Source organism: Legionella londiniensis (genome assembly GCF_001467825.1).
Lineage (GTDB): Bacteria > Pseudomonadota > Gammaproteobacteria > Legionellales > Legionellaceae > Legionella_A > Legionella_A londiniensis.
In genome coordinates this window covers 57,047-114,717 of the sequence record NZ_LNYK01000033.1, presented here as the reverse complement: position 1 = coordinate 114,717, position 57,671 = coordinate 57,047, and the positions used below count along the sequence as shown (strand labels likewise).

The window sequence follows — 57,671 nt, the reverse complement described above, 5'->3', positions numbered from 1 at the left end:
GTACAAAGCCATTTTTTCCGGCGAAATCCTGCTTTTGGGATCCAGGCCGGAAAATCAACTGGTCTTTGTACCCTCTAAATCTAAATATATCTAAAAATAAACGGGATGCATTTGATCAATGCAATCCTGATTGTTCATGTATTTACCATTATACAACGAATCCCGGCAATTTGATAATAAAGATTCATCGCTAACCCTTTCATTCAACAAGAGGTTTGCTAAACTTACATTAGGCATCAAAAAAAGGTGGAAAATATGAATAAATTAATTTTGCATCCCACCGATACCAGCCAATGGCATGCCCTGGTCAATGAAGCTCAGGCATCCACTCGGTTGATACTCAATGAAAACACGGAAAGTTATCTTGTTTTTCTCTTAATGCGCTTTTCGCAAACCACCAAGCTTTTGGAATCTGTAATAGCGCTTGATTTTCTCGAGTCCATGCAAAGCGCCGGCAAACGGCAGCTTGAGCTTTTGCGCGATGTGGGCGATAAAAGTTTGCTGTTTTGCGGGCTTTTTCCCGGCATGGCAAGAAAACGGCATGTCAGCCTTGAATATTTCAGTGATATGGGGCAAGCGGCTTATCTGACAGTGGGTGAATTGCAGGAGCGGCAGTTTGCTGATTTGTATTTTCAATTAAGCGAGCAGTTCCTCACCATGCAGCAGGTTCTTCAAGCCATGCGGGGGCAATGTTTAACTCTTTCGGATGAGAACATGCTCATTATCGGCAATAAAGATTTACTTCTGCAGTAGAGGTCCTTGGCGCATCTTTTTCTCCAGGCGGCAAGCATTGTCAAACCCTGGGCTTTTTCTTTTTCCGGGTGAAATAGGCTAAAACTGCTGCTGTATCCGGTTTTTTATGATGCCAGATATAAAACGCTTCTGCGGCCTGTTCTACCAGCATTCCGATGCCATCTTCGGCTCGACAGCCATGCTTGTTTGCATAGGTTACAAACGGAGTGGGTTTCTGGATATCATAATTTAAGTCATAGCAGAATGGTTTTTGGCTCAAGAGGTTTTCTGGAAGATGCAATGCTTCTGCAGCAAGGCTTGCTGAAGTTGCATTGATGACGAGATTGTAGCGGCCTTCCATGGTTTGCCAATCGCTGGCAGCAATTTCAGGGAACGTTTGTTTAAGCCTTAGCGCTTTTTCCAGATCGCGGTTAGCAACCATCAGGATCTCCGGTTGAAGGCTTAGCAACGGAGCGATGATGCCCCTGGCCGCTCCTCCTGCGCCAAGCAACAGGATTCTGGGGTGACGGATAACCGCGTGCCTTTTTAAATCACGGAGAAACCCTGCACCATCTGTATTGTCACCCATCAGTTTGCCTTCGTTTATCCATAAGGTATTTACTGCTTTGGCAACGGCAGCGCGCGATGTGGCAATAGAGCACAGGGCATAAGCCTCTTCTTTCCCAGGTGTGGTTACGTTTAAGCCTGTGCCGCCTGTTGCAAAAAAATCCTGGACTTGCCGGGCAAAAAACCCTTTCTCCAGCAAAATGCGCTCATAGCTAAGCTCGATACGGCATTGCCTTGCAAACCATTGATGAATCAATGGAGACAAACTGTGCTCAATGGGGTTTCCAATGACTGCAAAACGCTGAGTCACCATGCGGCTTCATCCTGTCAGGAGGCATTAAGGCTTTTACTGACCATCTCACGCAAGTCCCAAGAGAGGGAAGCTTTGGAGAGCCGCTGAAGTTCTTTTTGGATTAAGTCCTGCCTTGATTTATCCAGGCGTTGCCAGCGGGTAAAGGGCGTGGCCAGTCGGGCTGCCACTTGCGGGTTATATTGATCCAATTTAAGGAGCATTTCAGTTAAAAAAGAATAGCCGCTGCCATCCGGTGCGTGAAAGTGGCGATGATTGGCAAAACAAAAAGTACCGATGAGTGAGCGAAGTTTATTAGGATTTTTAAAATTGAAAGCAGGGTGCGAAAGCAATTTCTGTACATGTGCCAAAGTGCCCGGCAATTCACAAGAAGCCTGTATGGCAAACCATTTGTCCATCACCAGTTCATCCTGATGCCACTGCCGATAAAACTGATCGATGGCTTTGGATCGTCGCTCATTATCCTTGCAGTTAACCAGCAGAGCAAAGCTTGCAATTTGATCTGTCATGGTGCGTGCATGGCTAAACTGCGTCTGACAGAGCGTGATTGCCTCTTGTTCATTCCCTTTCATCATTAACCAAAGGCAACTGTTGCGCAATCTGCGGCGCTGGTATGCTTCGCTATGCATCATGTGGTCCTCGCGCTGCCATAACGCTTCATAATGGGCGCGGGCGGAATCATAAAGTCCTCCTCCCAGCTCTTTTCTGTAGCCATCCCGTGCCTTTTCCAGTTGTTCGACATGAATTCCATTTAAACGCACCGCCACTTCCTCAAAGCTTGGAGGCGTTAAAATTTCAGCGCGCAAGGCTTTGTCGGTTTTTGCATCGTCCAGAACATGCTGCATTGCATCAATAAGCGTTTTGGGCAAGCTTTGTGGCGCCTCAGACTGATAGGATTTCACAACTTGTTCAATGGCAAGCGTTGATGCCGCATTCCATTTGGCATAACCGTTATGTTCAAAACGCAGCAAATCCAATAAATCCTCATCGCTGATGTCATGATGCAGCAATACAGGCGCTGAAAAATCACGCAGCAGCGAAATGAGGGGCTTTTCCTGTAAATTCGTGAAATGGAAAGTCTGCCTTTGCTCACGGAGCTCCAAGATATCCTGGTTAACCGGTATACGCTCTCCCTTTTTGTTGAATAAAGCAAATTTTATAGGGATATGGAATGGTTTTTTCTTTTGGCATTCAGGCGTTGGGCGGCAGGATTGGCTGAGCGTCAAAGTGAGCTCCCCATCGCGGTAATCGCTTTCCACCCGGATTTCTGGCGTGCCGGCCTGGCTGTACCAGAGTTTAAACTGGGAAAAGTCCACGCCATTCGCATCTTCCATGGCACAGACAAAGTCATCGATGGTTACAGCCTGGCCGTCATGGCGCTTGAAATATAAATCCATTCCGCGGCGAAAGCCTTGTTTGCCCAGCAGGGTCTGCTGCATCCTTATGACTTCAGCGCCTTTGTTATAAACGGTTGCGGTATAAAAATTATTGATTTCCTGATAGGATTCAGGCCTGACAGGATGAGCCATTGCTCCCCTATCCTCAGGAAATTGGGCATTACAGAGAGCTTTTACATCCAAAATCCGGTTGACGTCGCGAGAATTCATATCACGGGAAAATTCCTGGTCGCGAAATACGGTCAAACCCTCTTTCAAGCTTAACTGGAACCAGTCTCGGCAAGTAACGCGGTTTCCAGTCCAGTTATGAAAATATTCATGCCCCACAACGCCTTCAATATCAGCATAATCTTGATCAGTTGCTGTATCTGGCCTTGCCAGGATGTATTTTGAATTAAAAATATTCAGGCCCTTGTTTTCCATCGCGCCCATATTAAAATCGCTGACAGCGACAATCATGAAAATGTCAAGATCATATTCTCGCCCATATTCTTCTTCATCCCAGCGCATGGCTTTTTTCAGTGAATCTAGGGCGTGCTGGCACTTATCCTCATTTCCAGGTTCAACATAAACTCTAAGATCCACGGTTTTACCTGAGGCGGTGATAAATGTATCCTGCACGCAGGCCAGATCTCCTGCCACCAGGGCAAAAAGATAGGAAGGTTTTTTAAATGGATCATGCCAGACAACCCAATGCCTGCCGTCATTTGTTTCACCCTTATCCAAGAGGTTCCCATTTGACAGTAAGACAGGGTATTTTTGCTTGTCTGCTGTGATGCGGGTGGTAAAGGTGGTTAATACGTCAGGACGGTCTGGAAAGTAAGTCATGCGCCTGAACCCTTCAGCCTCACATTGAGTGCAGAATAACTGGTGTGTGCGGTAGAGCCCTGAAAGTTCTGTGTTGTTTTCGGGATGAATGCGGGTAACAACATCCAGCACCAGGTGGTCAGGACAGGATTCAATCAGCAAATTGCCATCCTGGATGCGATAAGCGCTTTTATCCAGGTTTTTTTTATCCAATTGTATGCTGATAAGCTCCAGATCTTCCCCATATAATTCCAGCGCACCTGGGTGCTGGCGTTTTAAATGCATGCAATTACGCACCAGGGCATGATCCTCATGCAAATCAAATTCCAAAGATATGCTTTCCACCATAAAAGCCGGCGGTTGATAATCTTTTCTATAAATTGTTTTATGGGTCATGAAAGGGCTCCTGATGAAAAACAAAAAAATGGCTTCATTTGATTATTAATCATGAATTTGCACATCGCTTTAAAGTGCAACTATACTGAAAATAAGATAAGAACTTCTTTTTACCAGCGAAAGCAAAAAAAGAAAAGGCATGATGCAAAAAATCAATATTGTAGCCTGCTTTAGCCTCGCAAATCAGGGAATTTGAAGATAATTCCTGATGGTGACCCGGTCTAATCCGGTTACAAGGCTGGTTCATTGGGGCAGATGTTTTCAGATAATGGAAGAAGATTTTGTTTCTCCATGATGTCATGATTGTGGGGAAGGTCGTGTGGATATGTAGACGAGGATAACTTATGAATACACAAGATTTTTTAGCCGGCTATACCCGCCGCTTTGTGGATAACAAAGAAGAAGAATTGTCCCTTGATGAGTATCTGGAGCTATGCCGCACGGATCCTTCCGCCTATGCCAATCCTGCAGAAAGGCTTTTGATGGCAATCGGTGAGCCGGAATTGATTGATACACGCCATGATCCGGTATTATCCCGTATATTTTCTAATAAAATTATTCCACGCTATGAAGTATTCAGCGAATTTTATGGCATGGAGGAGCCCATAGAGCAAATTGTCGGATTTTTAAAACATGCAGCCCAGGGTCTGGAAGAAACAAAACAAGTGCTTTATTTGCTGGGTCCCGTGGGCGGCGGGAAGTCATCACTGGCAGAAAAGTTAAAAGATCTAATGCAAAAAATACCTTTTTATGCCATTAAAGGGTCGCCTGTTTTTGACTCCCCATTGTCCTTGTTTGATCCGGAGGAAGACGGGGATTTGCTGTTTGAACGCTTTGGCATTCCCCGCCGTCACCTGCGTTATGTGATGTCGCCCTGGGCCATTAAACGATTGCATGAATTCAACGGCGATATCAATCAGTTCCGTGTGGTTAAGGTAAAACCCTCGCGCATCCGCCAAATTGCGATCGCAAAAACAGAGCCCGGCGATGAAAATAACCAGGATATTTCATCCCTGGTTGGAAAAGTGGATATACGAAAGCTTGAAGAATTTTCACAGGATGACCCTGATGCTTACAGTTATTCCGGGGGATTATGCCGGGCGAACCGCGGTTTGCTTGAATTTGTTGAAATGTTTAAAGCGCCCATTAAGGTGTTGCATCCGTTGCTGACCGCCACTCAGGAAGGCAATTATAATGCGACTGAGGGATTATCCGCCATTCCGTTTGAAGGAATTATTCTCGCTCATTCCAATGAGGCTGAATGGCAAAGTTTCCGCAACAATAAAAATAATGAAGCATTTATCGACCGGATAAATATTGTCAAGGTTCCTTATTGTTTGCGGGTTTCAGAAGAAATTAAAATATACCGCAAACTGATCGATAACAGCTCGCTGTCAGAAGCGCCCTGTGCTCCGGGAACGCTGGATATGCTGGCCCAATTTTCCGTGCTGACGCGATTGAAAGAGCCGCAAAATTCAAGTATCTACTCAAAAATGCGCGTTTATAACGGGGAAAGCCTGAAAGACACCGATCCAAAGGCAAAATCCTATCAGGAATACCGCGACTTTGCTGGCGTGGATGAAGGAATGAGCGGTATTTCAACCCGTTTTGCATTTAAAATTTTATCCAAGGTATTTAATTTTGATCATGCTGAAGTGGCAGCAAACCCTGTCCATTTGCTCTACGTTTTGGAGCGGCAAATCGAGCAGGAACAATTCCCGCAGGAACTGCACGAAAAATATCTCAATTTCCTAAAAGAGTTTCTATCGCCCAAATATGTGGAATTTATCGGCAAGGAAATTCAGACTGCTTACCTTGAATCCTATTCAGAATATGGCCAAAACATTTTTGACCGCTATATCACCTATGCTGATTTTTGGATCCAGGACCAAGATTACCGTGATCCGGATACCGGCGAAATTTTTGACCGCGCTGCGTTGAACCTTGAGCTGGAAAAAATTGAAAAACCCGCAGGCATTTCCAATCCCAAGGATTTCCGCAATGAAGTGGTCAATTTTGTATTGCGCGCAAGAGCAAATAATCAGGGCAAAAATCCGCGCTGGAACAGTTATGAAAAATTGCGCACCGTGATCGAAAAGAAAATGTTCACTAATACGGAAGATTTATTGCCGGTTATTTCCTTCAATGCCAAAGCCTCAGAAGATGATAAGAAAAAACACGAGGAATTTATCGCGCGCATGGTGGAAAAAGGGTATACCCCCAAACAGGTTCGTCTGCTTTGTGAATGGTATTTGCGGGTGCGTAAATCACAATAGCAGCGGGTAAAATTCAACGACGCGCCAAAGGTTGATGGATAAGATGATGACCCAGTTAATTGACCGACGGCAAAATGCCGGAAAAAAAAGTACGGTAAACCGCCAACGCTTTCTCAGGCGGTATAAGAAGCAGATTAAGCGTGCTGTTTCCGATGCAGTGAGTAAGCGGAGCATCACCGAGATCGATCAAGGCGAGCAGGTTACCATTCCTGCCAAGGATATTTCTGAGCCGCGATTCAGTCATGGAACAGGAGGGCGCGTTGAGCGGGTATTGCCGGGTAATGATGAATTCATCAAAGGCGACCGCATCAAGCGCCCCAGCGCTCAGGGCGGCGGCAGTGGCGGCCAGGCCAGCAATCAGGGCGAAGGCGAGGATGATTTTATTTTTCAGCTTTCCCGGGAAGAATTTTTGGATTTGTATTTTGAAGACCTGGAATTGCCGGACTTGGTTAAAAAGGAACTGGCGCGGGTCAATACCTATAAAACCGTACGGGCAGGCGTCACAACGAGCGGCACGCCGACTAATATTAATGTGATTCGTTCCATGCGCCAGGCGACAGGCCGGCGCGTGGCTTTGGCGTCTCCCTACAAGCGGCAATTGCGTGAAGCTGAAGAGAAACTGCAACAGCTCAAGGCAAATCCCAACGCAGAACAATTGGCGATTTTGCGTCTGGAGCGTGATATTGAATTTTTAAAAAAGAAAATCAGTGCCGTACCTTTTGTAGATACCATTGATCTCCGTTACAACAACAGGATTCGTATTCCGGCGCCTTCAACCCAGGCTGTGATGTTTTGCATCATGGATGTTTCAGGTTCCATGGATGAGCCAAAAAAAGATATAGCCAAGCGCTTCTTTATTTTGCTGTATCTGTTTTTAACCAAAAATTATGAAAAAATCGAGCTGGTATTTATCCGCCACCATACGTCTGCCAAAGAGGTTTCCGAGGAAGACTTTTTTTACTCCCGTGAGACGGGAGGCACTGTGGTGTCAAGTGCGCTTGAGCTGTTAAGCCACATCATTGAAGAGCGCTACAGTCCGTCGCGCTGGAATATTTATGTCGCCCAGGCATCCGATGGGGATAACTGGAACGCTGATTCTCCCTATTGCCTGGAACTGTTGCAAGAAAAAATCATGCCGCTTTTGCAATATTTTGCTTATATTGAAATCATGCCGCGCCATCATCAAAGCCTGTGGGAAGTCTATCAACAGATACAAAAACGCTACCCTAATTTTGCCATGGAAAATATCGATAACGTCAATGATATCTATCCTGTGTTTAGAGAATTATTCAAAAGGAAAACGGTATGAAAAAGAAACCGTTATCAACTGGAGCTGAATGGACATTTGAATTGCTGCAGGCTTATGATCAAGAAATTGCCCGGCTTGCGAAAGAGTTCAGGCTCGATACCTACCCCAACCAGATCGAAGTCATAACGGCGGAACAGATGATGGATTGCTATGCCTCTGTCGGCATGCCCATCGGCTACCATCATTGGTCATTTGGAAAACATTTCGTCAGTGTTGAAAAAAGCTATCAGCGCGGCCAAATGGGTCTTGCCTATGAGCTTGTGATCAATTCAAATCCCTGTATTGCCTATTTAATGGAAGAAAATACCATAGCCATGCAGGCGCTGGTTATTGCCCATGCCTGTTATGGCCACAATTCTTTTTTCAAGAATAATTATTTATTTAAAATGTGGACTTCTGCGGATGCGATTATTGATTATCTCGTTTTTGCCCGCAATTATATCAGCGAATGTGAGGAGCGTTATGGCATCGATGAAGTGGAGGCAACACTCGATGCTTGCCACGCATTGATGAATTATGGGGTTGACCGCTACAAGCATCCATCGCCATTATCTATCCAGGAGGAAAAAATTCGCCAGCAAAATCGGGAAATGTATTTGCAATCGCAGGTGAATGAGCTATGGCGAACAATCCCTCGCAGTCGAGAAGTCAATGAATATTATGAAAAAAAGAGGTTTCCTGAAGAGCCCCAGGAAAATATTCTTTATTTTATTGAAAAAAATGCGCCTTTACTTAAACCCTGGCAACGGGAGATTGTCCGCATTGTCAGAAAGATTGCCCAGTATTTTTATCCTCAGGGGCAAACCAAGGTGATGAATGAAGGCTGGGCCTGCTTCTGGCATCATACCCTTTTGCATGCGCTTTACGATGAAGGGTTGGTCACGGATGAATTCATGCTGGAAGTGTTGCAAAACCACACCAATGTCATTATGCAACCGCCTTATAACAGCCCTTATTATTCCGGCATTAACCCATATACGCTGGGTTATCACATCATGCAGGATATCAGGCGCATCTGTGAAAATCCGACCGAGGAAGATAAACGCTGGTTTCCTCATCTTGCCAATACCGACTGGCTGGCAAGCCTTGATAATGCCATGCGCAATTATAAGGATGAAAGTTTCATTGCACAATTTTTGTCTCCCAACGTTATCCGGGAATTGAAACTCTTTCATATTGTCGATGATGATCAGCATCCTGAATTAGTGGTCGGCGCAATTCATGACGAAAGCGGTTATCAACCAATCAGAGAAGCTCTGTCGCGCCAATACAATCTTGGGCATCTTGAGCCTGATATTCAGATCTACTCTGTAGATATGGAAGGTGACCGTACTTTAACCCTGCGCCATACCCAACATAACCGCATTCCACTTGGCAAAACAACAGAGGAAGTCCTAAAGCATCTCTACACGCTTTGGAAATTCCCGATATGCCTTGAAACTGTGGATGCCTATGGTCAAGTCATTCAAAGTCATCGCTGCCCGCCCGCGGCAGATAAAATATCTATGAAAGAAAATTGATAAGCGCCGGGGTTTAAGCATAACAATATGCCCTGCCCGGCTTCTTCAGCCATTGCCAAGCATTTCTAATGGCAACAATGGGCTTCCAACAGATCTCAAACCAGTCCATCTCTACTGCCCATCATTGTGAGCGGCGATAAAAAACGCAATGGCGTTGGCTAATTTTTGTTGTTGATAATCATTTTCATTTGTTATAAAGTACCATTTTTTATTCTGGGTGAGTTCATTTATGAAAATAAAAAAAATACCTTATTACCTCATGTTGCTGCTGTTGACTGGAGGTGCCAGTTTAATTCTAGGTTTTTTAAGTTTTGGCGGCATGTATGCCTTAATCCCGCTTCTCCCGCTGGCATTTGCTGCATTTGTTCTTTCTGTCGCTTATGAAGGAGAAATTTATCTGCAAAATATTAATGGCGCACTCAATAAGCTCTTCAAGCACAAATATTTGCAGCGCCAGATAGCCAATGAGTACCTGTTGGCCCATTTCCCGGAAGATACCAAAGCAAACGATTGTCCGCAGTTTTTCAAAGATTATGCAGCGCAACTGCAGCTTTTGCACCAGTTCAGCCATAAACGCCTGGATAAGGAAAGCAAAAAAAGCAAAAAACAGATCGAAAAAACATTGCGCGATATGGAGCATTGGTTCGCAGAGCAATTGTTTTTGCGAGGAAGCTCGCAATTGACTGATTATGAGCAGGAATTGCAGGATTTTCTTGCAGTGAATAAGGCGCAGGCTGCCCGTGACAAATTTAACCGAAACCGGATTTATTACCATCTCGCCAAGGCATTCAGCGTGTTGGCAGGCGCGTTTATGGGGCTTGGTACCACATATCTTCTGGTAGAAGCTTTTTCTGTGATTCCTGCCCTTGCGGCCATTCCTTTTGGGCTTTGGCCATTGGCGATTGTGCCCATGGCGCTTGTTGCAGGCGTTGCCTATGGTCTTTTGACCTACAATGCCGTAACCGACATGATCAACAACGATACCATCCGCAAGTGGGGCAGAAAGGTTATCGATGACTTGAAAAAAGGCAACATCTTCATGCCGGCTACTGCGCTGGTGCTCGTCGTTCTTGCTCTGGCGCTCACCATCTGTACAGCAGGCACCTGGTGGACAGTGGCTAAACAGGCCCGTCCTTTATTCAGCTGGATGGCCAAGATGCCTGCTTTTATCATGGGGGTTATTAATCCTGTCATCACGGGTTTTTCCTCAGTGGTATTTAATCTGCAAAACACCAGCGAAACTCTGGAAATGATTGAAAGTGAGGTGAAAGCCCAAGAAAACTTTTTTGTCCGTGGTTTTCATCGGTTAAAAGAGGGTTTTTGGCATGTTTGGCAGCATGAAAATGCGCTGCAAATGTTGAATCCGTTCCGATTATTGCTGAAACTGACGCTTGCCCCTTTAAGGATCGTATTATTTCTTGGTCATTTAATCAGCATTGGCGTTACAGCTGATCGAGTGCCTGGCATTCCGCAGATTCTTTCAGCGCTTCTTGGTATTATCAGCGAAGGGTTTGAAGATGCTCATTATTTTATCGATCATGAGCATCACCATCATGGCGACCACCATGAGCATGATCCAAAAGCTTTGCTGGAAGAACGCTTAAGTGCGGGTCACAGCCACAGCCATGAGGCTGATTTGCCCACCCGTTTTCTGAAGCTTTGCTTTGCCCCGGTTTATCTTCTGGCTGCGGGCTGGGATTTTGTGGCAAGCCAGTTTAATTCTGAAAAACCAAAACTTAAGCCTTGGCGTGCCCTGGAGAAACAATTGGGCATTGCGGAAAAACAAAGCGTGACTGTAGCTGAACATGCCGAGCGCCCATCCGGGCAATGGACTAAAGAGCAGGCCATTTACCGCGTTCAGCGCTTTAAGGAAAAGCACCTGCAAGGCTCCATCATTGGTTACCGCCTGGCAAGGCAAAAACAAGGAGCGCTTAGCGACCTGCAGGCTAATTTACGGCTTGACAATGGGGAAGAGGTACAGAAAACGATTGGCTCATGTGCCCAAAATGACTCCATTAATCGGCACCGTTTCTTTGGTTTCGGACGCAAAACCCGCACTCAGGAGTTTTTGGAGAACGAGTTGCCGGAACGCCTAGGTTTAAAAGCCGGTTGAATCCTGTTGCAATAAATTTTTAAGTCCGGCCAGGTGTGAGCGTGCCAGCGCTTTGGACTTGGCCTCATCCCGTTCTTGCGGATTGCCATACCATTCCAATGAGTCTTTAGGTAATTCATCCAAAAAGCGGCTGGGTTGGCAATCTTGCAGCTCGCCGGCACGTTTTCGCTGCTTAGCGAGGGTTAACACCAAGGCTTTTTGGGCGCGGGTAATGCCAACATAGGCAAGGCGTCTTTCCTCTTCAATTTGTTCCTCCTCCATGCTGACGCGATGGGGCAGCAATTCTTCTTCCATGCCGACCAGGTAAACATAGGGGAATTCCAGCCCTTTTGAGGCATGAAGCGTCATCAGCTGCAGGGTGTTGCAATCCTGCTCATCCGCTTGTTCGAGAATGTCAATTAAAATGAGTTTTTGAACCACATCAGAAAGCGTGCTTTCTGGCTCGCGTGTCAGCATTTTTCCTATCCATTCAAGCAGTTCCAGGATATTATCCATGCGTTTTTGTGCTTTTAACGGTGAATCGCACTGCTCATAAAGATAGCTTTCATAGCCGCTATCGGTCAGCATTTCGCGCAACGCTTCAACTGTATTGCCCTGGCCGCATTTTTGCTTAACTTCCTCAAGCCAGCGTTTAAAAGATACTAAGGCTTCGCGGGGGCGCTCGGTCAGATATTCAGAGAGTGCCAGATGATCACAGCAGTGATAAAGGCTAAGCCCGCGGGACTCGGCATAGTTGCCAAGCGCCGCAAGGCTTGCCTCGCCGATGCCGCGTTTGGGGATGTTAATGATGCGTAAAAAAGATGCATCATCTGTTTCGTTGCACAACAGCTTAATATAAGCAAAAATATCTTTGACTTCAGTGCGGGAAAACCAGGATTGGCCGCCACTGATGCGGTAGGGAATGCTATGATGGCGGAGGATTTTTTCAAAAACCCGGGATTGGTGATTGCTGCGGTATAAAATCGCATAATCCCCATACTGACTGCGATTTTTAAGTTTATGGCTGATTAAATCCGCAACGACCTGTTCTGCCTCATGATCGTCATCCTTGCAGCATAAAACCCGAATCACTTCGCCATGGCCCAGTTCACTCCACAATTTTTTGGCAAAAAGGTGAGGGTTATTGGCGATTAAGTGATTTGCTGCATTGAGGATTAAGGAGGTTGAGCGGTAATTTTGCTCTAATTTGATGATCCTTAATTGCGGATAATCATGCTGCAATTTCGCAAGATTTTCAGGTCTTGCCCCTCGCCAGGCATAAATTGACTGATCATCATCGCCTACTACGGTAAACCTTGCGTGATGCCCAACCAGTAAACGAACCAGTTCATATTGGCTGGTGTTGGAATCCTGATATTCATCGATTAATAAATGGCGGATGTTGTTCTGCCAGTGTTCGCGGATATCAGGGAACTGCCGCAAGAGATAAACAGGAAGTCGGATCAAATCATCGAAATCAACAGCATTATATGCCTGCAGCGCTTGTTGATAGCGCGGATAAATGCCGACGGCTTCACTTGCCCAGGGTGAATCAAGATCTTTTTGCAGGATTTCTTCTGGCGCCAGCAACTCATTTTTCCATGCAGAAATCTGCTGCTGCATCTTCAACAACGTTTCACGGTCGGATGCGCGGGCAACGGGTAAAAGATTACGCAGCAACTGCAGGCTGTCTTCTGCATCAAATATGGAAAATCCGGCCTTTAACCCACACCTTTTAACATCCTGTTTAATCATGCCAAGCCCGAGCGTATGAAAAGTTGCAACTTTAAGGCCGCGTCTTTTGGCAGCGGGTAAAATGCCGTAAATCCGCTCGCGCATCTCATTAGCTGCTTTATTGGTGAAGGTCACAGCAAAGATATTTCGTGCCTTGAGCCCGCATGCTTCGATGAGATAGGCGATTTTTTGCGTGATTACCCGCGTTTTTCCGCTCCCGGCTCCAGCAAGCACTAACAATGGGCCATCAATGTATTTTACTGCAGCCAATTGTTGTGGGTTAAGCATCATTCATCCAACCTCGTCCAAAAAAGAGGCATTATGGCACGGATATGCCGATGAACAAATACGCTTCACACAGCCGCGCACGAGCAAGAGGGCTATTGCTTAAACTTACTTAAAATAATCCTTCAAGATACTGGTCATCAACGAGGCTCGGCAAAGTCACAAAGAGGCGCGGCTCCTCCTGCATGGCCCTTTGCGCTGTAAACAGCGCGCCTTGATTCCTGGCCCAGCTTCTTCTTGCAATGCCGTTATTCACATCCCAAAACAGCATGGATTTAAGGCGTCTTTCTGCTTCTGTTGAGCCATCAAGGACCAAGCCAAAGCCGCCGTTGATCACTTCTCCCCAGCCAACACCGCCGCCATTGTGTAAGGATACCCAAGTTGCCCCCCGGAAAGAATCGCCAATCACATTCTGCACAGCCATATCGGCAGTGAAACGCGAGCCGTCATATATATTGGCTGTTTCGCGATAGGGCGAGTCAGTGCCTGATACATCATGGTGATCTCGCCCTAACACAACAGGTGCCGTAATTTTTCCCTGGCGGATAGCGTCATTGAATACCTGGGCAAGCTTAATCCTGCCTGTTGCGTCGGCATAAAGAATTCTGGCTTTTGAACCGACCACCAAATTATTTTGGCCGGCAGCTTTTATCCATTGCAGATTATCCGCCAGTTGTTGCTTAATATCTTCCGGCGCTTCTTTCAGCAGCGATTCCAAAACATGGGTTGCCAGTTCATCAGTTAAAGCGAGGTCGTCCGCACTGTTTGAAGTGCATACCCAGCGGAAGGGGCCGAAGCCATAATCAAAGCACATGGGTCCCATAATATCTTCAACATAAGACGGGTATTTGAAAGACCCATCAGGGTTTAATATATCAGCGCCCGCGCGGCTTGCCTCCAATAAAAAAGCATTGCCGTAATCAAAAAAATACATCCCGCGGGCACTCATGGCGCCGATTGCGCGGGTTTGGCGGACTAGAGATTGTTGCACAGCCTGTTTAAACGCCTCTGGATTGTGCACCATCATATGCTGCGATTCAGTCAAGGAAAGTCCTGCAGGATAATAGCCGCCAGCCCAGGGGTTGTGCAGTGAAGTCTGATCAGAGCCTATGTCGACAAAAATATTCTTTAAAACCAGCGCTTCCCACAAATCAACAATGTTTCCTTGATAGGCGAGTGAAACTGCTTCCTGGTTTTTTTGGGCGGATTGCAGCCTCTGAAAAAGAGCCTCGAGGTTATCGTAAACTTCATCTACCCAGCCCTGCTTATGGCGCTTGCTGACTGCCATGGGATTGATTTCCGCAATAATCGCGATTGCGCCCGCAATAACTGCGGCTTTCGCCTGCGCGCCGGACATGCCGCCAAGCCCTGAGGAAACAAATAATTTTCCTTTTAAACTTTCGCCTTTTTTTGAAATGATGCGTCCTGCGTTCAAAATGGTGATGGTAGTGCCATGCACAATTCCCTGCGGGCCTATGTACATAAAAGACCCAGCCGTCATTTGGCCGTATTGGGTCACGCCCAAAGCATTAAATTTTTCCCAATCCTCTTGTTTTGAATAGTTAGGAACCATCATGCCGTTGGTGATGACAACCCGCGGCGCATCAGGATGGGACGGAAAAAGACCCAGCGGATGTCCTGAGTATAGGACCAGGGTTTGTTCATCAGTCATTTTTGCAAGGTACTGCATGGTTATAAGGTATTGCGCCCAATTTTGAAATACAGCGCCATTGCCGCCATAAGTGATGAGTTCATGCGGATGCTGGGCGACCTTGGGATCAAGGTTATTCTGCACCATCATCATAATGGCTGCGGCCTGTCTGGAGCGGTGAGGATATTCATCAATGGAGCGCGCAACCATCTCATATTGCGGACGAAAGCGGTACATATAAATTCGCCCGTAATGTTCTAATTCTTCTGCAAATTCTTTAGCCAATACCGGATGATGCTTTTGCTTAAAATAGCGAAGAGCATTCCGAACGGCCAGTTTTTTTTCTTCCCGGCTCAGGCAGTCCTTGCGCACAGGAGCATGGCTGATGGTTTGGTCATAAGCTTGTTTGTCGGGAAGTGAATCAGGGATACCTTGAAGAATCATATCTTTGAATGACATATGAATACCGTCTTTGTAACAATTCCTGCAAACTTATCATAGTAGCTGGTTATTGAAAAGAATGAGAAAATGGAACCGTAAGCTGTAAATTTTTCCCCTTTGAAACAATTCTGGAATGATTCTGTGCTAAAATAAACGTTTTTATCCTCATGAAACTTATGAAACACGATTCTTTGCAACGTTTCCTTTTTGAACATGCCAATATTCGCGGTGAAATTGCTTATCTCAATGCAGCCTATCAAACCATCATGAAGCAGCACCCTTATCCTCCCGCGATCCGGCGTTTATTAGGAGAAGCTTTGGTTTCTTGCCTTCTTCTGGCTGGAAGCATTAAATTTCAGGGGGAAATCAGCCTGCAATTTCATGGGGACGAGAATTTGCCGCTATTATTGGCCCAGTGCGATCATGAACTGCAAATCAGGGGCTTTGCAAAGTATAAGGAGGAGGGCAACCTGAATGAATATCATGAATCATTTATGCAGGGGAAAATGGTGCTGACAATCAATCAGTACAATCAACCCAAAGCTTACCAAAGTGTGGTGCCTATCCGTTCAGTTTCGATGGGCGAAAACGTCATGTATTACTTTGCCCAATCAGAACAGATATCGAGCCGTGTTTGGCTTGCGGTGAATGAGCACCAGGCAGCCGGAATGCTTTTGCAGTTAATGCCGGGGCAGGATACGGCGCAAAAAGAAGAATTTTGGGAATATGCCGTCCAGCTCGGGCAAACGATTAGTGAGGATGAATTGTTATCCCTTGATAATGAAACAATTTTACACCGTTTATATCATGAAACAGATATTCGTTTATTTGAACCGAGAACCGTACGCTTTCATTGCCGCTGCAGTAGAGAAAAAATGAAGCAGGCTTTAACCATATTAGGGGAAGAGGATTTAAAACAACTGCTCAAGGAACGCGAACAGGTCGAAATTACCTGTGAATTTTGTAATCAACAGTATGTTTTTGATGCAATCGATGTGGCAATGCTTTTCCATAAATGAGGCTTAAGCATAATAGACCCTATTAGTCCGTGTCATGCGGGAAATAGAGTCTGTTTAATTAAAAAACTTGATGACTGCTTCGGAAGAGGCGAGCGTGTCCTGATATCCAAGCTCAATCAATTCGAGAGTAAATTCTTTTTCAAATAATAGAAAACTCAATAAGTCGCCAGAATGGCTTTGCGCTCCCAATACATTCAATAAAAAACGCAACAGCGCGGGCATGGCCTGGTATTGCGCCTGGGCTATTTGCGCTATATTGATGCTTGGGCGCAAATGCAAGGTTTCGATTGGCCGCCAGGGCGAATGGCGTTTTTTCCACATGGAGAGCAGGCGTGCAATATCGTTCATGCGATTGACCATTTCAATATCACGGTCCAGGTTGTCAAGAAATAAACCGTTTAACATGTTCCCCAAAATATGGGCAAAACCAATATCGCCATTGCGCAGTTTTTCAGCCTCGATGAATATGGGTAATTGTCGGGTTCCCAGAATCAAAATTTTTTCCATGTTAAAGCGCACGGCGCCCCTTAAGGGAGAGACCAGTCCAATGCTTCCGTCGCCATAATGAAAGCCGTTGATTTTGACGGTTGGAAAAAAAAGAGGCAAGGCGCTGGAGGCAAGTATATGTTCCATGTCCATATCAACCCGCTGGCTGATATGGCGGGGATAGTGCCAATCTTCAAACTCAGTCTCATGATGCTGGTAAAATGAGATGGTTTGTTGGGTTTCATAACAATTGCTTATCACTTCCATGGTTTCAAGATGCGAGGCGGTGATGTTGGCTTTAATCCGGTCAAAATCAATATGTTCCTGAATGAACCGGTGTAACGGCTTGGTATCCAAAAGATGGCCGGAGTGGCGTTGTTTGATAATCAGGTGACTGAGGTTGCGAACAACCGATTTACCAAGTTCATAATTGCTGGTATTAAAAATGTCCATGCAGTGGATGTTGCTCCACAGCGCTTCCAGTTTTTCTACTCCGGCATTGAAATCATCGGCGTACTGGGCAATGATGGCAGCGTTAATACTGCCAACGCTGACCCCGCTTACCATAGCAAAAGGCAATGATTTGACCTTTAATATATGGGCTATGGCTTTCAATGCTCCGGCTTGATAAGCACCGCGCGCACCGCCTCCGGCTAAATACAGAGCTTTTTTTGCCATAGCTGTAGATAATTACAAATAAAATAAGTTTAAAAAAAATATAGTTGAAGCCATGGCCTCTGGCAAGAATAATTAAGATAAGGGATGCAAAATGACTTGCCATGTGTTGTTTTTAAAGCTTTTAGCGCAAAAAATATGCTAATGTTATCTTAATTTTTTATTGATACACTTATATATATGGGGAGAAACGGGGGAGTAGTGTCCATGGAAACAGATAATGAAGAGTCCGTCCGCTTGAGTCCTGAAGCGTATTTGCAAAAAGCTCAGGAAATGCTTGCAGATCCCGAATTTTCTCCCACCGCGAAAGAACGTTCCAAGTTAATTTTGGCCTTAAAATTTCTGCCGCTTTTGACTGGAATAGGCAATAACGTGATTGGTATCGGCTCGGCTATAGCTCAGCTGATAGCCATTGAAAAAAGCATTTCAAATGCGTTGCGCGCCACTTCCCATACCATTGCCGATAGTTTCCAGTATGCAGGGATTGCATTTGCTGCGCTGGATTTTATCCGCATTCCTGCCTTGTATCTTTCTTCCTGGATGCTCGGTGAAAAATCACCGGTTACGTTGTCCAAGAACGCACGCTGGCTGTATGCCGGTATTTTGCTGGGACTTGCCATAACAGCTCTTGCCGTGCCTGCGGCTGCTGCCCCCATTGCGCTTTTAACTGGGGTGATGGGGTTAGGGGTCAGCATATTCAGCATGGCCTGGTTTTTTCAGCGCAGGCAAGAAGTCAGGCAGGAATTAAACAAGATCAACAAAGCCATCAAAGGCGAAAACGCAAAACTGAAAACATTGCAAGAGCAGGCCAAAGAATATGAATCCAAACTGCAGGAGGCTATAAAAGCAAAGAACAAGGAAGTTATCCAGGAATATACTGCAAAAATTGAGAAGCTGCATCAGACGTTTGCATCGCAAAAAGAGAAGCTGCAAAACTTGCATGAGAGAAAAGAAAAGTATGAAAAAAAGAAATTAAAACGCGGCATGGGCGGCCTGGCAGACAAAACAGTCGGAGTTGGGCTATCTGCCCTGGCCTTAATTGGCCTTGTGACCTACTTATATTTTCCGCCGGCAGGCCTTGGTATATTGTTGGCTGGAGCTGCCATTGGCACATTATACATTGTAGCCCGGGTGACCTATCCTCTCATCAAAAATTTCGCGGCCTGGATACGGGAAAAAATAAGCGCACCAACCAGCAAGGAAGAAGGCGTACAGCAGGAAAATGAGGTTGCTCCGCAATTGAATGTTGTTCATGAGTCCCAGGCTACGGTACTCAACCAATTGGCTCAAAAGAGCGATAATCCGAAAAAAGGCAATAGCCAGACTGCTGAAAATCAGTCAGCAGAAAAAACAAAAACAGCAACAGAGCCCAAAAAATCTGGTGCTGCCTTGAGCTATTCCTCCCCTTGGTATTCATTTTTTTCTTTTAACCTGGCGAGGGGAAAAGCGCCTTCTGTGAAGCCTCCGAAAATCAACAATCCCAAGACATGAGTCACTCTATGGCGTGTCATACTTGTGCAAATTTTTCAGGTAGTATAAGGTAAAATTATCTCTTCCAGGGAATGGAGCCAATCATGGTGGCCTTGTTTTGTGAGCAACCCAGGGCTTTTTACATGATTTTTATGTTGGAGATATGGGAACGTTTTGGTTTTTATACTGTTCAGGGAATCCTTACCCTCTATTTCATCCGTTATCTCGGATTTGATGATATAACCGCTTATTACACTTTTGGTGCATTCTCTGCTCTGGTTTACGGCATGGTCGCTATTGGCGGCTATCTCGGCGACACAATACTCGGCACCAAGCGCACCATGGTTCTTGGCTTAATAACTCTTGCGGCAGGCTATGGCGCACTGACTTTCGCCAATCGGGAAGAGGTGTTTCTGGCTCTTGGGCTAATTTGCGTCGGCAATGGCTTATTTAAAGCGAATCCTTCAAGCCTTTTGGCCAAATGTTATGAAAAAAAAGACCACCGCTTGCACGGCGGATTTACGCTTTATTACATGGCAGTGAACATAGGCTCTACCTTGGCTCTTTTTGCGGGACCCACGCTGTCTGCGCTTTATGGCTACCCGTATGCTTATTTCCTGAGTTTTATCGGCTTATTGCTTGGCCTCATGAATTATTTTTTTCAGCGCAAGCATATTGCTGATATCCAAACCATCGCCGATTCCCGAAGCATTACGCTTTGGCAATGGAATATAGTGCTCATTGGTGTATTGCTGGCTACTATTGGGTCTGCCTATCTTATTCAGCATGTCATGATCGCCAAGGATATCGTCTGGGCAATCATGATTATGGTCTTGATTACTTATTTTATGTACATGCGCCGAGAAAAAAATGAAGTATTATTGCGCATGCTGCTGGCTTTTTTTTTGATGCTGGAAGGGGTGGTGTTTTTTACCCTGTATCAGCAAATGCCGACTTCTTTAAATTTATTTGCAGTGAATAATGTTTATCCTAATTTGTTTGGCATTCCCATTGATCCGCAGAGTTTTCAGGCATTAAATCCCATTTGGATAATTTTAATGAGCCCTGTCATGGCGACAGCCTATGAAAAGCTCTATCGTCGGCAGGTTCGGTTTGCCATTCCTTACAAGTTTGCTCTGGGCATGACGCTTTGCGGCTTAAGCTTTCTTATTTTATATTTTGCCCGTTTTCTGCATGATGATTCAGGGATGGTGTCCTCTTGGTGGCTGGTTGCCAGTTATTGTTTGCAAAGTGTGGGGGAGCTTTTGATTTCTGCATTGGGGGTAGCCATGGTAGCGGAACTGGTGCCTGCAAAAATTGCGGGTTTTGTGATGGGCATGTGGTTTTTGACTCCGGCACTTGCAGCATTTATTGGCGCCTATGTCGCTTCATTTACTGCCTTGCCGGAACATGTTGCCCCAGGTATTGAATCATTAATGATCTATACCAACGTTTTTGCCGCTATTGGGCTCGTTACCCTGGCCATCGCTATGCTGCTGTGGCTTCTTTCGCCTCCATTAACCCGTTTAATGGGACGCTAAGTGTTTTTTTTTATAATTTTATGTATTTTTTTCAATTTTTACGCTCTCCTTACAGTTCAGCTAATGTTTTGTTAATAAAAAACCTATAATATTGTTCAATAAATATTCTTTTTGCATAACCAAAGATTTTAAAATCGCAAATAACATCCGGCACTGAGCAAAAAACAAGATTCTCAATGCCGGGAGTGTTTCATTGGATGGAAAATAACGTATGAAATTGATCAAATTAAGCGACAAGACCCAGGAGTGTATCGCAAAGTTACAAAAACAAACTGACATTCCTCTGCCATGTGATGTTTCGCAAACAGAGATCACTCTTCAGGCATTAAATACCTGGCTTGAGCGTGATTTTGCTTGCCCCAAAAATCTGCGCTTTCGCTATGAAGCGCTGAAGGCTTCATTGTTTGCCGATCTGCACCATGCCTATTTGAATGAAGAGGAACGAAAAAAGAAAAAAGAAGCAAAATCCCCTTCGCTCATTAAAAGGATGTTATTTGGTATGCTTATTATTGGCGGCGTGGTTTTTGCAGTTTGTGAGGGGTATGACGCAATCGCTTCTATTCTTGGGATGTTTAGCGCAATTCCCGCGGCTGTGGTATTTGCAGCAGGCCTTGCTTTCTCCCTCTTATCTGTTGCGGTTTTTTTTGGGTTTGACCTGCTTGAAATTTCAAAAAATCTGGATATCCCTTTAAGCCAGGCACGAGGGTTGCTTGATATTTACCTGGAGCAGGCAGAGCAGATTAAATGCGTGCGCAAAAAAATAAAATCAGCAATAGCGGAGGATTTGACACGTGAGGAGTTAGAGGAATTGCAACAATTGGTCGCCTCGTTAAAAAAGCAAAATGAGGCTCTGCAAAAATGCGGCGAGCAATATGATAAGTCTTTGCAAAACCCTTTGTTAAGAATTTTAAAATTCGTGACAGCAGCCGCAACCGGCATTTTGTATTTTGGTGGCGGTTTTTTTGCCGGGCAGGCTACAGCTACTGCGATCGCTGGATTATTCGTGGCTTCCATTTCCCCCACTTTTTGGCCGATCATTGCAACTGGTGTTGTGATTGGACTTGCCGCTTTTTGTGGTTATTGGTTTGTACAGCGCCCAGGCGTTGAAAATCTGGTGGGCCGCTGGTTTGGCCTTGATCAAGAAAAAATTGATACCTTAAAAAGTGAAGAAGTCGCAGAACAAAGTGGCAAGCTTGCCAAGCTTGAAGAACAATTACGCTTAACGATTGTGGCTTGCGATACCAGGGATAACCAGCGTGATAATGAACCATTTATTCTACCGCATACGCCCATGCATCCTGGCAACACGTTTTTCAGGCGGACGCGTTCAATGGAGGACTTGTCTTCTAGGAAGCGGTTTGATTTTGCACTAAATGTTTAATGCTATGGCCTATGGCATCTAAAGAAAGCGGAACATAGGCCAGTAATGCTTCCCCTGCTGCAGGGTCAGCATTTAATACAGTGTAATAGTCCCTGCTTTTCAGAGGCTCTTTATCGCATAATTTTATTTTCGGTGTTGGCATCCCGCTTATCATCATCGGGTGCTTGGGACAAGGGCGCCAGCCGTTTAATACTTTGATTCTGGCTGCAATGTCCCAAAGTTCTTCCGGTTCTTTCTCAAAGGCATTGGGGTAAATGGTTTTATTTAGCTGGCAGAGAAATCGATATCTATCACTGGACGACACACAGGTGAAATACATTAAGTTCTCCTGGGGGTTAGCCAGTTTATATTTCATGATTTCTGTCAGGATGAGACGCGCTGTAAGAGAGTAGAGATTGCACCCGGATTGATTGAATAGCTGGGAGCTTAAAACCTGAATGATTTTTCCACGATACTTGATTGATTGTTGCTTCGTCCGGGTAAAACCAATGATTTTGTGGTCTTTATTATAATAGACAATGAAAAACCCCTCCGCCTCCGGCTGCAGGATAAATTGCAGCTGACTTAAATTATCATAATGTTGCCTGGTGAATGCCAAAAGCGACTGCTCAAGGGATGCCGATACCTTGTGCCTGCTTCCTGCATAGAATATTTTTGAACTTATAGCGCCATACCAATCGTTCATCTTTCCTTCCCTAGAAAAATGATCAGTTAGTTAAATGTAGCTGATGTTGCGATAAAGTCAAATGGTAACTGTTGAAGTGTGCCATTACCTTAAATGTTTAAAATCTCCTTGATGAAAGGAATGGTAATTTTGCGCTGGGCAATCAGCGATGCTTCATCGAGCCGGTTTAACAAGAGCTGCAAATCATGCATGTTACGTGAAGAACGATTCAACAAAAATTGACATACAGCGGAACTCAATTCAAGGCCACGCCTTCTTGCATGTAATTTTAAGGTATTAATTTTATCATCGTCAGCCAGTTCTCGAATTTGCAACACCAACCCCCAGCTTAAGCGGGATTGCAGATCACGAAGCTTGATGGCTAAACCCTGGGGAGGATTTCGGCCTGATATGAGTAATATGGATTGATGATTATCACGGATGCGGTTGTATAAGTGGAACAGTGCTGTTTCCCAGTGATTATTGCCGGCAATCACATCAATATCGTCAATGGCTATCAAGGATTGCTGATCCAGATCACGCAGGATCTCAGGCCCCCATTCTTTTAACATGGCCAGCGGCAAATAAATGCTGGTTTGCTGTAAATGGCTTTGGCAACATGCCTGTAGAAGATGGGTTTTGCCGCACCCCCGCGAACCCCAAAGATAAAGAAATCGTTCGCCATGCCCATTTAAGGTTTGCGTTATCTCCTGATGCAGCAATGGATTGTTGTTCCAACAAAAGTCAGCCAAATTCGCTTCATCATTCAAGTGAATGGCCAAGGCTAACTGTCGGTTCATGATTACTTCTCAGTCAATATGGTAAAAGCATGTGAATTATCATGATGCAAGCGCTTAACTCCGCTGCCTTAACGCCAGCATGGATATGGGCTTTACATTATGATTTGTTTGATTGTGCTATCCAATAGGCTTTTTTTCCCCATGTCCATACGTAATCAACATAACTGCCTGCTGTAGTTAAGGCGGTCAGCCAAATCAAGACAGTAACAAAGTACGGAAAAAAAGAAAAAAAAGCAATTTCAAACAGGCAAATGGTAACCAGCAATAATTGTAGCAAGGTATTGAGCTTGCTTAAACGGGTGGGGTTAAACGTTATCTTAAGCCGTATCAGGGAATACCAGGCAATAACCCCTAAAGAAATGGTGATATCGCGTAAAAATACTAAAATGACAAGCCACCAGGGCAGTTTGCCTATTAAGGCCAGAGAAATGAAGCTTACAGCAATTAGAACTTTATCAGCCAGAGGGTCAATAAATGAACCTAAAGCGCTTTGGCAATTGAAGCGGCGGGCAATCCAGCCGTCCAAAGCATCGGTTAAGCCAGCCAGAAAAAAAATGTAGAACGCCTGTGCATATTCTTTTTGATACAGAAAAATCAAAAAAGGCACTATTAATACCAAACGGGAGATGGTCAGTATATTTGGTATGTATTGAAGAATCATGTTTTAAAACGATAATTAATTATGTTCTCACCTGGAATGTCAGGAAGGCGTTCATATTTATTATTCAACCTGTTTTCCAATAGCTCTGTTGGAATATTGAGATCAAGTGTATACAATACTGTATCAGCTGTCACGCTGTTAATACTGGTCTTCAGCACGCCAGGAATATGCTGAAGATATTCATCGAGATTCTCAAAGCTTTCTGCTGTGTCAATATGGTGGATATTGAGATAGATGGAATGCGAAGTCATTTTTCGCTCCTCAGCCACCTTAAACAGGAACTTGCTTACGCCCTTGATGCTGTAATCCCCCGCTGATTGAGCAGTGGTTTGTATGGCCTGGTTATTGCTCCATTCACCCTGAAAAAAAGCATCCCAGGACTCCCAAAGTTCTCCTTTTGAATTACTGGTGTTAAATTCAATAACAAGGACTGCTACGGGGGGATGGGGCTGGGGCAGCTTGGCGAATTTTTCGCTTATGGGCAGGCGCTCGCTGATACTCACCTCAGGTTTGGTTTTGCTCATCAGTGCAACTGTTGGATACTCCAGTTTTAACCCTTTTTTTTCAGCAGCAGTTTGGAGGGATTTAAATAATTCTGGATATTGCTCTGCTTTGGCGAAATGGCATTCAAGCCTATGTCTCATCACTACCCAGGTCTGAAGTACCGGTCTTGTCTTTATCCATGGCTGCTGGCCTGCCCGTTCCATGAGCTGGTTAATGGCTTTGGGTTCAAATTGGATATAAAGCTTGGGCCTGTGTTGCATGGTCTGATAATGGAGTGTGTGAGGCAGTGTATTCGCATTGGTTGATTGAATCACCGGGTTTTCCAAATCATTTTCGCCGGGGGTTAGCCGGTTAATGACCAGTTGCAAACCAAGTTTCAGGTTTGCCTGCAGGCTATTTTTTGCAGGGAAGTCAATGACAGCTTCATAGAGGGGGTTAGAGTTTTGGGCGCAACATGTGCCGAATAAAAAGAGAATAAACAAAAAATAATAGCGCATACATTTCCCTGTCAGGTTGAAGCTTTTGCCATGGTTTCCTGCTCATTAAAAATGCCAGAAAGCATTGCAGTTAGCAATATGTCCGAGCTCGCAGTCTAAAATAAATCTAATGATTTGGTGCGCCTTGATGGAAATTCATCTTCCATGCCTTGAAGTTCAACAAGGTTCTCTGCCTTGTTTGCATTCGGCTGAAACAGGGAGAATCTGGTTAAAGATGAATTGTTTAAAACCCCTTCAGTTCCTTGCTCGTTTTTTTCACGGCGGCGATTATCAATTGTCAATTTGCGCCGGGCTAATTTTTTCTCCGGTTCTTGCAAATTCTGCTCCTTTTCTTCGAGCGTTTGAATTTTTTTCTGAAGATCATGCAGCTGCTGGCTGTAGCGTATGCTTTGTCTTGACGGATAAACCTCAAGGCTTGGCACAGCTTCAATGCTTCGGATAGATTTTTGCAGGCTTTGCGCATAATATTCATTGATATGGGTCAAGATGGAATTTTTTGCCAGAGCGATTAACGTGATAAAAACAACAGAGCAGACAGCAACAGCAAGGCTTGGGGGAGAAAAACACCAGATTGCCACAGCAATCGTGGTCAATATTGCTGCAACAAGGCTTACCCAGGCGCCCTGGAGGCTGCGCTGATGGAAGTTTTTTTTGCGTATGAATTCTGCTTGCTTGACCCAATTGCCTTCATCTTCTTCCTGCAAGGCAGGCAGCTTTGCTAAGGCGTAAATATTTGTACCCAGTTCAAAAAGTGATTTAAACAAATCAATGCTTGCGCTTAAAACAAATAAGGTTGCGGCAGGGTATCCCATAATGCCGCCTGCCAGATAAGAAAATAAGTAGGCTGAAATCTTAAGGCCAAGGGTTAAAGATGTAAAAAACAGGGAACTGATTTTTTGGGTGAGGGATATGGTTCCACTGCTCAATGTCAAATACCAGCTCCAAACCAAGCTTAAGCTGTTGAATAGAATGCCCAGTAAAGGCAAGCTTTTCAAGACGGAGAAAGTTTTACTGAACCAGTTGATGACGAAAGGAAGAGTGCGCTTGAACCATTCGAACACCGCTTCAACGTACTGCCTTTTATAATAGATTATTCCGCCCACCATGGCAGTCAAGCCGCTGCCCAGCAACAAAAGGGGGGTCCAGTTTCTTCTGGGTTTTGTGGCTTCGATCAGTGTTAAAAGATCAGCGATTTGCTGATGGCCGCCATGAGAAAGATGAACCAACAAGTCATAAAGCGACTTGGATTTTTCCAAAAGCCTTTCATATTCGCCGCTTTGGGTTTTGGGATGAATGCCAAGAGAAATTAAAATAGCGTGGATATATGGGTCCTGTCTATCAACGGCTAAGGGCACGGCTTTATAAAGCTGCTTGGCACCTTCATTAAATTCAGCGCATTCTATTTGCAGGCGAACCCGCACCACGTCGATTGCTTCCCCATGCAGGTATTTGAGGGCAATGCGTTTTAATGTATCAGAAGAATTAGGGTTTAAAATCGCCATATTAAAGTGATTGTTATGATGCACGAATAGAATTTTCTCTCGGCTGGCAAGCGATAGCCGCTGAGAAACTCGCTATAAGCGCAAGTAAATTCACAAAAATATCAATAATATACGTGAAAAAAGGCGAGAAATAAATGCCGGTAAAAAGATCGGCCGATTGCGTTTTTGGCTTAATCAAATTTTAACCAAGCCCTGGCTGCGTTCCCTATTTGAGCAATAACGGCATCTTGCCCGGCTGTTACTGCTGATTTTCGTTTTTGCGGTAAAGCACGGCGATGCCGCCTATCATCTGCACCAGTTCAGCCTTGAGCTTATCCGCCAAATCAAGAGCGGTCGCAATCCGTTCTTCTTTTTCGATGCCGCTTATTTTGACTTTAATGAGTTCATGTGCCAGCAATGCGTTATGTGTTTCTTCAATGACGGCAGGCGTTAATCCTTTTGTGCCAAGAATCACCACAGGCTTTAAATGATGGGCCTTTGCTTTGAGCGTTTGTTTAAATGACGGTTGCATATCAGTTCCCGTAATATTGGATGGCATCGGGCAGTTTTAGCGTATTTTGCAAAAAAAATTTTGCCTGCCCCAGGTTAGGCCATGCCGGTATATTTCAAAAAAATGATAAATTATTGCACGTATTGCTGGGAAATGACAGTATTTTTCAGTATGATTAAGATAAATTAAGCATTCCAAAAAAGTACTATGCCTCGCTCCAAAAGCAGTAAACGATGGTTACAAGAGCATTTCGATGATTTTTATGTAAAAAAAGCTCAGGCTGAAGGATATCGTAGCCGGGCTATCTATAAACTTATAGAAATCAATGAGCGCGAGCACTTATTTAAGCCTGGCATGACAGTGGTTGATTTGGGAGCGGCACCTGGAGGATGGTCGCAATATGCTGCGGAATCTTTATCTGGACGGGGACAGGTTTTCGCCTTGGATATTTTACCCATGGATGAAATACCCGGCGTGCGATTTATTCAGGGTGATTTTCGTAACGATTCAGTTTTACAGCAATTGCTGACTCTGGCTCCAGCTGAAGGGGTGGATATCGTTTTGTCCGATATGGCGCCCAATATGAGCGGCTCAACCGCCATCGACATACCGAGATCCATGTTGCTTGCCGAGCTGGCTTTTGATTTTGCACAGCAAACGCTAAAGCCCGGCGGTATGCTATTATTAAAAATTTTTCATGGCGAAGGGTTTGATGGACTGGTCAAACAGATTCGGCAACATTTTAAACGTGTAGTAATCCGCAAGCCCAAGGCTTCCAGGCCTCGCTCCCGTGAAACCTATTTGCTGGCGAAGGACTATAATTTATAGTAACTTTATTATTCTTATGCCGTAGAAATACGTCCAAAAAGAGGTTAATGCTTTGAACGATATGGTAAAAAATTTGTTTTTGTGGCTGATTATTGCAATCGTGCTGGTTTCAGTTTTCAGTAATTTTGGTCCGCGCCACGCAGCCACTGAGAAAATCACCTATAGTCAGTTTCTCAAGGAAATTGATCAGGGCATGATTAATTCCGTCACCATTGAAGATAACAAAGTCATCAAAGGGGTAACGAAAAACAATCGACGCTTTGTGACTTATATGCCTGTGCAGGACAATGCCCTTCTAGGGGAACTGTTAAAAAACAATGTTGATGTCAGCGGCCAGGAAAAACAACAGGAAAGCTTCCTGCTCCATCTGTTTATAAACTGGTTTCCCATGCTGCTGCTTATTGGCGTGTGGATTTTCTTTATGCGTCAGATGCAAGGCGGCGGAGGCCGGGGCGCTATGTCTTTTGGCCGGTCAAGAGCGAGGCTATTGGGTGAAGACCAGGTCAAAGTCACTTTTGCTGATGTCGCGGGAGTGGATGAAGCAAAAGAAGAAGTCAAGGAACTGGTTGATTTTCTTCGTGATCCAACCAAGTTTCAAAAGCTTGGCGGACGTATCCCGCGCGGTGTGTTGCTTGTAGGCTCGCCTGGAACAGGTAAAACGCTATTGGCCAGGGCTGTGGCGGGCGAAGCCAAAGTGCCCTTTTTTACGATATCCGGTTCGGATTTTGTGGAAATGTTTGTTGGCGTAGGCGCATCCAGGGTGCGCGACATGTTTGAGCAAGCCAAAAAACAAGCTCCGTGCATTATTTTTATTGATGAAATTGATGCTGTGGGCCGCCATCGCGGAGCAGGCCTTGGCGGAGGTCATGATGAGCGTGAACAAACCCTGAACCAGCTCTTGGTGGAAATGGATGGCTTTGAAGGCAATGAAGGGGTCATTGTCATTGCGGCAACCAACCGCCCTGATGTTTTGGATCCTGCTTTATTGCGGCCGGGGCGTTTTGATCGCCAAGTGGTGGTGCCGCTTCCTGATATCCGTGGCCGTGAACAAATTCTTAAAGTGCATTTAAGCAAAGTTCCAGTTGAGAGCGATGTTGAAATTTTATCCATTGCCCGCGGTACGCCGGGGTTTTCAGGTGCCGATTTGGCCAATCTTGTGAATGAGGCAGCCCTGTTTGCTGCCCGGGAAAACAAACGGAAAGTAGGCATGCTGGAGCTCGATAAGGCAAAAGATAAAATCATGATGGGAGCCGAACGGCGCTCGATGGTTATGGATGAGAACGAGAAAAAACTAACTGCTTATCACGAGGCAGGCCATGCTATCGTCGGCCTTTTAGTGCCTGAACATGATCCCGTTTACAAGGTCACCATCATTCCTCGGGGGCGCGCTCTCGGTGTGACGATGTTCTTGCCCGAAATGGACAGATACAGCCACAGTAAACGCCGCCTGGAAAGCCAGCTGGCGAGCCTGTTTGGCGGCCGGGTTGCCGAAGAATTAATATTTGGTGCTGACAGTGTTACGACGGGCGCTTCTAATGATATTACCAGAGCTACGGAAATTGCGCGCAAAATGGTGATGAACTGGGGATTGTCGAGTCTTGGCCCGCTGACTTTTGGTCAGGAAGAAAATGAAGTATTCTTGGGCCGGTCTGTCAATCAGCACAAGGAGATTTCCGATAAAACCGCTCAGCAAATTGATGAGGAAGTGCGCAATATCATAGACCGCAACTATCAGCGTGCTTATCAAATACTGACGGACAACATGAATAAGCTGCACCTTATGGCCGAGGGATTAATCAAGTACGAAACACTTGATGTTAAGCAGATTAATGAAATTATGTCCGGAAAAGAGCCTTCTCCTCCTGATGATTGGGAAACCCTAAAGAAATTGGACAAGGAAAAAAAAGAGACCGAAGCTAAAAAAACTTCAGGGCAGATTGATGGAAAGCCAGTGGATGATTCTGCCGGCGGCCGCATCCATTGAGGATGCCCATTTCCTTTAGTGTGCCAAACCTGGCGTGCAATTTAACTTTTTCTTTTCTCAAACCATGATGGCGCTTTCGCCGAAGGGAAGCGGCGCATTATTTTAATTTGGGTGAAAATTCAGTGAATCAAAAGCAGTTCTTACAATGGTGCACCTCATTTAAGCCCTTATCTCCATCGCAACATGTGTGGCAGAAACCGCTGATAATGGGCATTCTTAACATAACCCCCGATTCTTTTTCTGACGGGGGGCGTTTTACGCATCCTGAATCTGCGCTAAGACGTGCGCTGTCAATGGTTGAGGAAGGTGCCGACATCATCGACATTGGCGGCGAATCGTCAAGGCCTGGGGCAGAAGCGGTAGGTCTTAATGAAGAACTTGACCGCGTCATTCCTGTTATCGAACTTATCCGCGAGAATTCGGATATTTGTATTTCTATTGATACTTATAAAGCGGGTGTGATGCGCGAAGCTGTAAGCGCAGGAGCAGCACTGGTGAACGACATTACAGCCCTTGAGAGCGTGGCAGCCCGAAAGCTTGTTGCTGAACTTAAGGTGCCGGTTTGCCTGATGCATATGCAGGGAACGCCTCAAACCATGCAAGACAAGCCTTTTTATGCGTCATCGGTGACGGATGAAATCCATCAGTTTTTTATATCGCGCATCCAACTCTGTATTGAATCAGGCATAGCGCCGGAGCAGATTATTCTTGACCCGGGATTTGGATTTGGCAAAACTGTTCGGCATAATTTACAGATTTTGCAGCGCGTAGCTGAATTTACAATGCATCAAAGACCTTTGTTATTGGGTGTTTCAAGGAAAAGCACCATAGGTGAGGTATTGCAAAAAAAAGTTGAGGAACGCATGGTAGGCAGCTTATCCGCGTCTTTATTTGCTGCGTTTGAGGGTGTATCGTTGCTTAGAACGCATGATGTCTCAGAAATGAAACAAGGGTTGCAGATGATAGACGCTATATTATCTGCATGAGATAGGCGGGATTTCCCCAATCTAATCAATCATCAATGGGTTTGATACAGAATGACACAACGAAAATATTTTGGCACTGATGGAATTCGCGGCCGCGTAGGATTATCAAATATTAATCCCGAATTTATCTTAAAGCTGGGATGGGCCGTTGGCCGTGTATTGGCTGCTGAAGGACGGCACAAAGTCATTATAGGGAAAGATACCAGGATTTCCGGCTATATGCTGGAGTCTGCGCTTGAGGCCGGGCTTTCCGCTGCCGGGGTGGATGTTCGCCTTCTCGGTCCTATGCCGACCCCCGCTATTGCCTATTTGACCCAGACGCTTCGCGCTAATGCAGGCATTGTAATTAGCGCATCGCATAACCTGTTTGAAGATAACGGCATCAAGTTCTTTTCATCTGACGGAACCAAATTACCGGACAGCATCGAGTTGCAAATAGAAGCAGAAATAGAAAAGCCTTTGCAAACCGTCCCATCGGCAAAGCTTGGAAACGCCAAGCGTATTGATGACGCGCCGGGACGATATATTGAGTTTTGTAAGTCGACTATTCCTTCGTTAACCCGCCTTTCCGGGCTAAAAATCGCGATTGACTGCGCTAATGGGGCGACCTATCACATTGCGCCCAATGTCTTTGCTGAGCTTGGGGCAGAAGTTATCGCCATGGGGAATAAGCCTGATGGCTTTAATATTAATGATCATTGCGGTTCAACTGCGCCTGAACAATTAATCAAGCTTGTATTGCAAAGCGGCGCTGATGTCGGCATTGCACTGGATGGCGATGGCGATCGCGTGGTTATGGTGGATAAACAGGGAAATCTGGTCAACGGCGATCAATTGCTCTATATCATTGCAAAAGATCGCTTTGAGAGAAATTTATTGCATGGCGGTGTGGTTGGCACATTAATGAGCAATTATGGCTTGGAAAAGGCGATAACATCCATGGGGGTCCCCTTTCAGCGTGCTCAAGTGGGGGATCGATATGTGCTTGAAATGCTGAAAGAAAAAGACTGGAGAATTGGCGGCGAGTCGTCGGGGCATATCGTCTGCCTTGATAAAACAACAACAGGAGATGGCATTGTAGCGGCGCTGCAGGTGCTGTCTATCATGATAAAACAGCAAAAGACCCTGCAGGAATTATGCAGCGGCATGACGTTAATGCCGCAGGCCCAGGTCAACATTCAAACCGGTTTGGCCGCAAAGCTGATAGCGCATTCCGAGGTAAAAAAAGCCTTTGAAGCAATCAAGGCAAAACTAAAAGATGATGGCCGCGTATTGCTTAGGCCGTCTGGCACAGAGCCTGTCCTCAGGGTTATGGTAGAGGGTTATAACGCGGAGTATGTACAAACTCTGGCAAATGAACTTAGTGAGGCAATTATCGCTGCTGAAAAACGGCAAGTTGGAGAAAACCCTTCGTTTAAAGAGCATTATTAGCCAAAAAAAATCGGGTCGAGAAGAGCATACTATGAAAAACAAGTTTGTTATGGGCAACTGGAAAATGAATGGCAATCGAAAACAGATTGCGCAATTGCTTTGCGATATTTTAAATGCTTATCCTGCAAATTCTAAGGCTCAATGCGTCCTCTTTCCGCCGGCTATCTATATCCCTTTGCTTTGCGATGTTTTGTCCGAAACGCCCATACATTGGGGGGCGCAAAATATTTACCCTAAGGATTTTGGTGCGTACACCGGCGAATTGTCAGCTGCAATGCTGCCTGATTATCAGTGTCGCTATGTGCTGGTTGGCCATTCCGAGCGCCGGCATCTGTTTCATGAAGATGAAAAATTTATTGCAGAAAAATTCCACCATGTGAAATATCATGATATGATACCGGTTCTTTGCGTGGGCGAGACGCTTGCTGAACGTGAAAAGGGCTTAACCGAAGAGGTAATCCGCCGTCAGTTGCTGGCTGTAACTGAGGCAGGCCAGAATTGTTTTAAAAACTGCGTTGTCGCATATGAGCCCGTTTGGGCAATTGGAACAGGGCAAACGGCTGCTCCGGATCAAGCTCAGGAAATTCATGCATTCATACGCGCGCAAATAGCGGAATTTGATCCGGAAGGCGCAAGGAATCTTCCAATTGTTTATGGCGGCAGCGTCAATGAACACAATGCCCGGTCGTTATTTGCCATGCCCGATATCGATGGGGGCTTGGTAGGAGGCGCATCCTTGAATGCGCTTCAGTTTGTGGAAATAGTAAAATGTATCAATTAGTATTAATGATTCATGTATTTATAGCCATTGCCATTATCGGGTTGGTGCTTATTCAGCATGGAAAAGGGGCTGACATCGGCGCTGCTTTCGGTTCCGGTGCATCAAACACGGTTTTTGGCAGCCAAGGCTCTGGAGGATTCCTATTTAAATTGACAGGTGGGTTGGCTCTGGCTTTTTTTATCACCAGCCTATTGTTGTCTTATATGGTTGCTGTACAATATCGCGCAGTCGAACAGCAAGTCATTCCGCAGCAATCGACAGCCCCGGAAAGTAAAATTCCCGTGCCGGTTGACGACCCGAAACAATAACTGAATTGCCGAAGTGGTGGAATTGGTAGACACGCCGTCTTGAGGGGGCGGTGGCGAAAGCCGTGCCGGTTCGAGTCCGGCCTTCGGTACCATATTGCGAGCAAGCGACATGATGCTATCTGAATATTTGCCTGTTCTTGTATTTTTAGTCATTGGCCTGGCTCTCGGCCTTGTGCTGATGGGTGCAGGTTCCCTGTTGTCACCGCATCAACCGGATGCTGAAAAAAACTCTCCTTATGAGTGTGGGTTTGAGGCTTTTGAAAGCTCACGCATCCCGTTTGACGTCCGCTATTATCTGGTTGCGATTTTATTCATTATTTTTGACCTGGAAACTGCTTTTTTCTTTCCCTGGGCTATGGCGTTGCGGAAAATAGGCTGGTTCGGATTTTCCGCAATGATGATCTTTCTTGGTCTCTTGGTTATTGGCTTTATCTATGAGTGGAAGCGGGGGGCTCTGGAATGGGAGTAATATCTAAGCCTGAAATTCAAAAAAACGGTTATACCACCACGACGGTTGAGAAATTGGTTAACTGGGCCAGGAGCGGTTCGATGTGGCCCATGACTTTTGGCTTGGCCTGCTGCGCCGTTGAAATGATGCATGCCGGCGCTGCCCGTTATGATCTTGATCGATTTGGGGTTTTGTTTCGCCCCAGTCCGCGCCAGTCCGATGTGATGATTGTGGCGGGTACGTTGTGCAACAAAATGGCGCCTGCATTGCGCAAGGTTTACGATCAAATGCCGGAGCCCAGGTGGGTTATCTCCATGGGATCCTGTGCGAACGGCGGCGGGTATTATCATTATTCTTATTCAGTTGTCCGCGGCTGTGATCGCATCGTTCCTGTGGACGTCTATGTGCCGGGTTGCCCGCCAACCGCCGAGGCATTGTTATATGGCATTATTCAGTTACAAAACAAAATTAAACGCAGAGCAATAATCGAGGGCTAAATCCGCTCCAATAGGTAAATCAGCCATAACACTCTGTGAGCAGCAAGGTACGAATACATGACAAAAGTCGAGCAATTAGCAGAAAATTTGCAATCGAAACTGGGGTCTGCTTTAACATCCGTTGATGTTGACTGTGCAGAAGTTACTGCAGAATGTGAAGCTGCTTCAGTAAAACATCTCCTGCAACAGTTGCGACATCATGAGGCATTTCAATTTGAGCAGCTGATTGATCTTTGCGCTGTTGATTATTTGCGCTACGGCGAATATGACTGGGAAACAGAGTCAGCAACTGAAAGCGGCTTTTCTCGAGGCGTCGAGGTTCAGGAAGCAAGGGCTTATGCGTTAAACAAACCACGTTTTGCAGTAGTCTACCATTTGCTGTCAATTTCCAAAAACCAGCGGTTAAGGGTCAAGGTGTTTCTTCACGAAAATCAGTTGGTGCTGCCTTCTGTGCACGATATCTGGAAGGCTGCAAACTGGTTTGAGCGTGAAGCTTATGATTTATATGGGGTCTTGTTCGACGGTCACCCGGATTTGCGCCGGATTTTGACTGATTATGGATTTACAGGCCATCCATTCCGTAAAGATTTTCCGTTAAGCGGGCATGTAGAAATGCGTTATGATGCAAAACTCCAAAAGGTGATTTACGAACCGGTAGATATTGTCTCAAGAACTTTGGTTCCTAAAGTTATTCGTATGGATAATCGGTATCTTGATTTAAAAGGGGGCAGCCATGATTGAGTTGCAGAACTATACCATCAATTTTGGTCCCCAGCACCCTGCAGCGCACGGCGTCCTTCGCCTGGTTTTGGAAATGGAAGGGGAAACCATTGTCCGTGCTGATCCCCATATAGGTCTTTTGCATCGCGCCACAGAAAAACTTGCTGAAACCAAGCCCTATATTCAAAGTATTGGCTATATGGACCGGTTGGATTATGTGTCCATGATGTGTAATGAACATGCCTATGTGCGAGCCATAGAGAAGCTCTTGGGGATTGAAGCTCCCATTCGCGCACAATATATCCGCACCATGTTTGATGAAGTCACGCGCATATTGAATCATTTGTTATGGCTGGGTGCTGTGGCGCTTGATATTGGCGCGATGACCGTATTTTTATACTGTTTTCGCGAGCGTGAAGACTTATTTGACTGTTATGAAGCAGTTTCCGGCGCACGCATGCATGCCACTTACTATCGCCCTGGCGGAGTTGCCAGGGACTTGCCCGATAGCATGCCGCAATACAAGCCGTCAAAATGGCACAGTGAGCGTGAAGTAGAGAAAATGAATCAAGATCGTCAAGGCAGCTTGCTCGATTTTCTCTGGGCATTCACCGAGCGCTTTCCACGCTGCGTCGATGAATATGAAACTTTGCTTACAGACAACCGTATTTGGAAACAGCGCACTGTTGACATAGGCGTTGTCTCTCCTGAAGCCGCGCTGCAATGGGGCTTTACCGGCCCAATGCTTCGAGGTTCTGGCGTTGCCTGGGATTTGCGTAAAAAACAACCTTATGCGGCATATGATAAAGTGGACTTTGACATCCCGGTCGGCAAAACAGGAGATTGTTATGATCGTTATCTTGTAAGGGTTGAAGAAATGCGTCAGTCTAACCGCATTATCAGGCAGTGCATTGAATGGCTGCGCGATAATCCGGGGCCTGTTAAACTGGATGACCATAAAATTACGCCGCCTGCCAGACGCACCATGAAGCATGATATGGAGGCCTTGATTCATCATTTTAAATTATTTACGGAAGGGTTTTGCCTGCCGCGCGGCGAAGTATACAGCGCAGTCGAAGCGCCCAAGGGGGAATTTGGAATTTATTTAATTTCAGATGGTGCAAACAAACCCTATCGGTTAAAAATTCGTGCGCCGGGTTTTGCTCATTTATCCAGCTATGATGAAATGGTCAGAGGCCATATGCTTGCAGACGGCGTCGCTATCCTTGCAAGCCAGGATATCGTTTTTGGCGAAATTGACCGTTAACAGGAACGGGATTAATTTGCCAAGGTTTGCATACAGCATATTCATTGACTGCCAAAAGGCAAGAAAATATATAGGTTAAGATATGTCTGATAATTCAGAAAAATTATTGCGCCAGTTCATGACATCTGAGCGTATGCAGGAAATTGATGATTGGGTGGCCAAATATCCTCCTGAACAAAAACAATCTGCAGTGATGAGTGCTTTGCGTATTGTTCAGGAGCAGCATGGTTATTTAACGCAGGAATTAATGGATGCGGTGGCGGAATATCTTGAAATGCCTCCTATCGCCGTATATGAAGTTTCTACTTTTTACACCATGTACGAACACAAGCCCATTGGTCGGCATTTGATCAATGTCTGCACCAATATTTCCTGCCAGTTATGTGATTCGGACAAGATTGTCAAGCATTTACAGGCAACACTTGGGATAAAGCTTGGCGAAACCACTGCTGACGGCCGTTTTACCCTGCGTTCAGTAGAATGCCTTGGCGCTTGCGTCAATGCTCCTATGATGCAGGTTAATAAAACTTACCATGAAAATCTGACGCCTGAGAAAGTTGATGAGGTTCTGGAGCAGTATCTATGAAAGTAAGTACGGGTTGTATTGATAGTATTGTCTTGCTATTGGTCAATGAATCGACTCAGAACATTATAGCGCCGGGGTATGAGGGTGATTGTCATGGTTGAAATGAATCAAGTCTGCTATAGAACCTTTCACTTGCCTAAACCATGGACTTTAGACGCCTATCTAAGCGTTGGCGGCTACACGGCGCTGAAGCGAATTTTAAAGGAGCAAACATCCCCAAAGCAGATCATTGACGAGCTGAAAACTTCAGCGTTGCGCGGACGCGGCGGTGCCGGATTTCCCACTGGTCTAAAATGGAGCTTTATGAACCGGGAGGCGCCAGTACAAAAATATGTCGTCTGCAATTCTGATGAGGGGGAGCCTGGAACCTGTAAAGACCGAGAAATTTTGCGCAACAACCCCCATCAGCTGATTGAAGGCATGGCTATCGCCGGATATGTCATGGGGGCAACTGTCGGGTATAATTATATTCGCGGCGAATTTTGGGAGCCTTTTGAGCGCATGGAAGCCGCAATCAAGGAAGCCTATAAAGAAGGCTTGCTTGGCAAAAATATTCTTGGATCTGGCTTTGACTTTGATTTACATAATCATTTGGGCGCCGGCGCATATATCTGCGGCGAAGAAACGGCCCTATTGAACTCGCTGGAAGGCAAGCGGGGCATGCCCCGCTTTAAACCGCCATTCCCTGCCAATTACGGTTTATATGGAAAACCGACCACGATTAACAATACGGAAACATTCGCCTCAGTGCCGGTAATTCTGGAAAAAGGCGGAGAATGGTTTTTAAAGCTTGGAAAACCCAACAATGGCGGGATGAAATGTTTCAGTGTCAGTGGCCATGTCAATAAGCCGGCCAATTTTGAAATTCCTTTGGGTACACCATTTAAGACCCTGCTCGAACTGGCAGGCGGCGTGCGTCAAGGACGCAAGTTGAAGGCTGTTATTCCTGGCGGTACATCAATGCCTGTGTTGCCCGGCGATGTGATGATGCAGCTTGACATGGACTATGACAGTATTCAAAAAGCGGGTTCTGGCCTTGGTTCTGGCGCCGTCATTATTATGGATGAAACAACGTGCATGGTGGATGCGCTGTATCGCATTTCGGAATTTTACATGGATGAATCCTGCGGGCAATGCACTCCCTGTCGTGAAGGTACTGGCTGGATGGTTCGTCTTTTACATCGAATCAAAGAAGGTCACGGCGAGGAAGGCGATATTGAAAAATTGGTGAATGTAGCCAATAACATCGAGGGCCGTACCATTTGTGCCTTAGGCGAAGCTGCTGCCTGGCCGGTACAGAGTTTTATCAAGCATTTTTATCATGAATTTGAGTATTTTATAAGGCACAAGAAATCCATCGTTGCATAGCTATGCTCAGTCATGAATAGTTGAGAAGGTTTAAGAATGGCGACCATTGAGATTGACGGGAAAACATTAGAAGCTGAAAGCGGGAAAATGATCATCGAAGTTGCGGACGATGCAGGTATTTACATACCTCGTTTCTGCTATCACAAAAAGCTGTCAGTGGCAGCAAATTGCCGCATGTGCCTGGTGGAAATTGAAAATGGGAGAAAGCCTGTCCCGGCCTGCGCTACGCCAATCACCAATGGGATGAAGGTTTTTACCAAATCTGAAGAAGCCATTCGTTCCCAGCAAGCCGTTATGGAATTTTTGCTCATTAACCACCCTCTCGATTGTCCGATTTGTGATCAAGGCGGTGAATGCGAATTACAGGATATTTCCATGGGGTTCGGCCATGATTCATCTGAATATAAAGAAACAAAGCGCTCAGTAGCAGATGATGATCTTGGGCCGTTAATTGCCACGGATATGACGCGCTGCATTCACTGTACCCGATGTGTGCGGTTTGGCGACGAAATTGCTGGCGTCCGCGAATTGGGGGCGACCGAGCGCGGTGAAAACATGCAAATTGGCACTTATGTGAAGCACAGCATGACTTCAGAAGTGTCTGGAAATATCATTGATTTGTGTCCTGTTGGCGCGCTGACTTCCAAGCCATTTCGCTTTACCGCAAGAGCCTGGGAGCTGGCGCAGCATGATGGCGTAGCGCCCCATGACTGTTTGGGCTCAAATATTCACTTGCATGTGCGTCGAGGCGAATTAATGCGGGTGGTGCCCAAAGAAAATGAAGCCATCAATGAAACCTGGTTGTCCGACCGGGATCGGTTTAGCTATCTTGGACTAAAGAGCAAAAACCGTGCCTCCCTCCCTATGATAAAAAGGGATGGCCAGTGGGTGGAAGCAGATTGGCAAACGGCATTGCAATTTGCCGCCGACGGCATGAGCCGAGTCATCAAACAACATGGACCTGAAGAGTTTGCCGCATTTGCTTCTCCCTCATCTACCCTTGAAGAGTTCTATTTGCTGCAAAAATTAATGCGTGAACTTGGGGTGCATAATCTTGATCACCGCTTGCAGCAGGTTGATTTTGTCGATCAGGCAGGATTGCCAATCATGCCGCGGAGTTCTTTGCCTTATAGAGAGTTGGATCAACAAAATACCATTTTATTGATAGGAAGCAATGTGGTTCGCGAAGCGCCTCTGGCTGGTGTGCGTATTCACAAGGCTTACCGAAATGGCGCTAAAATACTTGCCGTTAATCCAGTCGATTATGATTATCATTTTGGCATTGCTGAAAAAATCATAGCAGGGCCGCAAGAATTGCCGATCCAGCTGGCAAAGCTGTTATCTGCTTTAGTCGATGATCCTAAACAACTGCCAACCGAGGCACAAAAATTGCTCCTCGGTCTGAAGCCGGACGCAACTTGCCGGCGAATGGCTGATCTGCTGCGCCAACCCAATGCTGCTGTCGTGACGGGCGCGATTTGTGAAAACCATCCGCATGCGTCCCTGATGCGGACCTTCATATCCTTGATAGAACAATTAAGCGGCGCCCGGGTCTTAAGGCTGACTGCCGGAGCCAACTCAGCAGGCGCCTGGCTTGCAGGCATGGTTCCGCATCGCTCGGTTGCCGGAAAAGAAGTTGAGCATAAGGGTCTTGACGTTCAAGAAGCCCTTAAGGCGAAGCTGAAAGGATACCTATTGCTTGGCGTTGATCCCGGGTTTGATTTTGCCAATCCTTACGGCGCCAGGCAGTCCATGCTTGCTGCTGAGTTTGTGGTAGTCCTTTCAGCATATCAAAATGAGTCTCTTAAGGATTATGCAGACGTCATCCTGCCTATTGCCCCCTATGCAGAAACTTCGGGCACTTACATTAATGTTGACAGGACATGGCAAACTGTCAAAGGCGCCATGCCTCCGCACGGCGAAGCTCGCCCTGCATGGAAAATACTTCGTGTTCTCGGAAATATTTTACATTGTCCAGGATTTGATTATGTGTCAACTGAGGAAATTTACAATGAAATTAAATCCCATGCTGATTTAATGCAGGAAATCACATACACGCCTTATTTCGCTGAATCTTTACCGGAAAATGAGCATCAGATCGTGCGCGTGGGAGAGTGGCCTTTGTACCGCAGCGACGCCATTGTCCGCCACGCAACAGCACTGCAAGAGTGCGCCGCAGCCGAGGCTGCCTGCATCCGCATACATCCTGATACGGCATCCAGGTTGAAGCTTGATGAAACGGCTACTGTATCTCAAGGTGATATTGAGATAACATTGCCGCTTAAGCGTGATGAGCGTATAGCTCCCGATGTGGTTTGGGTAGCTAATGCAATGCCGGAGACGGTCGATTTGGGACATGCATTTGCTGTAATAACAATTAAGCGCTAAACAGGTAAGATTATGCTACAAGATATAGGCATTTTGCTGTGGATAATAATAAAAATTCTGGTTATCGTTATCCCTCTTTTATTGGGGGTTGCTTATCTGACTTATGCTGAACGCAAAGTAATTGGCTACATTCAAGCGAGGATTGGTCCAAATCGTGTGGGATTTCGGGGGCTTCTGCAACCTTTTGCCGATTTGATTAAGCTGATACATAAGGAAATTGTTGTTCCGACCCGCTCTAATAAATATCTCTTTATTATCGCGCCATTATTTTCCTTGGCGCCAGCGCTGGCGGGCTGGGCCGTTATTCCATTTCAGGAAGGTGTTGTCCTTGCAAATATTAATGCGGGCATTTTATATTTATTTGCCATGAGCTCGCTTGGTGTCTATGGGGTATTAATTGCGGGATGGGCATCTAACTCCAAGTATGCCATGCTTGGCGCCTTGCGTAGCGCTGCCCAAACTGTTTCCTATGAAATTGCCATGGGATTCGCATTTGTTGGGGTCTTGCTCGCCGCAGGTTCAATGAACCTCACTGAAATTGTTCATTCTCAGCAGGGAGGCATCTGGCATTGGTGGTTTGTCCCTTTGCTTCCTCTATTTCTGGTATTTTGGATTGCGGGAATTGCTGAAACAAACCGTGCGCCTTTTGACCTGGCGGAGGGTGAGTCAGAAATCGTTGCTGGTTTCCATGTGGAATATTCTGCTGTTGGGTTTGCCTTATTCTTCCTTTCAGAATATGCCAGCATGATTCTTATCTCCGCAATTCTTTCCTTGTTGTTTATGGGCGGGTGGCTATCGCCGTTTGAAGGTATTCCGCTGCTTGAAGACATATTTTTCTTTGTTCCAGGCATTATCTGGCTACTGGCAAAAATCAGCTTTTTTCTGTTTGCCTATTTGTGGATTCGGGCTACATTTCCACGATACCGTTATGATCAGCTTATGCGTCTGGGATGGAAAGTATTGATCCCGGTAACCATTGTTTGGGTGGTTGTAACTTCCCTGATGGTTACAGCCCATTTGAAACCCTGGTTTTGACGAAGCAAAAAGAGCCGCCTAATGAAAAAATTTAATCGCTATCTCAAACATTATTTGCGTAGTTTCACACTGATTGATTTGCTTTATGGGTTAAGCCTGACGCTAAAGCACTTTTTTAAGAAAAAAGTTACCGTCCAGTTTCCTGAAGAGCAAACGCCGCTGTCGCCACGATTTCGCGGACTGTTGGCATTGCGCCGTTATCCGAACGGCGAAGAGCGCTGTATCGCTTGCAAGCTTTGCGAAGCGGTTTGTCCGGCTCTTGCCATCACCATTGAGTCAGAACCGCGAGAGGATGGTTCCCGCCGCACAACCCGTTACGATATTGACATGTTTAAATGTATCAATTGCGGGCTGTGTGAAGAATCATGTCCGGTTGACTCTATCGTCGTGACGCCTATTCATCATTACCACATCAGTGAGCGTGGGCAGAATATCATGACCAAGGAAAAGCTTTTGGCGGTCGGGGACTTAATGGAAGACAAGCTGGCTCTCGATCGAGAAGCTGACAAAAAATACCGTTGACGGGGTTAAAATATGCATGAATTATTACTGCAAATCGTTTTTTATTTTTTTGCAGGCCTGACAATACTGTCAGCCTTTATGGTCATTACCCAAAACAACCCGGTCCGTTGTGTCTTATTTTTGGTTCTGGCATTTGTTGCAAGCGCAATTTTATGGATTCTCGTAAAGGCTGAATTTTTGGCCCTGATTTTGGTTCTGGTTTATGTGGGCGCGGTTATGACGCTGTTTTTATTTGTTATCATGATGCTCAATATTGATATTGAATCAATGAAAACGCAGTTTCTGCGCTATTTGCCTTTTGGCTTAATCATAGTGGCCTTGCTGGTCAGCCTGCTATTGATTGCCATACCGGAAGATGCGTTTAAAACCGGCGTTGAAATCTCGGCGGCGGCAGTGCATATCGCCGAGGAGAGCCTTGTGCCGGCGGGCGTGCCGCAGCCCGCGGCGCCTTCCAATACGGAAGCTCTGGGGCTGGTTTTATATACCGATTATGTATTGGCTTTTGAAATGGCAGCAGCTATTCTCCTGGTCGCCATTATTGCTGCCATTACATTGGTTCATCGAAATCCAATACGATCCAAGCAGCAAGATGTTACCAAGCAAATTATGACTCGCCGCCAGGATCGAGTTGAGATAATTAAGATGAAACCTGAGAACAGGGTTTAAGGAATATTGCATGATACCGGTTATAAATTATCTGACGCTGAGCGCGATTGTTTTTGGCTTGAGTTTGGTAGGCATTATCATCAATCGCCGAAATATCATTCTCTTGCTGGTTTGCGTGGAATTAATGTTGCTGGCCGTGAATACAAACTTTGTTGCTTTTTCTCATTATTACAATGCCACCGCTGGCGAAATATTTGTTTTCTTTATTTTAACTGTTGCTGCAGCTGAAGCCGCGATTGGCTTGGCGATTGTGGTGTTGCTCTATCGCAACCGCGGCAATATTGATGTCAATAAACTGAATCATTTAAAAGGGTAACGACGTGAGCATATTACAGTGTTGTTTGATTATCGTACTCGCTCCACTAGCCGGCAGCATTATATCTGGTTTTTTTCGCCATCAGATTGGCCGCGCTGGCGCCCATGGCATCACTATTGCGGGCGTCACCATGTCTTTTTTGTTTTCTATATATGTAGCCGTAATGATTCTCAGCGCGGCGGCGCAACCAATCAACATGAATTTATACACCTGGGCAAACGGGGGAGATATTTTTCCATACGCCTTTCATATCGGCTTTATGATTGACCCTCTTTCTGTTGTTATGATGGTTATCGTCACTTTTGTATCCCTGCTGGTTCATATTTATAGCATTGGTTATATGGCAGACGATGATGGCTATCAGCGGTTTTTCAGCTACATTTCTCTCTTTACATTTATGATGCTCATGCTGGTCACGGCCAATAATTTTTTGCAATTATTCTTTGGTTGGGAAGGTGTTGGGCTTGTTTCTTATTTATTAATTGGTTTCTGGTATCAGAAGGAATCAGCAATACAGGGCAGCTTAAAAGCTTTTCTGGTGAACCGCGTTGGGGATTTTGGCTTTATCCTGGGTATTGCGCTGGTACTGGCTTACGTCGGCAGCCTTGATTATACAACGGTATTTAATCAGGCTGAGTCGCTCGCCCAGCAGACGACTGAGATATTTCAAGGGGCTTCCTGGTCAGTGATTACCGTTATCTGCTTTCTTTTATTTATTGGAGCGATGGGCAAGTCCGCACAAATTCCCTTACATGTCTGGCTGCCAGAGTCAATGGAAGGCCCTACTCCTATTTCGGCTTTGATTCATGCTGCAACCATGGTTACGGCCGGGGTATTTATGGTAGCACGCATTTCACCCATGATAGAGTACTCAACCACAGCTTTAAGCTTTGTTTTGGTCATTGGGGCGACAGGCGCGTTATTCACCGGTATTCTGGCGCTTGTTATGAACGATATCAAACGGGTTGTTGCGTACTCTACTTTATCTCAGCTGGGGTATATGATGGTAGCGATGGGCGCATCCGCATTCAGCGCCGGTATTTTTCACCTGCTGACTCATGCTTGCTTCAAAGCATTGCTGTTCCTTGCCGCGGGTTCAGTCATTATTGGTATGCATCACGAGCAGGATATGCGCAAAATGGGCGGCTTATGGCGAAAAATGCCTATTACCTACGTGACTTTTCTGATCGGCAGCCTGGCGCTTTGCGCGATTCCTCCATTTGCAGGATTCTACTCGAAAGACACGATTATCGAAGCAGCACAGCTATCTGAGATTCCTGGAAGCGGTTATGCTTATTTTTGTGTGGCGGTAGGTGCTATGGTTACAGCGTTATATACATTTCGAGCGTTTTTTATGACATTTCATGGGGAGCCGCGCATGGATGAGAAAACGTTCGCCCATGTCCACGAGTCACCATGGGTGGTATGGGTGCCGCTTGTCTTATTGGCAATTCCATCAGTCATATTGGGTTATGTATTGTATATGCCTATGTTATTTGACAAGCCTACGCTTTTGGCCCCTTCTCTTTTTGTGTTGCCTCAATATAATGTTTTGGCCGAATTGGCTCATGAAGTGGCGTCTCCGCTTCAGTCTGCCCTGCACGCCGTATATTCTCCGGTATTCTGGTTGACAGCAGGCGGTATTTTCATTGCCTGGTTATGCTATATTGTCTTGCCTGCAATTCCTGGGTTATTAAGCAAGATGTTTCGCTATATCTACTTGATTTTAGTGAATAAATATGGATTTGACGCATTTAATGATCTTGTTTTTGTCCGCGGAGCAAAAGGGATAGGCCGTATTCTGTACTCTGTCGGAGATCAAAAACTAATTGATGGATTGTTTGTTAATGGGTCTGCGCGCATGGTTAGCTGGATGTCATCCAAAACGCGCGCGATGCAAAGTGGTTATTTGTACCATTACATTACCGTGATGGTATTAAGCCTGCTGGGTTTTCTTTGCTGGTTGCTCCTTGGTTAAATTTTACTTCAAGCTGTTTCTGAAAATTGCTAGAGAAATATATAAGGTGAGGGTATGCATCATTTGCTCAATTTACTGATTTGGTTGCCGATAATCGGCGGTGTATTTGTATTCCTCACGGGCGATGACAAGAATCCAAATGTATCGCGATTTCTGTCTTTATTCACTGTATTATTGACTTTAATCATCTGCATTCCGCTGGTCATTGGTTTTGATACAAATACGTTTAGCATGCAGTATGTCGATGAAATTGAATGGATGCCAAGCTTGGGAATTCGCTATAGCCTGGGCATTGATGGTTTATCCCTGCTGCTTATCGTGCTGACAGTTTTCACAAATTTAATCGTCATTCTTGCCACCTGGGACAGTGTCAAAAGGAAAGTTGGCCAGTATATGGCTGCCTTTTTAATCATGCAGGGACTTTTGGCTGGTGTCTTTGCTTCTCTTGATGCTATTGTTTTTTATATCTTCTGGGAGGCAACGCTTATTCCCATGTACCTTATTATCGGTATCTGGGGTTCAAGCAACAGAGTATATGCAGCCATCAAATTCTTTCTATATACGTTTCTCGGTTCAGTTTTGATGCTCGCCTCTTTTCTTTACCTGGGCTATCTGGCCGGAACTTTTAAAATTGAAACACTTTATGCGGTTAAACTTGGCATGACTGCGCAAACTTTAATATTTATTGCCTTTTTCCTGGGTTTTGCTATCAAGATTCCCATGTTTCCAGTCCACACCTGGTTACCTGATGCACATACAGAAGCGCCCGCGGGCGGCTCCATCGTGCTTGCTGCCATCTTGCTAAAATTAGGCGCTTACGGATTTATCCGCTTTGCCTTGCCCATCGTTCCTGATGCCTGTGCGCAATATGCCCCTCTCATGGTGATTCTTTCCCTGATTGCCGTGGTATATATCGGACTGGTCGCTATTATCCAGCAGGACATGAAACGTTTGATTGCCTATTCGTCTATATCGCATATGGGCTTTGTCACTTTGGGTTGTTTTGCAGTTTTTTTGATCGCTGAAAAGACAGGACTTCGGCAAGCTGGTTTAGTGCTGGAAGGCGCGGTTGTAGTGATGGTATCCCATGCCTTTGTTTCCGGCGCAATGTTTGCCGGCGTAGGTTATATATATGATCGCATGCATACAAGGCAAATTAAGGATTTTGGCGGAATAGTTAACACAATGCCGATATTTGCCTCATTTTTTATGCTGTTCGCCATGGCCAATGCCGGGCTGCCGGGCACATCGGGCTTTGTAGGCGAATTTATGGTAATTCTTGGCAGTATTAAGGCAGGATTCTGGATCGCCTTCTGGGCTGCCACAACCCTTATTGTCGGCGCTGCCTATACTTTGTGGATGTATAAGCGGGTGATATTTGGGCCAGTGAATAACAAGCGGGTTGCGGAGCTGAAAGATATATCACGGTTTGAATTGAGCGCGTATATATTATTGGCCGTAATGGTCGTTGGGTTTGGAGTTTACCCTAAACCAATGCTTGATTATGTTCATCACACGGTCAGCTATACGCTGGCTCAGGCAGATAAATCCAAGCTGCAGTAATCAATATTTAATTAAACAATTTTCCAAAGTAAGGCTGAATTAAGATGACTGAATTACTGGACAATATACATGTGGCATTGCCGGAAATGATAGTGCTTACCACTGCATGCGTTGCGTTAATCAGTGATTTGTTTTTAAATCGACGCATGCCAGGCATTGCATTTTACTTTGCCTGCGCAGGTTTGGCGCTGGCGGGTGTTATCAGCTTTCTTTTGCTTGGCCAATTTAAGACGGTCATCTTCCATGCACTTTTTGTCAGCGATGACAGCGCGCAGCTGATGAAACTCTTTATTTACTTCAGCGTCTTGCTCAGTTTTATTTATTCCAGGCATTATATTAATGAAAGACAGATCCCTTCAGGCGATTATTACATTCTCGGCTTGTTCTCAACGCTTGGGATGATGGCGCTTGTTTCCGCCCACTCCTTGTTGACGATATACCTTGGATTGGAATTATTGTCGTTGCCTTTGTATGCCATGGCGGCAATCCGCCGCACAGACAGTGATTCAAGCGAGGCAGCCGTGAAATATTTTATCATGGGAGCTATTGCTTCAGGACTGCTCTTATACGGCATCTCCCTTCTCTATGGCGCAACTGGACAGCTTGACCTCATGGAGGTTGCTAATGCAATAGCGGCAAGCTGGCCGCAAAAGAGCGGATTGCTTTCATTTGCGCTGGTGTTTATCGTTGCCGGTGTTGGGTTCAAGCTTGCCGCTGCTCCCTTCCATATGTGGGCTCCGGATGTGTATCAAGGCGCGCCAAGTTCAGTGACTCTATTCATCAGCGCTGCCCCCAAGATTGCTGCCATGGGCATGGCTTTTCGCTTATTTACACTTGGGTTGGTAGACATTGCCGGGCAGTGGCAGCAGTTGTTTTTGTTTATGGCTCTGCTCTCCACGGGCCTTGGGAACTTGCTGGCAATTACTCAAAAAAATATTAAGCGGCTTTTTGCCTATTCTGCCATCGCTCATATGGGGTATGCGCTTTTTGGTATTTTGGCGGCCTCTGCAGATGGGTACGCGGCAGCGCTATATTATGTATTGCTTTATGCCATCATGTCGGTCGCAGCTTTGGGACTCATTGTATTGATGTCCCGTTCTGGTATGGAAATCGAAATGATTGATGATCTAAAAGGTTTAAACAAGCGAAATCCATGGCTTGCATTCATGATGATGATAGTACTTTTTTCCCTGGCAGGCGTTCCGCCGACAGTAGGGTTTTTTACCAAGTTATTGGTTTTAAAGGCGCTTGTCGATGTGAATATGACATGGGTGGCTGTTATTGGGTTGGCATTTGCAGTGGTTGGCGCTTTCTATTATCTTCGTATCGTCAAAGTCATGTATTTTGATGAAGCTGAGAATCCAGAACCTGTACAGGTAACGGGTATTACCCAATTGATATTTTCCATCAATTGTTTATCCCTGCTTTATTTCGGCATATTTCCCAGCGCTTTGGTATCTGCGTGCATGAATGCATTTGCTGCTTAAAAAGGATAACAATGATATGCATTTGTTTTACATAAATTTCTTGGTGAATAACTTGATAAATTAAAACATCATGCGTATAATTAGCCTTAGTTGATGCGGGGTGGAGCAGCCTGGTAGCTCGTCGGGCTCATAACCCGAAGGTCGTAGGTTCAAATCCTGCCCCCGCTACCAATTATAACAAGACCCCATTTATGGGGTTTTTTATTATCTATACTTATCTAAGAAAATGTTTGCTAAACAATTAGCATGATAGGGATATAAATTCTACCTGGTCGGTATGCTGTCAAATGACTTTAACCGAGTGGTATATTGAAAAGAGCAGCTGTATTGGGCGCGTCTGCAAAGATAACCGTCTTTCACTCAAATCTTACTTGAACTACGGCAATTTTTTCAAAGCATGCGTTAATGCGGAACCGCCATTTTGGCTTGGCGATAATGGGTTAAAAATATATGATACATGACGAGATTGAAGCGCTTATGGCGCCAACCGTTGAAGATATGGGTTATGTACTGTGGGGATGTGAGTATATCTCCCGGGGGAAGCATTCTGTACTGAGGATTTATATTGATAAAGAGGAAGGAATAGGAATTGAAGACTGTGAGCGCGTCAGCCGCCAGGTCAGCGCATTACTGGATGTAGAGGATCCGATTTCGGGAAATTATACGTTGGAAGTTTCATCGCCAGGCGTACCGCGGCCTCTGTTTCATGGCTGGCAGTATCAGCGGTTTTTAGGACAGCAAGTACAGATAAAATTGATGAAGCCAGTAGAAGGTAGAAGGAAATTTAGTGGAGTCATTGCCTCTGCCAATGAAGATAAGTTGGTGCTAAGCATCGATGATGAGCATAGGGAATTTAATATTTCCAATATTGTAAAAGCAAATTTGACTGTCTAGTGAGGCGAATAATGAGCAAAGAATTGTTATTAGTTGCTGAAGCATTATCAAACGAAAAAGGCGTAAGTAAAGATGTTGTCTTGGAAGCAATCCAAACTGCATTAGAGTCAGCAACGCGCAAGCTTTCAGGTGTCGATCTAGGCGTAAGAGTCAAGCTGGATCCACGTACAGGCGAGTATGAAACATTTCGCTATTGGGATGTGGTTCCCGAAGAAGAACTGGAATATCCAGACAGGCAATTAACATTAGAACAAGCGCGCGAAAGAAATCCTGCTATAGAAATTGGCCAGCGAATTGAAGAGCCGATGCCATCTATTGAATTTGGGCGCATAGCTGCGCAAACAGCCCGCCAGGTTATCATGCAGAAGGTCCGTGAAGCAGAACGTCGATTAATCGTTGATCAATACGTCAGTAAGCTTGGGCAACTGGTCTACGGCACAGTTAAAAAAGTTACACGGGACAATGTGATTATTGAGCTCGGCGGTAAAGCTGAGGCATTTATGCCGAGGAATGAAATGCTGCCGCAGGAAATGTTCAGGCCGAATGACAGAGTGCGGGCATATCTTTATGATATTGTGGAGCAGCCGCGAGGTCCGCAACTCCTGGTAAGCAGAACAAGAAAGGAAATGCTGATTGAGTTATTTCGAATTGAAGTGCCCGAAATAGGTGAAAATGTAATCGAGATTAAGGCAGCAGCGCGTGAGCCCGGCAGCCGGGCTAAAATCGCCGTTAAGACCAATGACGGCCGAATTGATCCTGTTGGTGCGTGTGTCGGAATGCGCGGCGCACGTGTTCAGGCAGTCTCCAGCGAGTTAGGCGGCGAGCGAGTTGATATTGTATTATGGGATGATAATCCGGCCCAGCTGGTGATTAATGCTATGGCGCCTGCGGAAATCAGTTCGATTGTGGTCGATGAAGATACGCATACCATGGATCTGGCAGTACAGAAAGAGCAACTTTCCCAGGCCATAGGGCGCTCAGGACAAAATGTTCGCCTGGCTAGCCAGTTAACAGGATGGACGTTAAATGTCATGACAGCGGAGGAGTTTGAAGATAAGAGCCAGGCTGAATCCACTAAAATTATCAAGTTATTTACTTCAGCTCTTGATATTGATGAAGAAATTGCTTCCATACTGGTAGCAAATGGGTTTTCATCACTTGAGGAAATTGCCTATGTTCCTAAAGATGAACTGCTGTCTATTGAGGAATTTGACGAAGAAATTGTTGATGAGTTGCGAAGCCGGGCAAATGATTCCTTATTAACTCAGGCCTTAGCTTCAGGCCAGACAGCCACAGAAGGCAGTGATGGCGATTTATTATCGTTAGAAGGTATGACTGAAGAACTTGCAGAGCAGTTGAAAGGCGCAGGCATCACCACTGTTGAGGAGCTTGCAGAACAATCTGTGGATGAACTCCAGGAGCTGACAGGAATGACCGAAGAGAAGGCTGGTGCTTTGATTATGAAAGCCAGGGAGCCCTGGTTTCAGTCTGATGAGGCCTAACCCTATTTTTTGTTAAATTTTTTGGTGAAAGTTTGTAGCAAAATTTATCATGAAGATTTGAAAATTTCGCTCAAAAGAAGTACTGGTCAGCTTGATTTTCAATTTGTTATGCTGGATGCCATTTTATATGGTTGTCCGTTTAAGTGAGAATTAATAGAACGAATTCCAGCTTTAAGCTTCAGGAATGACTATTAAAATTTATAAGCTGCCGCAGAGGCAGCTAAATGAGGATTTGAATTATGGCGGATGTAACGGTTAAACAATTAGCACAAATCGTGGGTATCCCTGTTGAGCGCTTATTGAACCAGTTGCAGGAAGCTGGGTTATCTTTTACAGATGATCAGCAGGTGGTAAATGAAGAGCAAAAGCGCACATTGCTCAATCATTTAAAAGGTCTTAATAAGGGAGAGAACACCCTGGCGCCTGGACGCATTACCCTGCGCCGCAAGAGTGTTTCGCAGGTAACTTTAGGGCAAGATGCACATAGCGGCAAAAAAGTTAAGGTTGAGGTTCGAAAAAATCGCACTTACGTGAAGCGCAGCATTCTTGAACAACAAAACGAGCCTGAGGTAGCAGAAGCTGTACTGGAAGATGAAGCGGCAAAGCCGGCTGAGCCTGCTGTTGAACCAGTGCAGGATATAGCTGAGCCATCAGAAGCTTCATCTTCCGGGATAGCGCTTGAGACGGAACAGAAGATGGCTGAAGCTCCTGTCGAAATAGAAGCCGCCCAAGAGGAGGCTTTGCCGAAAGAAATGGTGCCTGAAGTTTCAGAAACTGCACCTGAACCAGCTGAGTCAGTGGAGAAAAAGGAAAGTTTTGAGCGTCCCAAGAAAGAAGAACGCGCGCGGCCTTCGAAGAAAAAGGCTGCTGATGAAGATGAGCAAGATATAGAAAAGTCAGACTATCGCAAGGGTAAGAAGAAAAGTAAATATCAGCCCCGTTACCAGGAAGAGCAGGAACATGAACTGATATTTCCTAATAAAAAACACAAGGTAAAAAAACGAAAGAGCACTGAAAAATCAGAAAAATACCGTGAAGCCGAGGAAGCATTGACCCACGGATTTGCTAAACCCACGGCACCTGTGGTTCGAGAGGTGACGATTCCTGAAACAATTACAGTCGCTGAGCTTGCCAAACGGATGTCTGTCAAGGCGGCAGAAGTGATTAAAGCCATGATGAGTCTTGGTGCAATGGCAACCATTAACCAAGTGATTGATCAGGAAACGGCGATCATTGTTGTTGAAGAAATGGGACATATTCCCCGGCCTCTTAAAGAAAATGCTATTGAAGCGACACTTGACGATGTGGTCAGCAAAGGTAGTCGTGAAGAGACCCGCGCGCCGGTGGTCACTATCATGGGGCATGTGGATCATGGTAAAACCTCGTTGCTGGATTACATTCGTCGAACAAAAGTAGCCGCTGGAGAGGCAGGCGGGATTACCCAGCATATCGGTGCGTATCATGTCAGCACTGCCAAGGGTGAAATTACTTTCCTTGATACCCCAGGTCACGCTGCCTTTACCGCGATGCGTGCCCGCGGCGCGGAAGTGACTGATATTGTGATCTTGATCGTTGCCGCTGATGACGGCGTTAAGCCGCAAACGATAGAAGCCGTGCAACATGCCAAAGCAGCTAAAGTCCCCATTATCGTGGCGGTTAATAAAATGGATAAACCGGGTGTTGATCCAGAGCGGGTGATGAACGAGCTGTCTGCGTATGATGTTATTCCCGAAGCGTGGGGTGGCGATACCATGTTCGTTAAAATTTCTGCTAAAACCGGCCAGGGCATAGAGGAATTACTGGATGCAATTTTACTTCAGGCTGAAGTGCTGGAGCTGACCGCACATACTGATGGCGCGGCAAAAGGCGTGGTGATTGAATCCAGGCTGGATAAAGGTCGTGGGCCTGTCGCTACAGTCCTGGTTCAAAATGGTACTTTACGCAGGGGAGATATCCTGCTTGCAGGTCTCCAATATGGAAGAGTTCGAGCATTAGTCAGCGATAATGGTTCAACGGTGGAAGCGGCAGGACCCTCTATTCCCGTTGAAGTATTGGGTTTATCTGCAGTTCCGCATGCTGGTGATGAAGCGATTGTTGTTCCAGATGAGAAGCGCGCTCGCGAAGTTGCCTTATTCCGGCAAGGAAAATTCCGTGATGTGAAACTCGCAAGGCGCCAGAAGACTTCGCTCGAGGGCTTTATGGATACCATGACCGCAGCTGAATCCAAAGTCTTAAATGTAGTGCTTAAAGCAGATGTTCAAGGCTCTGTAGAGGCTATTGCCGATGCATTGGTCAAGCTTTCAACTGATGAAGCGACTGTGAACATTATCGCAAGCGGGGTGGGCGGCATTACCGAGTCCGATGTGCATCTGGCAATCGCTTCTCATGCATTGCTGATTGGTTTTAACGTCCGTGCTGATGCCGGTGCCAAGCGACTGGCTGAATTGGAAGGCGTTGAAATACACTACTACAGTGTGATTTATGAAATTGTGGACCAGGTCAAAGGCGCCTTATCCGGTATGCTTGAACCTAAATTTAAAGAGGAAATTATCGGGATTGCAGAAGTGCGGGATGTTTTTCGCTCACCCAAGCTTGGCGCGATTGCCGGCTGTATGGTGATCGAAGGCGTGATTAAGCGGAATAACCCAATCCGGGTATTAAGAAATAATGTGGTGATCTATGAAGGTACTTTAGAGTCCTTGCGTCGGTTCAAGGATGACGTTGTGGAAGTACGGCAGGGGCTTGAATGCGGCATTGGCGTTAAAAACTATAATGATGTCAAAAGCGGCGATTTGATTGAAGTATTTGAAACAGTGGAAATCAAGCGTGATTGATACTTGACCGAACCTTCAGTTCCATCATGAGACAGCCTGGGCATGGAGCCAATCTAACCGCTAAATCGAGATAGATATGATAAATGAATTTAAACGTACGGATCGAATTGCCGAAACCATAAAGCGTAAATTGGCCCAATTGATTCAAACGGAAGTTACCGACCCGCGATTATCAAAATTTGTGACTATTTCAGCAGTTAAGGTCTCAAAGGACTTAAGCCATGCCAAAGTATATTTTACGGTTTTAAATGCTGAGCCACAGCAAACAGCCGCCATTTTAAACGCTGCTGCAAGTTATCTGCGGACTATATTGGCGAAAAGCATGACTCTTCGGATCATGCCGCAGCTGCATTTCGTTTATGATGAGTCGATCGAGTACGGCAAACGCCTAAGCCGCCTCATTGATGAAGCCAACCCTGAAAAACAGCAAGATGACGAGCAGCAATAAACAGCCTGTACATGGTATTTTGCTCCTGAATAAGCCGCAAGGCGTTACTTCAAATTGGGCTTTGCAAAAGGTCAAACGTTTATTTAATGCGCAAAAAGCAGGACATACTGGAAGCCTTGATCCTCTGGCAACCGGCATGTTGCCAATCTGTTTTGGAGAAGCGACAAAATTCAGCCAGTATTTGCTGGATGCGGATAAATGTTATGAAGTTACAGCTGCTCTCGGCATCAAAACCAATACTGGAGATGCTTTAGGAGAAATCATTGCCAGGGTAGAAGGCCGGGCTATTAGCCAGGATGATTTACACGAGGTCTTGCAGGCTTTCTTGGGCAAGAGCAAGCAGGTTCCTTCCATGTTTTCGGCCTTAAAACATCAAGGCCGGCCTCTTTATGAGTATGCCCGCGCTGGAGTCGAAGTGGAACGAGAGGCGCGTGATATTTATATTCATCAACTGAGTTTGGTGGATTTTGATGCCTGTCATTTTTCCCTGGTTGTTTCCTGCAGCAAGGGGACTTATATCCGCAATCTAATAGAGGATATTGGCAATAAGCTTGGTGTTGGCGCCCATGTAACCCGCTTGCATAGGAAATATACGGCAGGCTTTGCTGATGAGCCCATGCATGCCCTGAACGATTTGGCTGAACAATCAAAAGAAGCACTGCTCAACTGCTTATTGCCAATTGACAGGGCAACGGCTTTTTTCCCGCGGATGACCATTGAATTTGATGAAGAATCGGCCCTTCGCCAAGGCAAGATTATCAAAATACAGCCTGAAAACAATTGCGGCATCATGCGGTTATATCGCCTGGATGGCCGTTTTGTCGGCCTGGGCGAGGTCGATGAGTCAGGGCATTTAAAAGGCAAACGTCTTCTGCAGGGAGTGTATTGATTTTTTATTGACGAATACAGATCAAGCTATCTACAATTGGGTTGTCGTCAAAAAAAAGCTGCTTGGACAAAATATTGCTTGTTTATGAAGACAGGGATTGGTAAAATTCATCATTTTGAAAACACACGATTCATGTTTCTAGGAGTAAACAATGTCGCTAACTAGCGCACAGAAAGAAGATATCATCAATGAATTTAAGCGCGCCAATGCTGATACTGGGTCGCCCGAAGTGCAGGTATCCCTTATCACAAACCGGATTAATTATTTGACAACGCATTTTAAAACCCATAAAAAAGACTTCCATTCACGCCGTGGATTACAGGCTTTGGTTAACAAACGGCGCAAGCTTTTAAAGTATTTGAAAAGAAAAGATCAGGATCGTTATTCCAGTTTGATTAAAAAACTAGGTTTAAGAGATTCCTATTGATTACCAGCATGATTGGTGATTGGGCAAACGTTTTCATTTAAAAAAGCGCAGTCTTCTGCGCTTTTTTTTTCTCCGCTGCCCAGGTTTATAACCTGGACTAACAATAGTCTTGAAAGAAATCCAAGCCCATCTAAAAATATAAAACAATTGATTTAAGAGGTGACATACGTGGCTAAAATCACTAAAACAGTACAATTTGGCGAGCACACCCTGACTCTGGAGACTGGTGAAATTGCAAGACAGGCCACTGGCGCTGTCTTTGCAAACATGAACGGAACCCAGGTCTTGGTGACTGTTGTAGGCAATAAGGAAGGTGCTGAGAAAAATAATTTTTTCCCCTTAACGGTTCATTATCAGGAAAAATCTTATGCCGCTGGTAAAATTCCAGGGGGATTTACGAAGCGTGAAGGCCGCCCAAGCGAGCACGAAACGCTGGTTTCCAGATTGATCGATCGCCCTTTGCGCCCATTGTTTCCTGATAATTTCTATAATGAAGTGCAAGTGATTGCAACGGTTATGTCTTTAAACCCGGATGTGCCTGCTGATATCGTGGCGATGTTAGGCGCATCCGCAGCGCTTGCTGTTTCTGGCATTCCATTTCAAGGGCCAATTGGCGCTGCGCGGATTGGTTATAAGGATGGTATTTATTTATTAAATCCTGGCCATAAAGCGCTTGCCTATTCTGAACTTGATCTCATAGTAGCCGGTACTGAAAATGCCATATTGATGGTTGAGTCCGAAGCTCAAGAGCTCAGCGAAGAAATTATGCTTGGCGCCGTGCTTTATGGTCATGAGATGATGAAAGGTGTCATCAAGGCCATCCGAGAGTTTGCTGCAGAAGCCGGCAAGCCAGCCTGGGACTGGACGCCGCCTGCTGTTGATGAGGCATTAGAAATTGAGCTAAAAAAACGGGCTCAAGATGATTTGGAACAGGCTTATCAAATTAGAGACAAGCAACAGCGCTATCAGCGCCTGGCAGAAATCCGCCAGCAGGTGGCCGATGCTTTGCTGGAAGGGAACGAGGATATTGAGCGGGACGATATCTTGGCACTTCTTGGCATATTGGAGAAGAACATTGTCCGAAACCGCATCCTCAATGGTGAGCCGCGTATTGACGGCCGTGACCAAAGAACTGTCCGTCCCATCGCTATTCGTACCACTTTTCTTGAGCGGGCGCATGGTTCTGCCCTCTTTACCAGAGGTGAAACCCAGGCCATCGTTGCCGCCACTTTGGGAAGCGAACGAGATGCGCAGACTTTGGATAGGCTGGAGGGAGAATATAAAGAGCGGTTTATGCTGCATTACAATTTCCCACCTTTTTCTGTGGGAGAAACCGGTATGGTTGGCAGCCCCAAGCGCCGCGAAATAGGCCATGGCCGTCTGGCACACCGGAGCCTGATGGCAGTGCTCCCGAGTGCCAGTGAATTTCCCTATGTACTGCGAGTGGTTTCTGACATCACCGAATCAAACGGCTCAAGTTCAATGGCCACAGTCTGCGGCACAAGCCTTGCCCTGATGGATGCAGGCGTGCCTTTAAAGGCGCCTGTTGCGGGTGTGGCCATGGGCCTGATTAAAGAAGGGGAACGCTTTGCTGTCCTCACAGATATATTGGGGGATGAAGATCATTTGGGCGATATGGACTTTAAAGTTGCCGGTACCGAAAAAGGGGTAACCGCTCTGCAAATGGATATCAAAATCACCGGTATCACGAAGGAAATCATGGAGCAGGCGCTTGATCAGGCATTGGCTGCTAGAAAGCACATCTTGGAAGTGATGAATAATGCGCTGGCTGAACACCGCGAAGAGTTATCCGAACATGCGCCAAGAATTGTGAGCATGAAGGTGGCCGAAGACAAGATTCGCACCATTATCGGCAAGGGCGGCGCCACAATTAAAGGATTGGTAGAAAGCACTGGTGTTGCAATTGATATTGATGATACTGGCGTAGTACAAATGTTTTCTCCTAATGCGGAAGCGTTGGAAGAAGCGCAACGGCAGATTAAGGCACTGATTGCAGAAGTAGAAGTAGGCCAGACTTATCACGGAAAAGTGAGTAAAATCGTCGACTTTGGCGCTTTCATCAATTTATTGCCTGGTAAAGATGGTTTGCTGCATATATCGCAAATCTGTGCAGATCGTTCGCAAAAGGTTGAGGAAGTATTAACCGAAGGTCAGGAGATCACGGTTTTTGTCGCAGGCATAGACAAACAAGGCCGGGTCAAGCTGGAGTGGAAAGATAAGCCGGAATCAAGCAAAACAAAAGAAGCAGAATCACGCCCGGAAACAAGCGAGCCAGAGGAGAAAGCTGAGT

The 57,671-nt window shown here is 45.6% G+C and carries 46 protein-coding genes, 2 tRNA genes and 2 pseudogenes (1 of these 50 cut by a window edge); 39 read left to right on the top strand and 11 right to left on the bottom strand.

Features of this window, described 5'->3' with window-relative positions:
- Positions 1 to 255 precede the first annotated feature (255 nt).
- Complete coding sequence (locus Llon_RS09900; RefSeq protein ID WP_058529897.1) at positions 256 to 753, top strand: hypothetical protein; 498 nt, start codon at positions 256 to 258, stop codon at positions 751 to 753.
- A gap of 40 nt (positions 754 to 793) precedes the next feature.
- Here Llon_RS09900 and aroE read toward each other — a convergent pair whose 3' ends face one another.
- Positions 794 to 1,609 (bottom strand): shikimate dehydrogenase, encoded by an 816-nt coding sequence (gene aroE / locus Llon_RS09895; RefSeq protein ID WP_058530078.1) that lies wholly within the window; start codon positions 1,607 to 1,609, stop codon positions 794 to 796.
- A 17-nt stretch (positions 1,610 to 1,626) separates the two neighbouring features.
- Entirely contained in the window at positions 1,627 to 4,209 is a 2,583-nt protein-coding gene (gene pepN, locus Llon_RS09890) for an aminopeptidase N (protein WP_058529896.1), read from the bottom strand.
- 344 nt (positions 4,210 to 4,553) lie between these two features.
- On the opposite strand from pepN, the gene Llon_RS09885 reads away from it, so the two are divergent.
- From Llon_RS09885 to Llon_RS09870, 4 genes are all read left to right on the top strand, one after another.
- Complete coding sequence (locus tag Llon_RS09885; protein ID WP_058529895.1) at positions 4,554 to 6,485, top strand: PrkA family serine protein kinase; 1,932 nt, start codon at positions 4,554 to 4,556, stop codon at positions 6,483 to 6,485.
- Positions 6,486 to 6,531: 46 nt separating this feature from the next.
- Positions 6,532 to 7,794, top strand: a complete 1,263-nt coding sequence (locus Llon_RS09880; protein ID WP_058529894.1) for a YeaH/YhbH family protein — start codon at positions 6,532 to 6,534, stop codon at positions 7,792 to 7,794.
- On the top strand, positions 7,791 to 9,314 hold the full coding sequence (locus Llon_RS09875) for a SpoVR family protein (protein ID WP_058529893.1): 1,524 nt from the start codon (positions 7,791 to 7,793) through the stop codon (positions 9,312 to 9,314). The genes Llon_RS09880 and Llon_RS09875 overlap by 4 nt, the downstream gene beginning before the upstream one ends.
- A gap of 229 nt (positions 9,315 to 9,543) precedes the next feature.
- Positions 9,544 to 11,427: a hypothetical protein gene (locus Llon_RS09870; RefSeq protein ID WP_058529892.1), complete on the top strand. Its 1,884-nt coding sequence runs from the start codon at positions 9,544 to 9,546 to the stop codon at positions 11,425 to 11,427.
- Here the strand turns inward: Llon_RS09870 and Llon_RS09865 are convergent.
- Both Llon_RS09865 and Llon_RS09860 read right to left on the bottom strand, forming a co-directional pair.
- Positions 11,413 to 13,428 carry a UvrD-helicase domain-containing protein gene (locus tag Llon_RS09865; RefSeq protein WP_058530077.1) on the bottom strand — a complete coding sequence of 672 codons (2,016 nt, stop codon included), beginning with the start codon at positions 13,426 to 13,428 and terminating at the stop codon, positions 11,413 to 11,415. The genes Llon_RS09870 and Llon_RS09865 overlap by 15 nt on opposite strands.
- 109 nt (positions 13,429 to 13,537) lie before the next feature.
- Positions 13,538 to 15,535, bottom strand: coding sequence for a urocanate hydratase (locus Llon_RS09860; protein WP_058529891.1), 1,998 nt, complete (start codon positions 15,533 to 15,535; stop codon positions 13,538 to 13,540).
- A 158-nt stretch (positions 15,536 to 15,693) separates the two neighbouring features.
- Here Llon_RS09860 and hslO point away from each other — a divergent pair, with 158 nt between their 5' ends.
- Complete coding sequence (gene hslO / locus Llon_RS09855; protein ID WP_412754015.1) at positions 15,694 to 16,536, top strand: Hsp33 family molecular chaperone HslO; 843 nt, start codon at positions 15,694 to 15,696, stop codon at positions 16,534 to 16,536.
- Positions 16,537 to 16,590: 54 nt separating this feature from the next.
- Here hslO and Llon_RS09850 read toward each other — a convergent pair whose 3' ends face one another.
- Positions 16,591 to 17,700, bottom strand: coding sequence for a patatin-like phospholipase family protein (locus Llon_RS09850; RefSeq protein ID WP_058529889.1), 1,110 nt, complete (start codon positions 17,698 to 17,700; stop codon positions 16,591 to 16,593).
- A gap of 204 nt (positions 17,701 to 17,904) precedes the next feature.
- Here Llon_RS09850 and Llon_RS09845 point away from each other — a divergent pair, with 204 nt between their 5' ends.
- The 3 genes from Llon_RS09845 (at position 17,905) to Llon_RS09835 (ending at position 22,089) form a co-directional block, all read left to right on the top strand.
- Positions 17,905 to 19,188, top strand: coding sequence for a coiled-coil domain-containing protein (locus Llon_RS09845; RefSeq protein WP_058529888.1), 1,284 nt, complete (start codon positions 17,905 to 17,907; stop codon positions 19,186 to 19,188).
- Between the two features lie 83 nt (positions 19,189 to 19,271).
- Positions 19,272 to 20,708 (top strand): oligopeptide:H+ symporter, encoded by a 1,437-nt coding sequence (locus Llon_RS09840; RefSeq protein WP_058529887.1) that lies wholly within the window; start codon positions 19,272 to 19,274, stop codon positions 20,706 to 20,708.
- Positions 20,709 to 20,919: 211 nt separating this feature from the next.
- Positions 20,920 to 22,089 (top strand): hypothetical protein, encoded by a 1,170-nt coding sequence (locus Llon_RS09835; protein ID WP_058529886.1) that lies wholly within the window; start codon positions 20,920 to 20,922, stop codon positions 22,087 to 22,089.
- Here Llon_RS09835 and Llon_RS09830 read toward each other — a convergent pair.
- From Llon_RS09830 to Llon_RS09805, 6 genes are all read right to left on the bottom strand, one after another.
- Positions 22,055 to 22,774 carry a hypothetical protein gene (locus Llon_RS09830; RefSeq protein WP_058529885.1) on the bottom strand — a complete coding sequence of 240 codons (720 nt, stop codon included), beginning with the start codon at positions 22,772 to 22,774 and terminating at the stop codon, positions 22,055 to 22,057. The genes Llon_RS09835 and Llon_RS09830 overlap by 35 nt on opposite strands.
- Positions 22,775 to 22,863: 89 nt before the next feature.
- The gene (gene hda, locus Llon_RS09825; RefSeq protein WP_058529884.1) at positions 22,864 to 23,553 is read right to left on the bottom strand and encodes a DnaA regulatory inactivator Hda; all 690 of its coding nucleotides are present in this window, start codon (positions 23,551 to 23,553) and stop codon (positions 22,864 to 22,866) included.
- A 97-nt stretch (positions 23,554 to 23,650) separates the two neighbouring features.
- Positions 23,651 to 24,214 carry a CDP-alcohol phosphatidyltransferase family protein gene (locus tag Llon_RS09820; protein ID WP_058529883.1) on the bottom strand — a complete coding sequence of 188 codons (564 nt, stop codon included), beginning with the start codon at positions 24,212 to 24,214 and terminating at the stop codon, positions 23,651 to 23,653.
- A complete protein-coding gene (locus Llon_RS09815) occupies positions 24,211 to 25,215 on the bottom strand; it encodes a DUF2066 domain-containing protein (protein WP_058529882.1) in 1,005 nt (334 codons plus the stop codon). The genes Llon_RS09820 and Llon_RS09815 overlap by 4 nt, the downstream gene beginning before the upstream one ends.
- Before the next feature lie 95 nt (positions 25,216 to 25,310).
- On the bottom strand, positions 25,311 to 26,717 hold the full coding sequence (locus Llon_RS09810) for a hypothetical protein (RefSeq protein ID WP_058529881.1): 1,407 nt from the start codon (positions 26,715 to 26,717) through the stop codon (positions 25,311 to 25,313).
- A gap of 238 nt (positions 26,718 to 26,955) precedes the next feature.
- Positions 26,956 to 27,228, bottom strand: coding sequence for a YhbY family RNA-binding protein (locus tag Llon_RS09805; RefSeq protein WP_058530076.1), 273 nt, complete (start codon positions 27,226 to 27,228; stop codon positions 26,956 to 26,958).
- Between the two features lie 186 nt (positions 27,229 to 27,414).
- On the opposite strand from Llon_RS09805, the gene rlmE reads away from it, so the two are divergent.
- From rlmE to pnp, 30 genes and pseudogenes are all read left to right on the top strand, one after another.
- Complete coding sequence (rlmE, locus tag Llon_RS09800; RefSeq protein WP_058529880.1) at positions 27,415 to 28,035, top strand: 23S rRNA (uridine(2552)-2'-O)-methyltransferase RlmE; 621 nt, start codon at positions 27,415 to 27,417, stop codon at positions 28,033 to 28,035.
- A 61-nt stretch (positions 28,036 to 28,096) separates the two neighbouring features.
- Complete coding sequence (ftsH, locus tag Llon_RS09795) at positions 28,097 to 30,019, top strand: ATP-dependent zinc metalloprotease FtsH (RefSeq protein ID WP_058529879.1); 1,923 nt, start codon at positions 28,097 to 28,099, stop codon at positions 30,017 to 30,019.
- Between the two features lie 122 nt (positions 30,020 to 30,141).
- Entirely contained in the window at positions 30,142 to 31,005 is an 864-nt protein-coding gene (gene folP / locus Llon_RS09790) for a dihydropteroate synthase (RefSeq protein WP_337589094.1), read from the top strand.
- Between the two features lie 51 nt (positions 31,006 to 31,056).
- A complete protein-coding gene (glmM, locus tag Llon_RS09785) occupies positions 31,057 to 32,436 on the top strand; it encodes a phosphoglucosamine mutase (protein WP_058529877.1) in 1,380 nt (459 codons plus the stop codon).
- 31 nt (positions 32,437 to 32,467) lie between these two features.
- Positions 32,468 to 33,217 carry a triose-phosphate isomerase gene (tpiA, locus tag Llon_RS09780; RefSeq protein ID WP_058529876.1) on the top strand — a complete coding sequence of 250 codons (750 nt, stop codon included), beginning with the start codon at positions 32,468 to 32,470 and terminating at the stop codon, positions 33,215 to 33,217.
- The gene (secG, locus tag Llon_RS09775; protein ID WP_058529875.1) at positions 33,205 to 33,525 is read left to right on the top strand and encodes a preprotein translocase subunit SecG; all 321 of its coding nucleotides are present in this window, start codon (positions 33,205 to 33,207) and stop codon (positions 33,523 to 33,525) included. The genes tpiA and secG overlap by 13 nt, the downstream gene beginning before the upstream one ends.
- 7 nt (positions 33,526 to 33,532) lie before the next feature.
- Positions 33,533 to 33,617: transfer RNA gene (locus Llon_RS09770), tRNA-Leu, on the top strand.
- A 20-nt stretch (positions 33,618 to 33,637) separates the two neighbouring features.
- Complete coding sequence (locus Llon_RS09765) at positions 33,638 to 33,994, top strand: NADH-quinone oxidoreductase subunit A (protein ID WP_058530075.1); 357 nt, start codon at positions 33,638 to 33,640, stop codon at positions 33,992 to 33,994.
- Positions 33,985 to 34,470 (top strand): NuoB/complex I 20 kDa subunit family protein, encoded by a 486-nt coding sequence (locus Llon_RS09760; RefSeq protein ID WP_115336818.1) that lies wholly within the window; start codon positions 33,985 to 33,987, stop codon positions 34,468 to 34,470. The genes Llon_RS09765 and Llon_RS09760 overlap by 10 nt, the downstream gene beginning before the upstream one ends.
- A gap of 57 nt (positions 34,471 to 34,527) precedes the next feature.
- Positions 34,528 to 35,211: an NADH-quinone oxidoreductase subunit C gene (locus Llon_RS09755; RefSeq protein WP_058529874.1), complete on the top strand. Its 684-nt coding sequence runs from the start codon at positions 34,528 to 34,530 to the stop codon at positions 35,209 to 35,211.
- Entirely contained in the window at positions 35,204 to 36,457 is a 1,254-nt protein-coding gene (locus Llon_RS09750; protein ID WP_058529873.1) for an NADH-quinone oxidoreductase subunit D, read from the top strand. Before Llon_RS09755 ends, Llon_RS09750 begins: the two co-directional genes overlap by 8 nt.
- 82 nt (positions 36,458 to 36,539) lie before the next feature.
- The gene (gene nuoE / locus Llon_RS09745) at positions 36,540 to 37,043 is read left to right on the top strand and encodes an NADH-quinone oxidoreductase subunit NuoE (protein WP_058529872.1); all 504 of its coding nucleotides are present in this window, start codon (positions 36,540 to 36,542) and stop codon (positions 37,041 to 37,043) included.
- Positions 37,044 to 37,136: 93 nt separating this feature from the next.
- On the top strand, positions 37,137 to 38,411 hold the full coding sequence (gene nuoF, locus Llon_RS09740) for an NADH-quinone oxidoreductase subunit NuoF (protein ID WP_058530073.1): 1,275 nt from the start codon (positions 37,137 to 37,139) through the stop codon (positions 38,409 to 38,411).
- Between the two features lie 36 nt (positions 38,412 to 38,447).
- Positions 38,448 to 40,799 (top strand): NADH-quinone oxidoreductase subunit NuoG, encoded by a 2,352-nt coding sequence (gene nuoG, locus Llon_RS09735; protein WP_058529871.1) that lies wholly within the window; start codon positions 38,448 to 38,450, stop codon positions 40,797 to 40,799.
- Between the two features lie 12 nt (positions 40,800 to 40,811).
- Positions 40,812 to 41,834: an NADH-quinone oxidoreductase subunit NuoH gene (gene nuoH / locus Llon_RS09730; protein ID WP_058529870.1), complete on the top strand. Its 1,023-nt coding sequence runs from the start codon at positions 40,812 to 40,814 to the stop codon at positions 41,832 to 41,834.
- Between the two features lie 21 nt (positions 41,835 to 41,855).
- On the top strand, positions 41,856 to 42,356 hold the full coding sequence (gene nuoI, locus Llon_RS09725) for an NADH-quinone oxidoreductase subunit NuoI (protein WP_058529869.1): 501 nt from the start codon (positions 41,856 to 41,858) through the stop codon (positions 42,354 to 42,356).
- 12 nt (positions 42,357 to 42,368) lie between these two features.
- On the top strand, positions 42,369 to 43,022 hold the full coding sequence (locus Llon_RS09720; protein ID WP_058529868.1) for an NADH-quinone oxidoreductase subunit J: 654 nt from the start codon (positions 42,369 to 42,371) through the stop codon (positions 43,020 to 43,022).
- Between the two features lie 10 nt (positions 43,023 to 43,032).
- Entirely contained in the window at positions 43,033 to 43,338 is a 306-nt protein-coding gene (gene nuoK / locus Llon_RS09715; RefSeq protein ID WP_058529867.1) for an NADH-quinone oxidoreductase subunit NuoK, read from the top strand.
- A gap of 4 nt (positions 43,339 to 43,342) precedes the next feature.
- A complete protein-coding gene (gene nuoL, locus Llon_RS09710; protein ID WP_058529866.1) occupies positions 43,343 to 45,316 on the top strand; it encodes an NADH-quinone oxidoreductase subunit L in 1,974 nt (657 codons plus the stop codon).
- A gap of 54 nt (positions 45,317 to 45,370) precedes the next feature.
- Complete coding sequence (locus Llon_RS09705) at positions 45,371 to 46,879, top strand: complex I subunit 4 family protein (protein WP_058529865.1); 1,509 nt, start codon at positions 45,371 to 45,373, stop codon at positions 46,877 to 46,879.
- Positions 46,880 to 46,923: 44 nt separating this feature from the next.
- Complete coding sequence (gene nuoN, locus Llon_RS09700; RefSeq protein WP_058529864.1) at positions 46,924 to 48,366, top strand: NADH-quinone oxidoreductase subunit NuoN; 1,443 nt, start codon at positions 46,924 to 46,926, stop codon at positions 48,364 to 48,366.
- Between the two features lie 94 nt (positions 48,367 to 48,460).
- Positions 48,461 to 48,537, top strand: a tRNA-Met gene (locus tag Llon_RS09695).
- Positions 48,538 to 48,816: 279 nt separating this feature from the next.
- Positions 48,817 to 49,260: a ribosome maturation factor RimP gene (gene rimP, locus Llon_RS09690; RefSeq protein ID WP_058529863.1), complete on the top strand. Its 444-nt coding sequence runs from the start codon at positions 48,817 to 48,819 to the stop codon at positions 49,258 to 49,260.
- 11 nt (positions 49,261 to 49,271) lie between these two features.
- Positions 49,272 to 50,762: a transcription termination factor NusA gene (nusA, locus tag Llon_RS09685; protein ID WP_058529862.1), complete on the top strand. Its 1,491-nt coding sequence runs from the start codon at positions 49,272 to 49,274 to the stop codon at positions 50,760 to 50,762.
- Positions 50,763 to 51,001: 239 nt separating this feature from the next.
- Positions 51,002 to 51,361, top strand: a pseudogene (locus tag Llon_RS11910) (translation initiation factor IF-2 associated domain-containing protein); the annotation flags it as partial.
- A gap of 252 nt (positions 51,362 to 51,613) precedes the next feature.
- Positions 51,614 to 53,596: pseudogene (gene infB / locus Llon_RS09680) on the top strand (translation initiation factor IF-2); the annotation flags it as partial.
- A 76-nt stretch (positions 53,597 to 53,672) separates the two neighbouring features.
- Positions 53,673 to 54,044: a 30S ribosome-binding factor RbfA gene (gene rbfA, locus Llon_RS09675; protein ID WP_058529860.1), complete on the top strand. Its 372-nt coding sequence runs from the start codon at positions 53,673 to 53,675 to the stop codon at positions 54,042 to 54,044.
- Entirely contained in the window at positions 54,001 to 54,933 is a 933-nt protein-coding gene (gene truB / locus Llon_RS09670; RefSeq protein ID WP_237758309.1) for a tRNA pseudouridine(55) synthase TruB, read from the top strand. Before rbfA ends, truB begins: the two co-directional genes overlap by 44 nt.
- A gap of 151 nt (positions 54,934 to 55,084) precedes the next feature.
- Positions 55,085 to 55,360, top strand: a complete 276-nt coding sequence (gene rpsO, locus Llon_RS09665; protein ID WP_058529858.1) for a 30S ribosomal protein S15 — start codon at positions 55,085 to 55,087, stop codon at positions 55,358 to 55,360.
- A 168-nt stretch (positions 55,361 to 55,528) separates the two neighbouring features.
- Positions 55,529 to 57,671: the 5' portion of a polyribonucleotide nucleotidyltransferase gene (gene pnp / locus Llon_RS09660; RefSeq protein ID WP_058529857.1), read on the top strand. It continues 41 nt past the right edge of the window; only the first 2,143 of its 2,184 coding nucleotides appear in the window; it begins with the start codon at positions 55,529 to 55,531; its stop codon lies beyond the right edge, outside the window.

Excerpts from the sequence above, each read along its gene's own strand:
- Llon_RS09900 (WP_058529897.1), top strand. The coding sequence starts at position 256 with ATGAATAAATTAATTTTGCATCCCACCGATACCAGCCAATGGCATGCC.
- pepN (WP_058529896.1), bottom strand. The coding sequence starts at position 4,209 with ATGACCCATAAAACAATTTATAGAAAAGATTATCAACCGCCGGCTTTT.
- Llon_RS09885 (WP_058529895.1), top strand. The coding sequence starts at position 4,554 with ATGAATACACAAGATTTTTTAGCCGGCTATACCCGCCGCTTTGTGGAT.
- Llon_RS09880 (WP_058529894.1), top strand. The coding sequence starts at position 6,532 with ATGACCCAGTTAATTGACCGACGGCAAAATGCCGGAAAAAAAAGTACG.
- Llon_RS09875 (WP_058529893.1), top strand. The coding sequence starts at position 7,791 with ATGAAAAAGAAACCGTTATCAACTGGAGCTGAATGGACATTTGAATTG.
- Llon_RS09870 (WP_058529892.1), top strand. The coding sequence starts at position 9,544 with ATGAAAATAAAAAAAATACCTTATTACCTCATGTTGCTGCTGTTGACT.
- Llon_RS09865 (WP_058530077.1), bottom strand. The coding sequence starts at position 13,428 with ATGCTTAACCCACAACAATTGGCTGCAGTAAAATACATTGATGGCCCA.
- Llon_RS09860 (WP_058529891.1), bottom strand. The coding sequence starts at position 15,535 with ATGTCATTCAAAGATATGATTCTTCAAGGTATCCCTGATTCACTTCCC.
- hslO (WP_412754015.1), top strand. The coding sequence starts at position 15,694 with ATGAAACACGATTCTTTGCAACGTTTCCTTTTTGAACATGCCAATATT.
- Llon_RS09850 (WP_058529889.1), bottom strand. The coding sequence starts at position 17,700 with ATGGCAAAAAAAGCTCTGTATTTAGCCGGAGGCGGTGCGCGCGGTGCT.
- Llon_RS09845 (WP_058529888.1), top strand. The coding sequence starts at position 17,905 with ATGGAAACAGATAATGAAGAGTCCGTCCGCTTGAGTCCTGAAGCGTAT.
- Llon_RS09840 (WP_058529887.1), top strand. The coding sequence starts at position 19,272 with ATGGTGGCCTTGTTTTGTGAGCAACCCAGGGCTTTTTACATGATTTTT.
- Llon_RS09835 (WP_058529886.1), top strand. The coding sequence starts at position 20,920 with ATGAAATTGATCAAATTAAGCGACAAGACCCAGGAGTGTATCGCAAAG.
- Llon_RS09830 (WP_058529885.1), bottom strand. The coding sequence starts at position 22,774 with ATGAACGATTGGTATGGCGCTATAAGTTCAAAAATATTCTATGCAGGA.
- hda (WP_058529884.1), bottom strand. The coding sequence starts at position 23,553 with ATGAACCGACAGTTAGCCTTGGCCATTCACTTGAATGATGAAGCGAAT.
- Llon_RS09820 (WP_058529883.1), bottom strand. The coding sequence starts at position 24,214 with ATGATTCTTCAATACATACCAAATATACTGACCATCTCCCGTTTGGTA.
- Llon_RS09815 (WP_058529882.1), bottom strand. The coding sequence starts at position 25,215 with ATGCGCTATTATTTTTTGTTTATTCTCTTTTTATTCGGCACATGTTGC.
- Llon_RS09810 (WP_058529881.1), bottom strand. The coding sequence starts at position 26,717 with ATGGCGATTTTAAACCCTAATTCTTCTGATACATTAAAACGCATTGCC.
- Llon_RS09805 (WP_058530076.1), bottom strand. The coding sequence starts at position 27,228 with ATGCAACCGTCATTTAAACAAACGCTCAAAGCAAAGGCCCATCATTTA.
- rlmE (WP_058529880.1), top strand. The coding sequence starts at position 27,415 with ATGCCTCGCTCCAAAAGCAGTAAACGATGGTTACAAGAGCATTTCGAT.
- ftsH (WP_058529879.1), top strand. The coding sequence starts at position 28,097 with ATGGTAAAAAATTTGTTTTTGTGGCTGATTATTGCAATCGTGCTGGTT.
- glmM (WP_058529877.1), top strand. The coding sequence starts at position 31,057 with ATGACACAACGAAAATATTTTGGCACTGATGGAATTCGCGGCCGCGTA.
- tpiA (WP_058529876.1), top strand. The coding sequence starts at position 32,468 with ATGAAAAACAAGTTTGTTATGGGCAACTGGAAAATGAATGGCAATCGA.
- secG (WP_058529875.1), top strand. The coding sequence starts at position 33,205 with ATGTATCAATTAGTATTAATGATTCATGTATTTATAGCCATTGCCATT.
- Llon_RS09765 (WP_058530075.1), top strand. The coding sequence starts at position 33,638 with ATGCTATCTGAATATTTGCCTGTTCTTGTATTTTTAGTCATTGGCCTG.
- Llon_RS09760 (WP_115336818.1), top strand. The coding sequence starts at position 33,985 with ATGGGAGTAATATCTAAGCCTGAAATTCAAAAAAACGGTTATACCACC.
- Llon_RS09755 (WP_058529874.1), top strand. The coding sequence starts at position 34,528 with ATGACAAAAGTCGAGCAATTAGCAGAAAATTTGCAATCGAAACTGGGG.
- Llon_RS09750 (WP_058529873.1), top strand. The coding sequence starts at position 35,204 with ATGATTGAGTTGCAGAACTATACCATCAATTTTGGTCCCCAGCACCCT.
- nuoE (WP_058529872.1), top strand. The coding sequence starts at position 36,540 with ATGTCTGATAATTCAGAAAAATTATTGCGCCAGTTCATGACATCTGAG.
- nuoF (WP_058530073.1), top strand. The coding sequence starts at position 37,137 with ATGGTTGAAATGAATCAAGTCTGCTATAGAACCTTTCACTTGCCTAAA.
- nuoG (WP_058529871.1), top strand. The coding sequence starts at position 38,448 with ATGGCGACCATTGAGATTGACGGGAAAACATTAGAAGCTGAAAGCGGG.
- nuoH (WP_058529870.1), top strand. The coding sequence starts at position 40,812 with ATGCTACAAGATATAGGCATTTTGCTGTGGATAATAATAAAAATTCTG.
- nuoI (WP_058529869.1), top strand. The coding sequence starts at position 41,856 with ATGAAAAAATTTAATCGCTATCTCAAACATTATTTGCGTAGTTTCACA.
- Llon_RS09720 (WP_058529868.1), top strand. The coding sequence starts at position 42,369 with ATGCATGAATTATTACTGCAAATCGTTTTTTATTTTTTTGCAGGCCTG.
- nuoK (WP_058529867.1), top strand. The coding sequence starts at position 43,033 with ATGATACCGGTTATAAATTATCTGACGCTGAGCGCGATTGTTTTTGGC.
- Llon_RS09705 (WP_058529865.1), top strand. The coding sequence starts at position 45,371 with ATGCATCATTTGCTCAATTTACTGATTTGGTTGCCGATAATCGGCGGT.
- nuoN (WP_058529864.1), top strand. The coding sequence starts at position 46,924 with ATGACTGAATTACTGGACAATATACATGTGGCATTGCCGGAAATGATA.
- rimP (WP_058529863.1), top strand. The coding sequence starts at position 48,817 with ATGATACATGACGAGATTGAAGCGCTTATGGCGCCAACCGTTGAAGAT.
- nusA (WP_058529862.1), top strand. The coding sequence starts at position 49,272 with ATGAGCAAAGAATTGTTATTAGTTGCTGAAGCATTATCAAACGAAAAA.
- rbfA (WP_058529860.1), top strand. The coding sequence starts at position 53,673 with ATGATAAATGAATTTAAACGTACGGATCGAATTGCCGAAACCATAAAG.
- truB (WP_237758309.1), top strand. The coding sequence starts at position 54,001 with ATGAAGCCAACCCTGAAAAACAGCAAGATGACGAGCAGCAATAAACAG.
- rpsO (WP_058529858.1), top strand. The coding sequence starts at position 55,085 with ATGTCGCTAACTAGCGCACAGAAAGAAGATATCATCAATGAATTTAAG.